49 protein-coding genes and 1 pseudogene (1 of these 50 running past the window's edge) are annotated in these 57,011 nt (G+C 64.7%); 31 read left to right on the top strand and 19 right to left on the bottom strand.

Features of this window, described 5'->3' with window-relative positions:
• The 4 genes from LDN95_RS07175 to LDN95_RS07160 all read left to right on the top strand — a co-directional run.
• On the top strand, window positions 1–477 hold the end of the coding sequence (locus LDN95_RS07175) for an aspartate aminotransferase family protein (RefSeq protein ID WP_226016976.1). The gene continues 918 nt to the left of window position 1, outside the view; only the last 477 of its 1,395 coding nucleotides appear in the window; its start codon lies beyond the left edge, outside the window; the stop codon is at window positions 475–477.
• Between the two features lie 140 nt (window positions 478–617).
• Complete coding sequence (locus tag LDN95_RS07170; protein ID WP_226016975.1) at window positions 618–1,454, top strand: nitroreductase family protein; 837 nt, start codon at window positions 618–620, stop codon at window positions 1,452–1,454.
• Window positions 1,455–1,603: 149 nt separating this feature from the next.
• Window positions 1,604–2,119, top strand: coding sequence for a DUF6644 family protein (locus LDN95_RS07165; RefSeq protein WP_226016974.1), 516 nt, complete (start codon window positions 1,604–1,606; stop codon window positions 2,117–2,119).
• Window positions 2,120–2,149: 30 nt separating this feature from the next.
• A complete protein-coding gene (locus LDN95_RS07160; protein ID WP_226016973.1) occupies window positions 2,150–2,626 on the top strand; it encodes a DUF6644 family protein in 477 nt (158 codons plus the stop codon).
• Window positions 2,627–2,708: 82 nt separating this feature from the next.
• Here the strand turns inward: LDN95_RS07160 and LDN95_RS07155 are convergent, their stop codons facing one another.
• From LDN95_RS07155 to LDN95_RS07135, 5 genes are read right to left on the bottom strand one after another with little or no spacing between them, the layout of a single operon-like run.
• The gene (locus LDN95_RS07155) at window positions 2,709–3,509 is read right to left on the bottom strand and encodes an SDR family NAD(P)-dependent oxidoreductase (protein WP_226016972.1); all 801 of its coding nucleotides are present in this window, start codon (window positions 3,507–3,509) and stop codon (window positions 2,709–2,711) included.
• A 45-nt stretch (window positions 3,510–3,554) separates the two neighbouring features.
• Window positions 3,555–3,977, bottom strand: coding sequence for a DUF6152 family protein (locus LDN95_RS07150; RefSeq protein WP_226016971.1), 423 nt, complete (start codon window positions 3,975–3,977; stop codon window positions 3,555–3,557).
• An 11-nt stretch (window positions 3,978–3,988) separates the two neighbouring features.
• Window positions 3,989–4,825 (bottom strand): hypothetical protein, encoded by an 837-nt coding sequence (locus tag LDN95_RS07145; protein ID WP_226016970.1) that lies wholly within the window; start codon window positions 4,823–4,825, stop codon window positions 3,989–3,991.
• Window positions 4,822–5,253, bottom strand: coding sequence for a DUF6152 family protein (locus LDN95_RS07140; protein WP_226016969.1), 432 nt, complete (start codon window positions 5,251–5,253; stop codon window positions 4,822–4,824). Before LDN95_RS07140 ends, LDN95_RS07145 begins: the two co-directional genes overlap by 4 nt.
• Complete coding sequence (locus LDN95_RS07135; RefSeq protein WP_226016968.1) at window positions 5,250–6,167, bottom strand: hypothetical protein; 918 nt, start codon at window positions 6,165–6,167, stop codon at window positions 5,250–5,252. The genes LDN95_RS07140 and LDN95_RS07135 overlap by 4 nt, the downstream gene beginning before the upstream one ends.
• 141 nt (window positions 6,168–6,308) lie before the next feature.
• Between LDN95_RS07135 and LDN95_RS07130 the strand changes: the two genes are divergently transcribed.
• The 3 genes from LDN95_RS07130 (at window position 6,309) to LDN95_RS07120 (ending at window position 11,159) form a co-directional block, all read left to right on the top strand.
• The gene (locus LDN95_RS07130; RefSeq protein WP_226016967.1) at window positions 6,309–7,040 is read left to right on the top strand and encodes a c-type cytochrome; all 732 of its coding nucleotides are present in this window, start codon (window positions 6,309–6,311) and stop codon (window positions 7,038–7,040) included.
• Between the two features lie 192 nt (window positions 7,041–7,232).
• Entirely contained in the window at window positions 7,233–9,590 is a 2,358-nt protein-coding gene (locus tag LDN95_RS07125) for a TonB-dependent receptor (protein WP_226016966.1), read from the top strand.
• A gap of 210 nt (window positions 9,591–9,800) precedes the next feature.
• On the top strand, window positions 9,801–11,159 hold the full coding sequence (locus tag LDN95_RS07120) for an FAD/NAD(P)-binding protein (RefSeq protein ID WP_226016965.1): 1,359 nt from the start codon (window positions 9,801–9,803) through the stop codon (window positions 11,157–11,159).
• 101 nt (window positions 11,160–11,260) lie between these two features.
• Here the strand turns inward: LDN95_RS07120 and LDN95_RS07115 are convergent, their stop codons facing one another.
• Window positions 11,261–11,845: a nitroreductase family protein gene (locus tag LDN95_RS07115; RefSeq protein WP_226016964.1), complete on the bottom strand. Its 585-nt coding sequence runs from the start codon at window positions 11,843–11,845 to the stop codon at window positions 11,261–11,263.
• A gap of 302 nt (window positions 11,846–12,147) precedes the next feature.
• On the opposite strand from LDN95_RS07115, the gene LDN95_RS07110 reads away from it, so the two are divergent.
• Window positions 12,148–13,323, top strand: a complete 1,176-nt coding sequence (locus LDN95_RS07110) for an acyl-CoA dehydrogenase family protein (RefSeq protein ID WP_226016963.1) — start codon at window positions 12,148–12,150, stop codon at window positions 13,321–13,323.
• Between the two features lie 62 nt (window positions 13,324–13,385).
• On the opposite strand, the gene LDN95_RS07105 is transcribed toward LDN95_RS07110, so the two are convergent.
• On the bottom strand, window positions 13,386–14,051 hold the full coding sequence (locus tag LDN95_RS07105) for a peroxiredoxin-like family protein (RefSeq protein ID WP_226016962.1): 666 nt from the start codon (window positions 14,049–14,051) through the stop codon (window positions 13,386–13,388).
• A 112-nt stretch (window positions 14,052–14,163) separates the two neighbouring features.
• Entirely contained in the window at window positions 14,164–14,997 is an 834-nt protein-coding gene (locus LDN95_RS07100; RefSeq protein ID WP_226016961.1) for a LysR substrate-binding domain-containing protein, read from the bottom strand.
• 315 nt (window positions 14,998–15,312) lie between these two features.
• Between LDN95_RS07100 and LDN95_RS07095 the strand changes: the two genes are divergently transcribed.
• The 8 genes from LDN95_RS07095 (at window position 15,313) to LDN95_RS07060 (ending at window position 23,145) form a co-directional block, all read left to right on the top strand.
• Entirely contained in the window at window positions 15,313–16,095 is a 783-nt protein-coding gene (locus LDN95_RS07095) for an ABC transporter permease (protein ID WP_226016960.1), read from the top strand.
• 33 nt (window positions 16,096–16,128) lie between these two features.
• Entirely contained in the window at window positions 16,129–16,917 is a 789-nt protein-coding gene (locus LDN95_RS07090; protein ID WP_226016959.1) for an ABC transporter ATP-binding protein, read from the top strand.
• Window positions 16,914–17,537 carry a cysteine dioxygenase gene (locus LDN95_RS07085; protein WP_226016958.1) on the top strand — a complete coding sequence of 208 codons (624 nt, stop codon included), beginning with the start codon at window positions 16,914–16,916 and terminating at the stop codon, window positions 17,535–17,537. The genes LDN95_RS07090 and LDN95_RS07085 overlap by 4 nt, the downstream gene beginning before the upstream one ends.
• A complete protein-coding gene (locus LDN95_RS07080) occupies window positions 17,534–18,766 on the top strand; it encodes a rhodanese-like domain-containing protein (protein ID WP_226016957.1) in 1,233 nt (410 codons plus the stop codon). The genes LDN95_RS07085 and LDN95_RS07080 overlap by 4 nt, the downstream gene beginning before the upstream one ends.
• Window positions 18,767–18,802: 36 nt before the next feature.
• Entirely contained in the window at window positions 18,803–19,891 is a 1,089-nt protein-coding gene (locus tag LDN95_RS07075) for an LLM class flavin-dependent oxidoreductase (protein ID WP_226016956.1), read from the top strand.
• Window positions 19,892–19,980: 89 nt separating this feature from the next.
• Complete coding sequence (locus LDN95_RS07070) at window positions 19,981–21,315, top strand: LLM class flavin-dependent oxidoreductase (RefSeq protein ID WP_226016955.1); 1,335 nt, start codon at window positions 19,981–19,983, stop codon at window positions 21,313–21,315.
• A 23-nt stretch (window positions 21,316–21,338) separates the two neighbouring features.
• Window positions 21,339–22,205: a TauD/TfdA family dioxygenase gene (locus LDN95_RS07065; RefSeq protein WP_226016954.1), complete on the top strand. Its 867-nt coding sequence runs from the start codon at window positions 21,339–21,341 to the stop codon at window positions 22,203–22,205.
• A 1-nt stretch (window position 22,206) separates the two neighbouring features.
• Complete coding sequence (locus LDN95_RS07060) at window positions 22,207–23,145, top strand: ABC transporter substrate-binding protein (protein ID WP_226016953.1); 939 nt, start codon at window positions 22,207–22,209, stop codon at window positions 23,143–23,145.
• Between the two features lie 4 nt (window positions 23,146–23,149).
• Here LDN95_RS07060 and LDN95_RS07055 read toward each other — a convergent pair whose 3' ends face one another.
• The 3 genes from LDN95_RS07055 to LDN95_RS07045 are packed head-to-tail and all read right to left on the bottom strand — an operon-like array spanning window position 23,150 to window position 27,230.
• Complete coding sequence (locus LDN95_RS07055; RefSeq protein WP_226016952.1) at window positions 23,150–24,619, bottom strand: aldehyde dehydrogenase family protein; 1,470 nt, start codon at window positions 24,617–24,619, stop codon at window positions 23,150–23,152.
• Between the two features lie 8 nt (window positions 24,620–24,627).
• Complete coding sequence (locus tag LDN95_RS07050; protein ID WP_226016951.1) at window positions 24,628–25,944, bottom strand: glutamine synthetase family protein; 1,317 nt, start codon at window positions 25,942–25,944, stop codon at window positions 24,628–24,630.
• Window positions 25,945–25,964: 20 nt separating this feature from the next.
• Entirely contained in the window at window positions 25,965–27,230 is a 1,266-nt protein-coding gene (locus LDN95_RS07045) for a cytochrome P450 (protein ID WP_226016950.1), read from the bottom strand.
• Between the two features lie 154 nt (window positions 27,231–27,384).
• Between LDN95_RS07045 and LDN95_RS07040 the strand changes: the two genes are divergently transcribed.
• Window positions 27,385–28,257, top strand: a complete 873-nt coding sequence (locus tag LDN95_RS07040; protein ID WP_226016949.1) for a 3,4-dihydroxyphenylacetate 2,3-dioxygenase — start codon at window positions 27,385–27,387, stop codon at window positions 28,255–28,257.
• Window positions 28,258–28,308: 51 nt separating this feature from the next.
• On the opposite strand, the gene LDN95_RS07035 is transcribed toward LDN95_RS07040, so the two are convergent.
• Both LDN95_RS07035 and LDN95_RS07030 read right to left on the bottom strand, forming a co-directional pair.
• Complete coding sequence (locus tag LDN95_RS07035) at window positions 28,309–29,151, bottom strand: type 1 glutamine amidotransferase (RefSeq protein WP_226016948.1); 843 nt, start codon at window positions 29,149–29,151, stop codon at window positions 28,309–28,311.
• A gap of 24 nt (window positions 29,152–29,175) precedes the next feature.
• Entirely contained in the window at window positions 29,176–30,207 is a 1,032-nt protein-coding gene (locus tag LDN95_RS07030) for an AraC family transcriptional regulator (protein ID WP_226016947.1), read from the bottom strand.
• A gap of 194 nt (window positions 30,208–30,401) precedes the next feature.
• Here LDN95_RS07030 and LDN95_RS07025 point away from each other — a divergent pair, with 194 nt between their 5' ends.
• Entirely contained in the window at window positions 30,402–31,613 is a 1,212-nt protein-coding gene (locus tag LDN95_RS07025; RefSeq protein ID WP_226016946.1) for a hypothetical protein, read from the top strand.
• Between the two features lie 152 nt (window positions 31,614–31,765).
• Window positions 31,766–34,162, top strand: a complete 2,397-nt coding sequence (locus LDN95_RS07020) for a TonB-dependent receptor (RefSeq protein ID WP_226016945.1) — start codon at window positions 31,766–31,768, stop codon at window positions 34,160–34,162.
• Between the two features lie 25 nt (window positions 34,163–34,187).
• Here LDN95_RS07020 and LDN95_RS07015 read toward each other — a convergent pair whose 3' ends face one another.
• Both LDN95_RS07015 and LDN95_RS07010 read right to left on the bottom strand, forming a co-directional pair.
• Window positions 34,188–35,186 carry an AraC family transcriptional regulator gene (locus LDN95_RS07015; RefSeq protein WP_226016944.1) on the bottom strand — a complete coding sequence of 333 codons (999 nt, stop codon included), beginning with the start codon at window positions 35,184–35,186 and terminating at the stop codon, window positions 34,188–34,190.
• A gap of 104 nt (window positions 35,187–35,290) precedes the next feature.
• Window positions 35,291–36,178, bottom strand: coding sequence for a fumarylacetoacetate hydrolase family protein (locus tag LDN95_RS07010; RefSeq protein ID WP_226016943.1), 888 nt, complete (start codon window positions 36,176–36,178; stop codon window positions 35,291–35,293).
• 128 nt (window positions 36,179–36,306) lie between these two features.
• Between LDN95_RS07010 and LDN95_RS07005 the strand changes: the two genes are divergently transcribed.
• Window positions 36,307–37,113, top strand: a complete 807-nt coding sequence (locus LDN95_RS07005; RefSeq protein WP_226016942.1) for an acetoacetate decarboxylase family protein — start codon at window positions 36,307–36,309, stop codon at window positions 37,111–37,113.
• Window positions 37,114–37,127: 14 nt separating this feature from the next.
• On the opposite strand, the gene LDN95_RS07000 is transcribed toward LDN95_RS07005, so the two are convergent.
• Entirely contained in the window at window positions 37,128–38,051 is a 924-nt protein-coding gene (locus LDN95_RS07000) for an NAD-dependent epimerase/dehydratase family protein (protein WP_226016941.1), read from the bottom strand.
• Window positions 38,052–38,126: 75 nt separating this feature from the next.
• Between LDN95_RS07000 and LDN95_RS06995 the strand changes: the two genes are divergently transcribed.
• Window positions 38,127–39,032, top strand: coding sequence for a LysR family transcriptional regulator (locus LDN95_RS06995; protein WP_226016940.1), 906 nt, complete (start codon window positions 38,127–38,129; stop codon window positions 39,030–39,032).
• Between the two features lie 16 nt (window positions 39,033–39,048).
• Here the strand turns inward: LDN95_RS06995 and adhP are convergent, their stop codons facing one another.
• Both adhP and LDN95_RS06985 read right to left on the bottom strand, forming a co-directional pair.
• Window positions 39,049–40,179 carry an alcohol dehydrogenase AdhP gene (gene adhP / locus LDN95_RS06990; RefSeq protein WP_226017093.1) on the bottom strand — a complete coding sequence of 377 codons (1,131 nt, stop codon included), beginning with the start codon at window positions 40,177–40,179 and terminating at the stop codon, window positions 39,049–39,051.
• A 95-nt stretch (window positions 40,180–40,274) separates the two neighbouring features.
• Window positions 40,275–41,657, bottom strand: coding sequence for an NAD-dependent succinate-semialdehyde dehydrogenase (locus tag LDN95_RS06985; protein ID WP_226016939.1), 1,383 nt, complete (start codon window positions 41,655–41,657; stop codon window positions 40,275–40,277).
• Between the two features lie 272 nt (window positions 41,658–41,929).
• Between LDN95_RS06985 and LDN95_RS06980 the strand changes: the two genes are divergently transcribed.
• The 3 genes from LDN95_RS06980 (at window position 41,930) to LDN95_RS06970 (ending at window position 44,714) form a co-directional block, all read left to right on the top strand.
• The gene (locus tag LDN95_RS06980; protein WP_226016938.1) at window positions 41,930–42,937 is read left to right on the top strand and encodes a zinc-dependent alcohol dehydrogenase family protein; all 1,008 of its coding nucleotides are present in this window, start codon (window positions 41,930–41,932) and stop codon (window positions 42,935–42,937) included.
• A 133-nt stretch (window positions 42,938–43,070) separates the two neighbouring features.
• Window positions 43,071–43,397 carry a LacI family DNA-binding transcriptional regulator gene (locus LDN95_RS06975; protein WP_226016937.1) on the top strand — a complete coding sequence of 109 codons (327 nt, stop codon included), beginning with the start codon at window positions 43,071–43,073 and terminating at the stop codon, window positions 43,395–43,397.
• 18 nt (window positions 43,398–43,415) lie between these two features.
• Window positions 43,416–44,714 (top strand): sulfotransferase, encoded by a 1,299-nt coding sequence (locus tag LDN95_RS06970; protein ID WP_226016936.1) that lies wholly within the window; start codon window positions 43,416–43,418, stop codon window positions 44,712–44,714.
• 18 nt (window positions 44,715–44,732) lie between these two features.
• Here LDN95_RS06970 and LDN95_RS06965 read toward each other — a convergent pair whose 3' ends face one another.
• Complete coding sequence (locus LDN95_RS06965) at window positions 44,733–47,417, bottom strand: TonB-dependent receptor (protein WP_226016935.1); 2,685 nt, start codon at window positions 47,415–47,417, stop codon at window positions 44,733–44,735.
• A gap of 271 nt (window positions 47,418–47,688) precedes the next feature.
• Between LDN95_RS06965 and LDN95_RS06960 the strand changes: the two genes are divergently transcribed.
• From LDN95_RS06960 to LDN95_RS06930, 7 genes and pseudogenes are all read left to right on the top strand, one after another.
• On the top strand, window positions 47,689–48,432 hold the full coding sequence (locus LDN95_RS06960) for a GntR family transcriptional regulator (protein ID WP_226016934.1): 744 nt from the start codon (window positions 47,689–47,691) through the stop codon (window positions 48,430–48,432).
• Between the two features lie 5 nt (window positions 48,433–48,437).
• Window positions 48,438–49,457 (top strand): SIS domain-containing protein, encoded by a 1,020-nt coding sequence (locus LDN95_RS06955; protein ID WP_226016933.1) that lies wholly within the window; start codon window positions 48,438–48,440, stop codon window positions 49,455–49,457.
• Window positions 49,454–50,623 carry an N-acetylglucosamine-6-phosphate deacetylase gene (gene nagA, locus LDN95_RS06950; RefSeq protein WP_226016932.1) on the top strand — a complete coding sequence of 390 codons (1,170 nt, stop codon included), beginning with the start codon at window positions 49,454–49,456 and terminating at the stop codon, window positions 50,621–50,623. The genes LDN95_RS06955 and nagA overlap by 4 nt, the downstream gene beginning before the upstream one ends.
• On the top strand, window positions 50,613–52,637 hold the full coding sequence (locus tag LDN95_RS06945; RefSeq protein ID WP_226016931.1) for a beta-N-acetylhexosaminidase: 2,025 nt from the start codon (window positions 50,613–50,615) through the stop codon (window positions 52,635–52,637). The genes nagA and LDN95_RS06945 overlap by 11 nt, the downstream gene beginning before the upstream one ends.
• Window positions 52,634–55,084, top strand: a complete 2,451-nt coding sequence (ptsP, locus tag LDN95_RS06940) for a phosphoenolpyruvate--protein phosphotransferase (protein ID WP_226016930.1) — start codon at window positions 52,634–52,636, stop codon at window positions 55,082–55,084. The genes LDN95_RS06945 and ptsP overlap by 4 nt, the downstream gene beginning before the upstream one ends.
• 4 nt (window positions 55,085–55,088) lie before the next feature.
• Window positions 55,089–56,843 carry an N-acetylglucosamine-specific PTS transporter subunit IIBC gene (gene nagE, locus LDN95_RS06935; protein ID WP_226016929.1) on the top strand — a complete coding sequence of 585 codons (1,755 nt, stop codon included), beginning with the start codon at window positions 55,089–55,091 and terminating at the stop codon, window positions 56,841–56,843.
• Window positions 56,844–56,866: 23 nt separating this feature from the next.
• A pseudogene (locus LDN95_RS06930) lies at window positions 56,867–57,011 on the top strand (PEP/pyruvate-binding domain-containing protein); the annotation flags it as partial.

The following is a 57,011-nucleotide window of genomic DNA, read 5'->3' as shown; positions in this document are numbered from 1 at the left end:
GCGCTGCTTGCCAACGATCGCGTGCTCGATCCGATCATCGAGGAAACGGGGCGTATCGGCACGCTGGGCCACGGCTTCACCGCCGGTGGCCACCCGGTGGCGGCCGCAGTCGGTCTGGAAAACATCGCGATCATCGAAGAACGCGATCTGGTCGGCAATGCGCGGAAGGCTGGCGCGCATCTGCAAGCGGGCTTGCGCGCCCTTGCCGATCACCCACTGGTCGGTGAAGTGCGCGGCGTGGGCCTGATCGCGGCGATCGAACTGGTGACCGACAAGGCGGCCAGAGTCGCCCTTGAAAAGCCCGGACAACTTGGGGCGCTGGCCAATGTGCAACTGCATGGCAACGGCGTGATCTGTCGGGTCATCGGCGATGCCGTGGCCTTCTGCCCACCGCTGATCATCACCGAGGAGCAGATCGACGACCTGCTGGCGCGTGTGAAAGCCGCGCTGGATGCGGTCGCCGCCGAAGTACTCTGATCCCGGCCCACTGAACCCCGCAGGGCCGGGCGAGGACAATTCAAGCACGCATTTGCCAGATTGATAGGACGTGCCCCGTGCATGCGCCTATCAATCTGGCAATCGCCTGTTTGGGCGCACTTTTTTGCGGAGACTTGTCCATGGCCCTTGATGATCCTGCCGTCGGCGCGAGCGAAGCGGCGCTGACGCTGCGCTATGGTGCCGACGCTCCTGTCGGCCTGCGCTGGAACCCGACGATTGCCGAATTGCTGGCGCACCGCTCGGTCCGCGCGTACCTGCCCGACGCCCTGCCGACCGGTACGATCGAGACGCTGGTGGCGGCCGGGCAATCGGCGGCAAGTTCTTCCAACCTGCAATTGTGGAGCGTGGTGGCCGTCACCGACGCCGACAAGCGCCGTGAACTGGCGGCGCTGGCGGGGGGCCAGAAGCATATCGAGCAGGCGCCCCTGATCCTGCTGTGGGTTGCCGATCTGGCCCGCGCCAAACTGCTGGCCGACGAAGCCGGGCAACCTTCGGAGGGCTTCGACTTTCTCGAAAGCTTTACCGTTGCCGCCATCGATGCGGCACTCGCTGCGCAAAATGCGGTGGTCGCCGCTGAATCGCTGGGACTTGGCACGGTCTACATCGGTGCCTTGCGCAACCAGCCCGAACAAGTCGCTGCCGTCGCGGGTCTGCCGCCCCACGCGGCAGTGGTGTTCGGTCTGGTGGTCGGCAAGCCCGATCCGCTGCGCCCCGCCGCGGTCAAGCCGCGCCTGCCGCAAGGTGTGGTGCTCCACCGCGAAGCCTATGCGCTCGAAGCCCAGCGCGAGCCGGTTGCCCGCTACGACGATACGGCGCGCGCGTTTCAAGCATCGCAGGGGCAGGATGTGCTCGGCTGGCGCGCACTGTTGATCGCGCGCGGACGGTCGGCTGCATCTCTCAACGGTCGCGACCGGTTGAAGGCCGCGCTGCGCGCACTGGGCTTTGCGCTGCGTTAAGCCTTCGCGTGCCCGAACAAGGGCGGCTTATGACCGCTGCAAATGGGTTCATGATCTCTTACAATTGGCTTGCGGCGCCATCTTGGTCTTGGACAATCGGGACCAATTGGCGCAATTTCCGGCCATTCGGCAACATTTGAAGGTGAACGATGGAATTCTTGACCGGCTTTGCCGCCTGGCTGGGAGCCTCGCCGATCACGGCGCTGGTGACATCGCACGGGTGGATCGTCCCGGCGATCCAGGTGGTGCACATTCTGGCGATTGCCGCCGTGGTGATCGGGGCGGCCTTGATCAACTTGCGCGCTTTGGGACTTGCCGAACAAGGGCGCAGCCTGCGCGTGGTGCTCGATGCATGGCTGCCGGTGCTCTACTCGGCGGTCGGAATCCTGGCGTTCACGGGCTTCCTGCTGATCGCCAGCGAACCTGACCGCGCGTTGTTCCGCACGATCTTCTGGGTCAAGCTGGGGCTGATCGTGGCGGCGCTGCTGGTCACCCGTGCGCATGGCCTTGCCGCGCGTGACACGGGCGATCAGTCCTCGGTGGCGGTAACCAGAACGCCGCTGCACACGCTGCTGGCGGTGGCATCGCTGCTGCTGTGGGTCGGCGTGATCTATGCCGGTCGCTGGATCGCCTATGCCGATGGCTGGCCCGGCGCGCCGTCCTGATCTCCTCCTGCATTTCGAAAGCTATCCGTCATGAGTCTTCAGGACTTTGCCAACACGCTGGCTGATACCTGGCTGGCCACCGAACTGACCGACAGCACCTGGCTGTTCGGGACGGTCGAATCGTTCCATGTCGTTGCACTGACGCTGGTGTTCGGCTCGATCGCGCTGGTCGATCTGCGCCTGCTGGGGCTGGTGCAGGGCAGCCGCCCGGTCAACGACCTGCTGCGCAGCGTGCTGCCGTTGACATGGGCAGGCTTTGCGCTTGCCGCGATAACCGGCACGACGCTGATCTTCGCCAACCCGATCGGCTATTCCGAGAACTTCTTCTTCAAGGGCAAGCTGCTATTGCTGCTGCTTGCCGGCCTCAACGTCGCGGTGTTCCACTTCTGGGTCCAGCCGCGCGCTACGTCACCCGAGGCGCTTGCACCGCGCATTTCGGGCGGTATTTCGCTGGTGTTGTGGGTGACTATCGTCAGTTTCGGTCGCTGGATCGGCTTCACGATCTGAGCGTTTCACGCAGCGCCTGAACTTACAAAAAGGGCGGCGGGAGAGGGTATCTCCCGCCGCCCTTTATTGCTTGGTACGAGCGTCAGTAGTGGATCACGCGCGGGGTGCCGCCGCCTGCGGCAATGGCATCGCCGGTGATCGCATCGCTGCGGGGTGAGGCCAGAAAGGCAACAATGCCGCCAATCTCCGCCGCATCGACCACCCGACCGATCAGGTTGTGGCCGAACAGCGCCTTTTCGGCCTGCTCGGTTGTCGTTCCATCGGCCGATGCCCGCGCGTCGATCAACGCCTGTGTCTTTTCGGTGCGGGTGGCGCCGGGGTGGACAACGGTGGCGTTGACGCCCTTCGGCCCCAGTTCGTCGGCCAGCGCCTTGGTCAGCGCGGCCACCGCGACATTGCGCGCAGAGCCGGGGATCGTGGTGGTCTGGCGCGCGGCCAGGCCGCTGATGTTGATGATTCGACCCCAGCCATTGGCCACCAGATGCGGTGTGGCAGCGCGCGCGACACGCAGGTAGCCGACCAGCTTGGTGTCGAGTTCGTCAAGCAGCACGGCTGATTCGACCCCGGCCACGCCGGGGATCGCGGCGGGCAAGCCCGGCCGCGCGGCGTTGTTGACGACGATGTCGAGCCCGCCCAAGCGTTCGGCCGCGCCATTGACCAGCGCATCGACTTCGGCATCGCTGCGGGTGTCGGCCACCAGCGCGTGGACTTCGCCGCCGGTTTCGTCGGCCAGTGCCTGCGCTGCCGCTTGGGCTGCTGCGCCATCGCGGCCGGGAATGACCACGCGGACGCCTTCGTCAAGCAGGGCGCGGGCGATGGCCCTGCCGATACCCTTGCTGCCGCCCGTGACGAGTGCGCGCTTGCCCGAAAGAAGCAAGTCCATGGCGTCGTTACTCCCGATGTGTCCTTGGCCGCGAACCGGTGGCCATCAATGGCCGCCAGCAGCCGCCTTTTCGATGTCGATCAGGCGCGCTTGCAACACTTGTCCGGTGTCGAGCAGGGTGATCTTGCGGAACCCGCCGCCATGCTGGCCATCGCGCAGCGGATTGACCTCGACCGCCACGCGCTGGCCGACGTTCAGCGACTTGCGGCTCCAGCCAAGGCGCGTCAGGTTGCCCGGGCTGGTCAGTTCGACCGCCCAGACGCCGCCCACATTGGCGGGAGCGGCGACATCGACCTGCAGCGATACGTGCGGGTTGACCCAGCGGAATTCCTTGACCTTGCCCTGCAGTGTCACGACCTTGGCCGGATCGAACATGGCAAAGCTGTGGTGCGCGCTGGCGCTTCCGGTCATCGCGGCAAGCGCGGTCAGCGACAGGGCGGCAGTGGCAACGATCGTCTTGCGGGACATGGCAGCGCTCATCATTTCACGGGTGGGGGCAGGATGTTGCCATCCTGCTGGTGGGTGATTTTGTAGACCGGGTTGCCCCACTTGTCAGTCGCTTCCTCGAAATCGCCCTGGCGGCAGACGCCTTCGACGATTTCATAGCTGCGCTTGCGGTTGCGATAGGACAGGCGGCGCGTCTCATAAGGGCGCGTCAGGATGTGCGGCGCCTCGATCACCAGATCATCGGCCAGCGTATCGGGCGCAATCAGATGGATGCGTTCGTGGATCACCGTATCGCCTCCGGTCGGGATGCCCACCGCCTCGCTGATCGCGAAGTAGACTTGCGGCAGGATACCCTTGGTCTCGACCACCAGCGTATCGCCTTCCCAATGGCCGACCGAATAGCCGTGGAAGCTGGGGTCCGGATCGTCGGGCAGTTTGCGCCCATCGGTCCAGATCCGGCGCAACCGGTTGCCGTCCGATTCGCCCAGCAGTGTCACCCGGCCCGGGCTGAACAGGAACTCCGAAGCGTTGTGCGTGATCAGCGCCAGACTGGGCATGCCATGCGGCAGGCAATCGAGCAGCAATCCGCGCGGACGCCCTTCCTTTTCCTCATTGGTCCAGAAATCGACCTGCTTTTGCACCTCGGGCTTCCACGGCACCGGGTTGGTCGTGATCTGACGGACCTGATCGGAGATGTCGGGCACCCATGTGCCGGTCCAGTCGGGCAGCTTGCCGATGGCCGCCCAGTCGGCAGCTGTCGGCGCGGGCGAGACCGGATCGGCCGGGGGCGTTTGCGCGACGGCGATGGCCGACACGAGCGTCAGGGCAGCGGCCGATGCGGCGGCGAACAGGCGGTTGCGCAAGGTCATTTGGGGGGCTGGGCTCCGGGAATTGCGCCAATCGAAAGAACCTGACCAGTGGCAACGATCACGCCGCGCTTGAACTGGCCCGAGCGCCGACCGTCGCGGATCGGATTGATTTCGACAACCACTTTGTCGCCCGCCTTCACCGACGCGCGCGACCAGCCCATTTTGGCAAGGTTGGCGGGGCTGGTCGGCAGTTCAAGCGACCACAGGCCGGGGGCGTAGCTGCCCACTTGCGGCGCATCGACCCACAGGATCGCGTGTGGCGCGGTCCATTGCAGGTTGCGCACGGTCGCCTCGAACTTGAGCGGCTTGGACGGGTCGAACATCGAAAAGCTGTGATGCGCCAGCGCCGGGGTTGCCAGCGGCGCACCGATCAATGGCAAGAGGGCCAATGCGCCAAGCGCTGCGCGTAACATGGAACGGGAATTCATCGATGGGCTCCGGGTGAAGACACGGCGGGTGAGGCGGCAGGTGGGGCTGCATTCGGCTGGTCGGGCGGGACGGGCGCGCCGCCTGCGTCCTTGGGAATCGGGCTGAACACCGCATTGCCGTTGGCATCGGTGTCTTCGAAGAAATCGCCCTGACGGCATGAGGATTCGACGATGTCGTAACTGCGGTCACGATGGCGCGTGAACGTGCGCGAGACATGCCAGGGCGCAGCCAGAACCTTGGGCGCATGGACCACAAGATCGACCTTGAGGGTGTCCGGGCCGGTCAGCGCGATGCGCTCTTCCACGTGCATGCCGCCATTGTTGGGAAAGCCCACGCCCTGGCTTAACGGGATAAACACTTCGGGCAGGATGCCCACCGTATCGACGACCAGCGCCTGACCCTCCCAGTGGCCGATCGAATGACCGCTGAACGATGGGTCGGGATCGGCGGGGTGCGGACGACCATCGGTCCAGATGCGGCGGGTGCGGTTGCCGTCGAATTCACCCAGCACCGTGACCCGCCCCGGCGTGACCAGAAACTCGACCGCGTTGAGCGTCTGGGTGACGCTGCTGGGCAGTCCTTCGGGCAGGCAGTTGGTATAGATGTTCTGCGGCTTGCCTTCGGCATCAAGCTGCTTGAGCTTGTCGATCTGGCTGGCGATGGCAGGAAGCCATTGCGGTGCCTCGGGACTGCCGGGGACGTAGCGATCCAGCGGGCCGGGGCTCCACACGCCCGAAAGGTCGGGAAGATCGGCGATCGCTGCCCAGTCGGCCTTGGTCGGCTTGGGGTTGGACAGGGGAGCCTCGGCGGCAATGGCGCTGCCGGGAATGGCCAGTCCGGAAAGAGCAAGTCCGGAAAAGGTGAACGCCGCGGCGCATCGCAGTCCGGTGCGGACAAGAATGTGATCTGACATCGTTGCTTTACCTGCGCGGGGACTCCCGCCTATCGTCCGGCTTGTGCCGACCGACCATGCCAGCGAAAATCCAGAATTCCTTGATTGGCGTTGAGCATTACTGGTTGGACCCGGTTCGGTCGATAGGGCGGTGTGTCACCCATGAAAAAGCGTCTTTCCATCGGAGTGCTGGCCAGCGCGGTCGGCGTTTTCGCCCTTGCACTTGCCGCACCTGCCAGTGGCAAGCGGGCGGGCCCTTCGCTCAATGCAGTCTGGGCGAACCCCGCCAAGCGCGCGCAGGCGATCAAGGCGGGTGAACCGGTGTACCAGCAGCACTGCGCGTCGTGTCACGGGGCCGATGCCAAGGGGCTGGCTGCGGCGCACACGCCTGATCTGACAGATGGCCGCTGGCTGTTCGGCGGGGACGATATCGACACGTTCCTGATCCGCCCATCGGACATCGCGTTCACCACTCTGCACGGTATCCGCACCAGCGATCCGCGCTCACGCAACCTTGCCTCGATGCCAGCGCTCGGCGTCGGCCACAGCCTTGAGCCCGACGAAGTCGCCGCCGTGACCGAATATGTGCTCAAGCTGGGCGGCCAGCCGCACGACGAAAAGCAACTGGCGCTGGGCAAAGAGACGTTCGAAGGCGAGGGGGGCTGCTATGATTGCCATACCGTGCAGGGCTGGGGCGATACGGCCACCGGCTCGGCCGATCTGACGCGGCCCGAAACCTATCTTTACGGGCACGACCGCGCATCGATCGCAGCCAGTGTGGTCGAAGGGCGGGCCGGTGTTTCTCCGGCCTTTGCGGGCAAGCTCACCCCGCAGCAGGTGCGCGACCTGTCGATCTATGTCCTGTCGCGGGCCAAGTCGCGCAAATACATCTGACGGGTTATGAGGGAATATAAACCCTTTATTTAAATAACTGATATTTTTCGATTTAATATCATTTCGGGCAGGAATTGTAAGAAATATCGGCGGTGCTGCAATAGGGCGTTCCCCAAGAAGCCGATCCGTTTTGGCGGATCTGAGCTTCGGTTCGATGTCTTGTAGATCTCACAAGGTAATCAGGGGAATTCCATGCAATCTGATCGCTCGCCCGCCCTCGGGCGTGGGCGTTTTCTTGCAAGTGCCGCGCTGGTACTTGCCGCGTCACTCCCGCACTTCGCTCTGGCTGCCGCCCCATCAGCTCCGGCTGTGGATGCGCCTGCACCCGCCGCGCCTGCTGCCGACGGTGCCGCGCCCGATGCGTCCGGGCAGAGCGGCGTCGGCGAAATCATCGTCACCGCGCAAAAACGGCCCGAAAGCCTGCAGCGTACGCCGATCGCGCTGACCGCAATCGGCGGGGACAGCATCCGCCAGCAGCAGATTTCGACTTTCCGCGATCTGTCGGGAGGGCGCGTGCCGGGCCTGTTGGCGCCCAAGCGTTCGACCGCCTACACCACGCAGCAGTATTCGATCCGCGGTATCGGCGAGATCGACACATACCCCGAGCCGGCGGTGGCGGTCTATGTCGACGACGTCTACCTCGCCCGCACGGTGGGTTCGCTCTATGACACGCCCGATCTTGAGCGCGTGGAAGTGCTGCGCGGCCCGCAAGGCACGCTTTATGGTCGCAACTCCAGCGCGGGCGCGATCCGCTTCATCACCAAGGATCCCACTGCAGCGCCTTCGCTCGATGCGTCTGCCAGCTATGGCAGTTTCAAGAACATCGACGTCAAGGCGCGGGTCAACGGCGCGATTCTGGCCGATGACAAACTCAACGGCGCGCTGACCGTAATCCGTCACACCCGCGACGGGTGGGAACACAGCGTACCGCTGGACCGCGATGTCAATGACATCGATTTGTGGGTGGTGCGCGGCAAGCTGAAGTCGCAAGTCGCGCCGGGCTTTACGTTGACGTTGGCGGGCGATGCCATGTTCGACCGCGGATCGCAAAGCTACTACACTCCGGTCAACCAGCCCAACGGCATTCCCGGCAGCGGCCAGGCGACAGACCCGAACCTGACATGGTCGGACACGCTGCCCTACAACCGCACCACCACTTATGGCGGATCGCTGACCGCCAAGTACGAGATCGACAACCACTTCACGGTGAAGTCGGTGACGGCCTATCGTGGCCTGCATGGTCCGATCTATTACGACAACGATGGCGTGACCGCGATCAAGGGCGACAGTCTGGCGCTGTTCTGGCAGAAGCAGTTCACCGAGGAGTTGAACCTCAACGGCGAATTTGATCGCTGGAACTTCGTGGCGGGCCTCTACTTCTTCAAGGAAGGCTTCCACAATCACCGGCTCAGCCAGTCAGCCGGCTCGCCGCTCGACGATGTCGGCACCGTCACGCACACCAACAACTGGCTGGATACGACCAGCTGGGCGGTATTCGGTCAGGCCAACATCAAGGCCACCGACCGCCTGACCTTCACGGTTGGCGGACGCTGGACGACCGACCGGCGCAAGTTCCACAACATCGGCCAGACCGGGCGCAGCTGGGGGCTGCACGACCCGCAGGACTGGGGCTACAACCCCGATCAGTTCTTCGTGCAATATCCGACGGGCGCCAGTGCTGCGGCCACCCTCGCCAGCTATGACGTGACCGCCGATCCCAAGAGCTTCTCGCGCTTCACCCCCAAGCTGGGTGTGCAGATCGACTGGAACAAGAACGTGTTCCAATACGCCTCGTTTTCGCAAGGCTTCAAGAGCGGGGGCTACGATTTGCGCTCGGTAAGCGCGATCGGGTCGAGCACGCCCTATCTGCCGCAGTTGACCACCACGTATGAAACCGGCCTCAAGACCCGCCTGTTCGGCGGCAAGGCTACCTTCAATCTTGCAGCCTATTACAACGACATCAAGGACTTCCAGGTCCGCGCGACGTCGACCGCTGCGCTTGGAGTGGTCACCAACCAGTTGATCAACGCGGGCAAGGCGGCGTCGTGGGGGGCAGAGGCAGAGCTCACTCTCGCGCCGGTCGATGGGCTGAACATCACCGGCAGCGCAGCGTGGTTGCGCACCAAGTATCGTACCTTCACGGCCACGTTGCCGGCCAATGTTGCAGGCCGTACGACGCTGCTCGGGCTTGATTTCCCGTACGCGCCCGAATGGCAGTTCGGCGGATCGATCAACTACCGCCTGCCGCTGCACATTCCCGGTGCGCTGCGCGTCGGCGCTGATGCGCAGTACGAATCGCGCCGCTTCCCCGACATCTACAATACCCCGCAGATCGCGGTCGGCGCGCAGACCTATGTCAACGGCACGATCAACTATACCGCCGCCGACGACAGCTGGAGCGTGGGCGCCAGCGTGCGCAACCTGTTCAATCTGCGCCGGGGTCAGTTCGGTGGCTACTCGCCCTCGAACGCGGGCAAGTATCCGCTCTACTACCTCGCGTACAACGAGCCGCGGACGCTCAACGTCACGGTGACCAAGTCGTTCCATTGATCGGCATGCGGTAGCCGCTGCGGGTGCTGCCGCTTTCCGATCGCCACGGCTCTAACTCAACTTTATTGGTTGAGTTAGAGCCGTTTGCGCGTTAGGGCTGCAACAGCTTGGCGATCGTGTTCAGGCTTTTGTTACTTCAAGCTTCAGGGAGGTGGCGCTGATCCAATCCCGCGCGGCGTGGCCGGGCCGGTATTGCAGCGCATCGTGGTCATGACAGATGCTCCCGTCCTGATTATCGGCGGTGGTTTCAGCGGTACTTTGCTGGCCATCAATCTTGTCCGGCTGGGTGGACGCGTCATCCTCATCGAGCGCGACGAGGCCGCGTTGGCCAAGGGGCTGGCGTTCGGCACGCGCCATAGCGAGCACTTGCTCAACGTGCGCGCCTCGAACATGAGCGCGTTCCCCGACGACACCAAGCATTTCCTGCGCTGGATGGGTTTCTCCACGCTCGATCAGGCCAACCGCTTCGTGCCCCGGCTCGCCTATGGCCAATACCTGCACGCGCTGCTGGTCAAGTCGCTGGCAGCGGCGGGCAATCGCCTCACCATCCGCCCCGGCACCGCAGTCGATCTGCACGAGCAAGCCGACGGCGTGGTCCTGACCTTGCAGGATGGTGCGCAGATCGTCGGCAGCGCGGCCGTGCTGGCGCTTGGCAATTTCCCGCCGCGTCTGCCCGGTGTGCTGAGCGGACTGCCCGCGCGCCTTGCGGTCAATGATCCGTGGGCCACCGATGCGCTTGCCGGGCTGGCAAACGATGCTCCGGTGCTGCTGGTCGGTACCGGGCTGACGGCGGTCGACGTGATCCTGTCGCTGACCAGGCAGGGCCACTACGGCCCGGTCCTGTCACTGTCGCGCCGGGGGCTGCACCCGCGCAGCCATCTGCCGGTTGGACCTGACCTTGGCGTCGTGCCGATCCCGCCAGAGCGCGGGACGGCGCTGATCCGGGCGACCCGCAACCGGGCCAAGGCGGTTGGCTGGTGGCAGGCCGTCGACGAGTTGCGACCGCATACGCGGACCTTGTGGCAAGCACATTCCGCGCGCTCACAGGCGGCCTTCCTGCGTCACTTGCGCCCTTATTGGGATGTTCATCGCCATCGGCTGGCACCGGCGATCGCCCAGCAGCTTGCGGCACAGGAAGCGACCGGGCGGCTTAACTTTGCCGGTGGGCGGATCGTGTCGGCACAGGCGAACGATGGCGAAGTCGCCGTCGCCTGGCGTCCGCGCGGGACCGACGGCCGACAGGTGTTTCATGCCGCGCGCGTGATCAACTGCACCGGCCCGGAAGGTGACATTGCCGAAGTCCGCCAGCCTCTGCTCGGCACTCTGCTGGAGCGCGGCACCTTGCGCGCCGATGCGCACCGGCTGGGGCTGGATGTCGATCCGCAGTGGCGTGTGCTGGATCGCGCAGGGGCGGCGGCAAGGCGGGTGTTTGCCGCCGGACCGCTGACCAAGGGGGCAGCGTGGGAGATCATCGCCGTTCCCGATATCCGCCATCAGGTCTGGGAGCTGGCGCGCACTTTGGCGGGCAAGGATACCGTCGTAAGGCGAACCGGCAGCGGCGAGGATTGAACGCCAAGGCCGCCGACCCGAAAGGATCAGCGGCCTTGCGTCCCAATTCTGGCTCAGGCCAGTCCCGGTTCAGGCCAGTCCCGGTTCAGGCCATTCCCGGTTCAAGCAGGCAGGCGTCCGGCAAAGGCCAGTTCTTCCACCGGCTTGCGCGGGCTCGGGGCTTCGCGGGCCTGCAACGCTTCGGGCAGGCTTGCCTTGTCACCACGACGGCCGATGGCGATGGCGACTTCGACGGTGTAGCGATCACCGGCACCCAGCACTTCGGGCGCGCGCGCATGGTCGTATCCGGCCATGCCATGCGTCGCCAGACCCAGATGGTGCGCCTGCAATGCCAGTTGCGCCCAAGCGGCACCGGCATCGAAGCTGGCGGTAGTGGCGGGCTGGGCCTGATCCGAGCCGGGCGGCACGATCAGCTTGTCAGCCAGCACGAACACCAGCGCGCTGGCTTTGCCCGCCCACGCAGCATTGAACGGCAGGAGGAGGCCCAGCAGCGCGTCCCACGATGCATCGCCTTGCAGCGCCCAGACGAAGCGCCAGGGCTGGTAGTTGAATGCCGACGGGGCCCAACTGGCGGCATCGAACAGCGTGAACAAGGTGGCCTGATCGATCGGCGAGCCATCGAAGGCGCGGGGCGACCAGCGGTCGAGGAACAAGGGCAGCACATCACGGTGGGTCGAACGGGGCATTGGTGGTTTTTCCCTTTGTGGGTTGGGGGAACGGGGAATCCGAAAGGTCGTTGGTCAGGCGCTTGGCGTGCGCGCGGCCTCGGTCCAAGCGACAATCGCTTATACCCGCTTGAGGCTCCACGATAGGTGCACATATCTGCCAGACGCCATGCCAAAGCCTCAAATTTCAGGTGGCCTGTCAAGCATTTCTCGCTTGCAACGGCTTAACTCTATTAATAGCGTTGAGAATATTGCAGGCCCGCGCGTCGGGACCGCCGGAATCCTCTTTTGCGAACCATAACCCTTTTGACAAAGGCTTTGTCATGGCCACTCAGGCAGCGATCGCCCACCGCCCCGATCTTTCGCCGCAAGGACTTGCCGCGCTGACCCGCGCGCTCGCCGAACGGGCCGAGGAGTATGATCGCAACCCCCGCTTTCCCGAGGAAAACTTCGCGATTCTGGCAGACGGAGGCCTGCTCGGACTGACCGTCGATGCCCGGCTGGGCGGCGGCGGGGCGGGCTTCGTCGATGCGCTGCGGGTGTTGAGCGCGGTGGCACAGGGTGAGCCTTCGACCGCGCTGATCCTGTTCATGACCTTTGCGTTCCATGCCTCGCCTGAAAAGAACGGGCGGTGGGACCGTGGACTGTACGAGCGGCTGGCGCGCGAGGCCGTTGCCGGGCGCGGTCTGATCGGGACATTCCGGGTCGAACCCGAACTCGGCACGCCGGTGCGTGGTGGCCTGCCCAAAACGACCGCTCGGCGCACCGCCGACGGCTGGGTGCTGAACGGCGAGAAGATCTATTCGACCGGCTCGACCGGGCTCGACTGGTTTGCGGTTTGGGCCCGCACAGACGACCCGACCGCGCGCTTGGGCACGTTTCTGGTCGACCCACACAGTCCGGGGATCGAGATCGTGCCCGAATGGGATCATCTGGGCATGCGCGCCACGGTCAGCCACAAAGTGGTGTTCACCGACACCCTTATTCCTGCTGACCATGCCGTCGACGTGCGCGAACCGCTCGACTGGCTGCCCAAGCCCGGCGAGGATCAGGGCGCCTTCCTGTGGAATGCGCTGGCGATCGCCACGATCTATGACGGTGTGGCCCGTGCGGCGCGCGACTGGCTGGCGGGTTATCTCAACGAGCGGGTGCCGACCAACCTTGGCGCGTCGCTGGCCACGCTGCCGCGCGTGCAGGAAAAGTTCGGCGAGATCGAGGCGCTGTTGCACACCAACCGCGTTCTGATCGAAACCGCCGCCGCGTCGGCCGATGCGGGACAGGCGCCCAACGGAGTTCAGGTCAATCTGATCAAGCACATCGCCAACGCCAATGCGATCCGTGCGGTCGAAATCGGGCTGGAACTGACCGGAAACCCCGGCATCAGCCGGCGCAATCCGCTTGAACGCCATTATCGCGATGTGTTGTGCAGCCGGATTCACTCGCCGCAGGCCGACACCGTGCTGATCAGCGCGGGCAAAGCCGGACTCGGACTTGCCTGAAGCTTTATATCGTCCTCCGCCGGGCCGTTCTGGCTGACCCGGCGGAAGTCGATCCGGCCTGATCAGGCAGCTTGGGCCTGCGCCGTTTCGGGCAGATGCGCCAGAACCGCAGCGGCTTCTGTGCGCACCAGCCAGTCGGGGCTGATGTCGATGAAGCGGATGGTGTGGTCGGCATTCAGCACGATCACCGCCGGTTGGGCGATTTCATAGCTGTTGGTGCCAAGCGTCGCACCGAACCACGGCTTGCCCGGTTCTGGCATCGGCTGATCTTCGGGCAGGAACGACAGCGATAACTGGCGGCTGAGCGCATAGCCCGGATCGGCGTATGTCGGAAAATTCAGCCCGTGCCGTTCGGTCGGCCCCTTGTCGACCGGGATTTGCACGCTGATGGCCAGCAGCGGAATCCCCGCTGCCGACAGCGCCGGATAGAGCGTTTCGTTGTAGTAGGGCAGTGCAAGGTTGCACGCCGGACACCCGCCAAACCGGAAGAACACCAGCACCGCCGGGCCATTGGCAAGGATGTCGGTGCTGGGCACGTGGATGCCATCGACATCGACCAGCGTGAACGGCTCGACCCGGTCGCCCGCCTTGGGCAGCGCCGCAGGATCGTGGCGCTCGACCAGCACGCGCCGCTGATTGGCGTTCTTGGCAAGCTGTTCGGGGGGCCAGGTTCGGTCGCGTTCGGCCTGCAATTCGGCAAACCGTTCGGCCAGGCTCTTGATCGACATGCGCACACCTCTCCGCTGCGTTGATACAGCTCAGAGGTAGGCAGCCGTCCGCCCGCGCAACATCAAGAAGCGCAGGGCGCCGGTTGAGTGTTTGTCATAAAGGTGGTGTCGATCAGAGCGCGGCGACCGTCTGCCGCGCCAGTTCAGCCAGCCGCGCGGTGGCCGCATCAAGTCCGGTGGCCGTCTGCAAAATACACGAAACGCGCGGCAATGGTGGCAACGAAGGATCGACCAGCGGTTCATCCTTGCTGAACAGATGCGTCCGGCAGGTGACGCCAAGGCCAGCCTGTACCGCGGCGCGCAGCGTGGTGAGGTTGGGGGTCTCAACTGTGATGCGGAATGGCCTGCCGGCATCCTCAAGCGCGCGAATCGCGGCTTCGCGGAAGCGGCAGGGAGTTTCGAGCACGGCCAGCGGGATCGTTTCGCGCGCGATGAGCGCGGCATCGCCGTACCAGGCCATCGGCGCATGGGCGACGGCCGACGGGTCGCTGGGCGCGGCAAACCCAAGCACGATGTCGAGCTGGCGGCGCTCCAGCAAGCCCAGCAGTTCGGCGGTCCCGGCGATGCGCGAATAGATCTGCGCTTCAGGGTGCAGTTCGGCGAACTGGCCGAGCAGGCCCGATAACAGCATTTCGGCAAAATCCTGAACCATGCCGATCCGCGCGGGGCCTGCGAAATACCCGGACGCCACCGCGGCCACTGCCTCGTCGTGCAAAGTCAGCACCTTGCGCGCATAGTCGAGCATCAGTTCGCCCGCTTGGGTCAGCGTCAGCCGCCTACCGTCGCGGTGGAACAGCGATTGCTGCAGCAGTTCTTCCAACCGCTTGATCTGCAGGCTGAGCGCGGATTGGGTGACAAAAACCTTCTCCGAGGCGTTGAGCATCGAACCGGTATCAACGATCGCGACGAAGCTGCGCAGGAGGTTTGTCGGCAGATTGACCGGCATTGTGGGGGCACCATGGTTTGCGTGAGCGACGGGGGGCGCTGCGGTGGTCCGCCGGCATCGGTTGAGCCGGTCTCATAAGCGCCGAATGATTATCAATCAAAAAAGTAGACATTTAGTGAGGCAAAGCAAGTCTTTTCGTTTATCAAGGCTCTGCAAGCTGCCGACCCCATCGCCCAAGGGGCCGGGATTGCCCATTTTTTGCCGCTGTTACGCTTGCTTATGAGTGCGCCAAATACCCCGCTTGAAAAACTCAATTGAGAAAGTAGACTTTAAGGTATTGGCTTGATCCGACTTTTCTCGAGAAAGTGATTCCGCATGGCATCGCCAACGCAAATCGCCTCCCGGATCAGCGCCTCGCGCTGGTTCTCTCCTTTGCTGTTCCTTGGCCTGTGGGAACTGGGTTCGCGCACGGGCCTGATTCCCGAGCGCACGCTGGCTGCGCCGTCGGCTGTCGCGACAACGCTGTTCGGCATGGTCGTATCGGGCGAACTGCCGGTCAATCTTGCGGTCTCGTTCGGGCGGGCGGCGCTGGGTCTGGTGATCGGTGTCACCGTCGGCATCGTGCTGGCCTTGATCGCGGGCCTGTCGCAGCGTGGCGAAGCGGCGGTCGATCCGATCATGCAGATCAAGCGCACGATCCCGACACTGGCGCTGACGCCGCTGTTCATCGTGTGGTTCGGCATCGGCGAGACGCCCAAGGTCGCGCTGATCGCGTTCGCCTCGATGTTTCCGGTCTATCTGAACCTTTACAGCGGCATTCGCGGCGTCGATCTGCGCCTGCTTGAAGGCGCGCGCAGCTTTGGCCTCAGTCAGGCCGAACTGATCTGGCACGTGATCCTGCCCGGCTCTTTGCCTTCGCTGCTGGTCGGCCTGCGCTATTCGCTGTCGATCTCGATCCTCGTGCTGGTGGTGGCCGAACAGATCAATGCTTCTGCGGGCCTCGGCTATCTGATCAACAACGCCCGTGATTTCCTGCGCACCGACATCATCGTGGTGTGCCTGATGGTTTATGCCGTGCTTGGCCTTGGTGCCGACTGGCTGGTCCGCCTGATCGAGCGTCGCGCGCTGGTCTGGCGCCCCAGCCTTGTGGAACAATGATTGCGGGGCCTGATCCCGATGGAGTCTGAACTCATGGACGCTCGTCTCAGTTTCCTGTCCGATGCCGCTCCGGCGCCGATCATCACGGCAGAGCCGCCGGTCGTTCGCCTGCGTGGCTTTACCCGCGCGTTCGGCGACAATGTGATCATCAAGGGGCTCGACCTCGACGTCGCGCCTGGCGAGTTCGTAGCGCTTTTGGGCCGTTCGGGTTCGGGCAAAACCACGTTGCTGCGTACATTGGCCGGGCTCGACAGCGCGCCCGGACAGGATGTGCGGGTGCCGACGTCGCGCGCAGTGGTGTTTCAGGATGCCCGCCTGCTGCCGTGGAAGAAAGTATGGCGCAACGTCGCGCTCGGGCTCAAAGGCGCCGATATCCGCGAACGTGCCGAAGCGGCGCTGCGCGAAGTGGGCCTTGGCCACCGGCTCGATGCTTGGCCACTGACGCTTTCGGGGGGCGAAGCGCAGCGCGTGGCGCTGGCCCGCGCGCTGGTGCGCGAACCCAAACTGCTGCTGCTCGACGAGCCGTTTGCCGCGCTCGATGCGCTGACCCGCATCAAGATGCACGGGCTGGTGCTCGACCTGTGGCGTGCGCACCGTCCGGCGGTGCTGATGGTCACGCACGACGTGGACGAAGCGGTGGCGCTGGCCGACCGCATCCTCGTGCTCGATGCAGGGCGTATCGCGGCGCAAGAGCGGATCGAGATCGCGCGCGGTGAACGCGGCGACCTGACCCGGCCCTTGCGCGAAAAGCTGCTGGGCATTCTGGGCGGCAACAGCGCATCCGATGGCGTCATCCCGTTCCCGCAGAGCGTTCACGCATGAGCGTTGCGCTTGCTCCTGAAAGCGACACCGGCGTCGGCATCGCCCGCTTGCGCGGGTTCGTGACCAGTCTTGCGGAACTGCTCGCCAGCACGCGCGACGAAGCCGAGATCCTGCAATCGGGCGCCAAGCTGCTGGCGCGACTGGTTGCACATGACGATTGGCTGCCCGATCAGTTCGCGGTCCCGCACCCTGATCGGTATCAGCAATATCTGCTCCACTGCGACAGCCGCGAGCGGTTCAGCGTGGTCTCGTTCGTGTGGGGACCGGGACAGGGCACGCCGATCCACGATCACCGCGTCTGGGGGCTTGTCGGGATGTTGCGTGGCAAAGAAAGTGCCGAGCGTTTCGTCCGCAAACCCGATGGTGCGCTCGCCAGCCTTGGTGAACCCGAACTTCTGCTGCCAGGGCAGGTGGAAGCGGTCAGCCCGCGGATTGGCGATATCCACCGGGTGACCAATGCCGAGCCGGATCGCCCGTCGATCTCGATCCACGTTTATGGCGGCAACATCGGTGCGGTCGAACGCGCGACTTATGCGCCTGACGGCACCCCCAAGCGCTTCATTTCGGGCTATGCCAACACGGTGGTGCCCAATCTTTGGGACAGGTCCGCAAAAGCATGAGCGTTACCCCGCAGGATATCCGCAATGCGCTGCTGGCGCGCAGCGAGATCGCCCTGATCGACTTGCGCGAGGAAGCCGATTTCGCCCGCGCTCATCCCCTGTTCGCCGCACAGATCCCACTGCGGCGGCTTGAGGCTGAGGCGCGCTGGCGGCTGCCGCGCGCTGATGCGCCTGTGGTGGTCTATGACAATGGTGAAGGCCTGGTAGAACCCGCGCTGGCGCAACTGGCCGCGCTGGGCTTCACCAATGCCCATGCGCTGCAAGGTGGCCTTGGCGGCTGGCGCGATGCCGGGTTCGAGCTGTTCGAGGACGTGAATTCGTACTCCAAGGCGTTTGGCGAACTGGTCGAGCACAACCGCCATACGCCCTCGCTGCCCGCGCCCGACGTACAGGCCTTGATCGACGAGAAGGCCGATATTGCCGTGCTCGATGCGCGGCGGTTCGATGAATATGCCACGATGTCGATCCCCGGCGGGGTGAGTACGCCCGGCGCCGAACTGGTGCTGCGCGCGCGCGCCGTGGCGCCTGATCCGGACACCACGATCATCGTCAACTGCGCCGGGCGCACCCGTTCGATCATCGGCGCACAGTCGCTGATCAACGCAGGGCTGCCGAACAAGGTCTTTGCCTTGCGCAACGGCACCATCGGCTGGACGCTGGCGGGGCAAGGGCTCGATACCGGCCAGCAGCGCCGCGCCCCCGAACCCGAAGGTGACTTTGCCGACGAGGCGCGGGGCAAGGCGCGCGCGGTATCTTATCGCGCCGGGGTGCGGCACATCGGCTGGGCCGAATTGCAGCACTTGCGCGGCCAGACCGACCGCACACTTTATCAATACGACGTGCGCCTGCCCGAAGTTTTTGGCGCGGGGCATCTGCCCGGGTTCCGCAACGCGCAAGGCGGGCAACTTGTGCAGGAAACCGACCATTTCGCCCCGGTACGCGGCGCCCGCATCGTGCTGGCCGACGACCTTGGCCCCCGCGCCGACATGACCGCTTCATGGCTGGCGCAGCTTGGCTGGGAGGTGCTGGTGCTCGACTGGCCGGGCAGCGTGGCGCTCGAAACCGGGCCTGACGGCGCGCCGCCACCGCGCGGGCCCGAGGGCCGTTACAAGCGTCCTTACGAGGGCACCGACACTGCTGCTGCCGCGATGCAGGCCTATCTCGACTGGGAATACGGCTTGGTCGAACAGCTTCGCCGTGATGGCACGCACGGCTTTTACGTCATCTGATTTGTCATTTGATTTCGGCAGGAAAGGGACCATCCCATGCCCGTGAAGTTCATCGGTTACATCGGCTTCAACAACACCTCGGAAATCCACGGCGGCACGCGCAGCCGCATCCTTGATCGCGATTATGTCGATCAGGCGGCGCGCGCGCAGGAAGCGGGCGGGTTCGACCGCGTACTGATCCCGTTCGGCTCCAACTCGCCTGAAAGCCAGATCGTGGCGGCGCATGCTGCGGCGATCACCACCAAGCTGGGCTTTCTGGTGGCGCATCGCCCCGGCTTCACCCAGCCGACGCTGGCCGCACGGCAACTGGCAACGCTCGACCAGCTTTCCGGCGGGCGCATTGCGGTGCACATCATCACCGGCGGCGCGGACGAGGAAATGGCCCGCGATGGCGATGTCGGTAGCACCAAGGCGCAGCGCTATGCGCGCACCGATGAATACCTCGACATCCTGAAGCAGGAATGGGTCGCCGCGCAACCGTTCGATCACAAGGGGCGCTTCTATGAAGTGCGTCAGGGCTTCAGCGCGATCAAGCCCGACAACCTGCCGGTGTTCTTCGGCGGTTCCTCGCCCGAGGCGATCGACGTGGCCGGCCGCCATGCCGATGTCTATGCGCTGTGGGGCGAAACGCTTGAGCAAGTGGCGGATTCGCTGCGGCAGGTGCGCCAGTCGGCAGCGCGTTATGGCCGCAAGCCGGGCTTCTCGCTGTCGCTGCGCCCGGTGATCGCCGATACCGAGGAAGCCGCCTGGAAGAAGGCGAACGAGATCGAGGATCAGGTGCGCGCAGCGCGTGAAGCGGCAGGCCTGCCCACCAGCGGCCACCGTCCGCCCAACGCGGGCTCGCTGCGGTTGCTCGAAACTGCTACCGGGAATCGCCGCGACAACCGCCTGTGGACCGGCGTTGCCGCACTGACCGGCGCGGCAGGCAACAGCACCGGTCTTGTCGGCACGCCCGAGCAGGTCGCCGACGCCATGCTGGAATACTACGACATCGGCATCGACCACTTCCTGATCCGCGGGTTCGAGCCGCTGGCCGATGCGATCGACTATGGCGACCACCTGCTGCCGGTGGTGCGCGAGCGGGTCGCTCGTGCCGACCAGCAGCGCAAGACCGAGGCGGCTTGAGCGAAACTCGACTAGCTATCAGCCATCCGCGTTGGCCTCTCCACCCGGCCGGGGAGTAGCCCTTTTCTGACAGTATTCAGGAGGGTTCGATGTCCAAACGACAGCTTCGGCTTGGTTTCATTCTGCACGGCGTCGGCCCCGGCTGGGACGATTGGCGCCACCCCGATGCGCAAGTCGATGCCAGCACCAGCCTGCCGTTCTACAAGCGGCAGGCGCAGGTGGCCGAACGCGGCAAGTTCGACTACCTGTTCGTGGCCGACAGCGTGTCGATCAACGCCCGCTCCAGCCCGCACTACCTCAACCGCTTCGAACCGCTGACCATCCTGTCGGCGCTGGCGGCAGTGACCGAGCACATTGGTCTGGTCGCCACCTCGACCGTTTCGTACAACGAACCGTTCAATCTGGCCCGCCAGTTCGCCTCGCTCGACCACATCAGCGGCGGCCGCGCCGGGTGGAACGTGGTGACAAGCTGGCTGGAAGGCAGCGCCGCCAACTATGGCAAGGAAGAACATCTGGCGCATGACGTGCGCTATCGCCTGGCCGAGGAATACCTCGATGTCGTGAAGGGGCTGTGGGACAGCTGGGAAGACGATGCGCTGGTGCGTGACAAGGAAACAGGCCAGTTCCTCGATCCCGACAAGCTGCACGAGTTGAACCACAAGGGCGAGTTCCTCAAGGTCAAGGGTCCGCTCAACATCTCGCGCAGTGCGCAAGGCCAGCCGGTGATCTTTCAGGCCGGATCGTCCGAGGACGGGCGCAACTTTGCCGCCAAGCATGCCGAGGCGATCTTTACCCATCAGGAAAGCCTGCAGGAAGGCCAGGCCTTCTATGCCGATATCAAGGCGCGGGCGCGCGGCTTCGGGCGCGATCCGGATTCGGTATTTATCGTCCCCGGCGCGCGGGTGGTGGTCGGATCGACCGAGGCCGAGGCCGAGGCGAAGTACAACGAACTGGCCGGGCTGGTGAACCTTGAAAATGCCCTGCGCGCATTGGGACGCGGTTTCAACGATCACAACTTCAGCGTTTATGATCCCGACGGACCGTTCCCGCGCGAAGTCGCCGCCGAAGGGCACAAGAGCAATCAAAGCGCCTCGTCACGGGTGCTGGCACTGGCCGATGAGGGGCTGACGCTGCGCGAAATCGCGCTGCGTGCCGCCACTCCGCGCGGCAGCTTTGTCGGCACGCCCGAACAGATCGCCGACCGCTTCGAACTGTGGCTGAACGAGCGCGGCTCGGACGGGTTCAACTTGTTCGAAAGCCTGCCCGGACAGCTCGACATCTTCGTCGATCAGGTCGTGCCGATCCTGCAGGCGCGCGGCATCTACAAGACCGACTACGCGGGCACGACGTTCCGCGAAACGCTCGGGCTGGAAAAGCCCGTCAACCGCTACACCGCCGCCCGCCTCCACCGCACCGCGGCCTGAGCCTGAGAGAGGATTGTTCCGCCATGGCTACCCAAGCACTCGAAAACCCGGCTGAAATCGACACCGCCGGTCTTATCATCACCCCGTTGCAGCCCACCATCGGCGCCGAAGTGTCGGGCGTCGATCTGTCGCAACCGATCACCGACGCCCAGCGCGTGGCGATCCGTGCGGCGGTGGTGAAGTACAAGGTGATCTTCTTCCGCGATCAGCCGCTGACCACCGAACAGCACGCGGCCTTTGCCGGGCAGTTCGGCCCGCTCTATACCCATCCGACAACGCACCATCAGTCCAGCAATACCGCGATCCATTCGATCGCCGCACGTGATGAGCGCGAATACGGCGACCGCTTCAAGCGTGTGCTGGATTCGGGCGATGCCTATCACACCGACACGAGCTGGCGGCTGGTGCCGACCTGGGGTGCGGTGCTGCGCGACATCAACCTGCCCGAACAGGGCGGCGACACCATCTGGGTGGATGCAAACCTTGCCTACGAAGCGCTTTCGGACGAGCTCAAGCAGCGGCTTGAAGGCCTTCACGTGACGCACAACTTCCTCGGCGCGCTCAAGGCGGTGGGGCAGGAATATCCGATCGTTGCGCATCCGGTCGTGCGCACCCATCGCGAATCCGGGCAGAAGATCCTGTGGGTCAACTTCTCGCAGCAGCCGCAGATTCTCGGTGTCGAACTGTCGGAAAGCAAGGCTTTGCTCGACGAGATCCTGCGCCAGTACAAGCGTCCCGAACTGCAAGTGCGCTTCAGCTGGCGCAAGAACTCGGTGGCGTTCTGGGACAACCGTGCCACGGTGCATTACGCCGTTCGCAACTATGCCGATTTCCCGCGCGAACTGCACCGTATCCTGATTGCTGATGAGCCGTTGTGGGCAGACCTGTAAGATGATCCTCGATCGACGTCAGCTTCTTGGCGCGTCCGGCGCGTTCCTCGCCCTTGCCGCTTGTGGCAAGGGCGCAGGCGCTTCTGGCGTGTTGCGTGTCGGCAGCCAGAAGGGAGGTACCAAGGCGTTGCTGCTCGCCTCTGGCGCGCTGGAAGGGGCTAGGTACACGGTCGAGTGGTCGGAGTTTCCGGCCGCGCAGAACCTGCTGGAGGCGCTGGGCAGCGGCGCGGTCGATCTCGGCCTCATCGGCGATGCGCCGTTCCAGTTCGCCTATCAGAGCGGCAGCCCGATCAAGGCGGTCGCGGTGCAAAGCGTGCCCGATCCGCAGGAAGGCACGCTGTCGATCCTCGTCGCGAAGGGTTCGCCGCTCCAGTCATTGCAGGATTTGATCGGCAAGAAAGTTGCCACCACGCATGGCAGCATCGGGCACTATCTGGTGCTGCGCGCGCTGGCGGCCAACGGGCTCAAGGCCGATGCGGTCAAGGTCGTGTTCCTGTCGCCCAGCGATTCCCGCGCCGCACTGCAGACCGGTGCGGTCGATGCGTGGTCGGTGTGGGCGCCCTATACCGTCGCGGCGCTGGCCGAAGGCGCGCGGATCGTGGTCGATGGCCGCAGCTATTCGCAGGGCAACAGCTTTGACGTCGCCAACGAACAGGCCATCGCCGACAAGCGTCCGCTGCTGCAGGATTTCCTGGCGCGTGAGGCGCGGGCGATGGAGTGGTCGCAAGGGCATACCGCGGAATTTGCCAAAGTGCTGGCCCGTGAAACCGGCCTGCCTGAAGCGATTGCGCTGGGTACTGTCCAGCGTGCGCGGCGTGCCCGCACACCGATCGATGACGCGCTGATCAAAGACCAGCAGGTCATCTTCGATACCTTCCGCAATGCCGGTGAATTCAAGGGCAATCGGCCGATCGCACAGGCGTTCCAACCCATCGGCTGACCGTTCACTGCGAGCTACGGACGCTCCCCTCAAGGATTTGCAGGGTCTTGAGGTCGGAGTGGAAATCGAGCGCATAGTCGCCGCCTTCGCGTCCGATGCCCGAGATACCGATCCCGCCGAATGGCGCGGTCAGATCGCGGATCAGGAAGGTGTTGACCCATACCGTGCCGCCGCGCACCGCGCGTCCGACCCGCTCGGCCCGCTCGGCACTGCCGGTATAGACGATGCCCGACAGGCCATAGGCGGTCGAGTTGGCCAGCGCGATGCCTTCCGCCTCGTCCTTGAACGTCTGGAAGGTCAGGACGGGGCCAAAGACCTCGTTCTGAACGACCTCGCTGGCGTTGTCGCGCGGCGCGATCAGCGTCGGTTCGATCCAGTTGCCATCGTCTTTCCAGCGCTTGCCACCGCGCACGATCGTGTCGCCTGCGGTCCGCGCGCGATCGATGAAGCCGAGCACGCGGGCGGCATGAACCGGATGGATCAGCGCCGACATCGTGGTGGCCGGGTCACGGCTGTCGCCCATCACGTGCGCATCGGTATAAGCGTGGAAGCGCTCGAGGAACGCTTCGCTGACGCTCTCTTCCACGATGATGCGGGTGCCGGCCATGCACACCTGGCCGCTGTCGTCGTACTGTCCGGCCGCCTTCCTGGCAGCGGCGTCAAGGTCGGCGTCGGCAAAGACCAGCAGCGGCGACTTGCCGCCCAGTTCGGCAGTGAAGGGCACGATGTTTTCAGCCGCTGCCTTGCCGATCACGCGCGCGGTTGGCACCGATCCGGTGAAGCTGATGCGCTTGATCCGGGGATCGCCGGTCAGTGCATTGCCCAGTTCTGTGCCAAGGCCCTGAACGATGTTGAACACGCCGGGCGGAAAGCCTGCCTGTTCGATCAGGTCGGCCAGCAGCGATGCCGAAAGCGGGGACCAATCGGCGGGCTTGAGGATTACCGTGTTGCCAGCGGCCAGTGCCGGTGCGCACTTCCATGTGGACAGCATGAACGGCGCGTTCCACGGCGTGATGATCAGCGCAGGGCCTGCTGGCGAGCGGATGACGCGGTTGGCCGTCCCGCGTGATGACCACACCCGCTCTTCATGCGCGCTGGCCAGATCGGCGTAGTTGCGGAAATTTGCCGCGCCGCGCAGGATCACCCGCAGCCGCAGGCTTTCCAGCAGCATCCCCATGTCGAGGCATTCGATCAGCGCGAGCTGCTCGACATTGGCCTCGATCAGATCGGCCAGCCGGTGGAGGTAGACGCCGCGTTGCGCCGCAGTCAGCGCCGCCCAACCGGGGAAGGCAGCGCTTGCCGCCTGTGCCGCCAGATCGGCGGTTGCCGCATCGCCACGTGCCACATCGGCCAGCTTGCGCGGCCAGTCGAACGGACAGCGCGTTTCGAATGTCGTGGGCGAACCCACGCGCTTGCCGTCGATGAAGTGGTCGGGGGAAACGGAAATGCCCTCGATATCGATGCGTTCGTGCATGGCCAGCCTCAGATGTAATGCAGGTAATAGGCACGGTGCGCATCGGCCGGCAGCTCGCTGACGATGCGCACTTCCTCGCGCTTGATGCTGATGTAGTTGGCGATCAGATCGGCCCCGATGGCGGCGCTCAACACGGTGTCGGCCTCAAGCGCGTCGAGCGCGCTGCCCAGATCATGCGGAGTGTGCCGGTCGGTGTTGATCGTTTCCAGCCCGTCGTTCGTTTCGGGGCCGGGCAGGGGATAGCCCTGCTCCAGACCCAGCAGCGCAGCCTGCAGCAAGGCTGCGATCGCGAAGTACGGGCTGGCGGCGCAATCGGCCAGACGGTGCTCGATCCGCGCGGCAGAGCCGGTCTCGGCCGAGACACGCACGGTCACGCTGCGATGGTCGATGCCCCAGTTGGCCCAATAGCCCGACAGGCTGGCCGGTTGCAGCCGCGCATAACTGTTGGTGGTAGGCGCCATGATCGCAGCCAGCGCTTCGTGGTGGTGGATCAGCCCGGCGATGGAGCCCTTCATCACCTCGGACAACCGGCCGCTGGCGATATCGTCGGCAAAGACATTGCTGCCGTCGGCCTGCGTGAAGCTGAGGTTGAAATGCAGGCCGCTGCCGCTTTTGTCGGCGAAAGGTTTGGGCAGGAACGACAGCAGATAGCCGCGCTTGTACAGGATCTCGCGCGCCATTTGACGGAACAGGAAGGCGTCGTCGGCCGCCTTCATGGCATCGGCATAGCGCAAGGTCAGCTCGAATTGCGGCGCATCGTATTCGGCATTGATCGATTCAATCGGAATGCCGCAAGCCTGGGCGGTGGCCCAGATATCGTCGATCAGCCCGGCCGGATCGGTGAACGGACCCGTGCCATAAACGAACGCACCGGGCGTTTGGTAGGGCACCCAGTCGCCCTGCGCATCGCGTTGAAAGACATAGGCTTCAAGCTCTACGCCGATCATCGGGTCAAGCCCGCGCGCGCGCCAGGCGGCAATGGCGCGAGCCAGCGCGGTCCGGCCGCACAACGCGAACGGTTCGCCCTTGAAGTGCAGTTCGCCCAGCGCGATCTGGGTGCCGCTCTCCCACGAGGGGCGCAGGGCAGCGGGATCGAAGCGGACTTCCATGTCGGGCAGCCCGTCCAGCATGCCGCCGCCGGGCGCCGCCACCAGCGCCTTGTCATACGTGACCGCGAATGTGCCTACGCACATGCGGGCGTGGCCCTTCTGCGCCTCGGACATCGGTACATACTTGCCGCGCGCCAGATTGAGCTGATCGGCAAACAGGATGCGACAGCGCGTGATGCCGCGCTCGGGTGCCTGCGGAGCTTCGGAATGGGACATGATGTTCAGCGTGCTCCCGATCAGCGCGCGGTGACGCGCACCGGCAGATATTTGATGCCGTGGATGAAGTTGGACCGCAGGAAGGCGTGTTCACCGACTTGCTCGATTGCGGTCAGCCGCTTGGCCAGTTCCTGCATCACGATCGCCACTTCCAGCTTGGCCAGCCACATGCCCAGACAGATATGCGGACCGCCCTGACCGAACGACAGGAAGGGGTTGCGCGGGCGCGTCAGGTCGATTGTGTAGGGATCGGCAATGGCGTCGGCATCGCGGTTGCCCGCCATGAACCACAGCAGCACTTTGTCGCCCGCCTTCACCTGCTTGTCATGGAAGGTGAAATCGCGGGTGGCGGTGCGGCGGAAGTGCGTGGTTGGCGAGGCATAGCGGATCATTTCATCGGCCGCCGCCTCCCAGCCGGTGAAGTCGTCAGCCTGAATCTGGCGCAGCAAGGCCGGATCGTTGGCCAGCGCGTGGATCGTGGCCGAGATCGAATAGCGCGTGGTGTCGTTGCCCGCTGCGACCAGCAGGCAGAAGAAGTTGCGGAATTCATCGCGCGACATGCGAGCGCCGGTGCTCGTCGGCTCGCGCACCAGATTGAGCACACCGATCTGTTCGCCCGCATCCATCCGGTCGAGCAGCCCGTTGGCATAGTCGAACAGTTCGATGGCCGCAGGCGAGCGGAACGGCAACATCCGATAGGCATCGCCATCCAGTTGATCGACAACGAAGTCGGTATAGTCGGGGTCGGCGTTCGAAATCAGGGCGTCACCCTTTTCGACCAGAAACGGCCCGTCCTCCTGCGGCACGCCCATGATCTGGGCCAGCATCTGCATCGGCAGGCGCCGCGCGATCCGGTCGACCGCGTCGAACTCGCCCTCGGCCAGCGCCACGTCGAGCAGGTCGGTCACGATCGCGCGGATCTGGTCCTCGAACTGCGCCACCGTGCCCTTGGCAAAGGCTTTGGACACCAGCGCGCGAAAGCCGCGATGGTGCGGCGCATCGCTTTCCTGAAAGGTCTTGCGCGCTTCCACTTCCTCGTCGGTCTGGTCCTCCATCCGGATACCCTTGGCCGACGACAGCAGATCGGCCTGCCGGTTGAGTTCAAGCAGATCGGCATGGCGCGTGACCGACCAGAAGCCCCTGTCGCCATTGGCCATCTCTGACCAGGCCATCGGCTCTTCACGGCGCATCCGGTCGAATGTCGCAAACGGCGCGCCTTCGTTGAAGGCGTCGAGCGACGACAGGTCGACATGCGGGTCGGTCGAGCGGGAGAATGGAAACGGCATCGGATACTCCTGTCCTGATCCGGTGCTAGTCGCTGGGTCGGTGCGGGGACTTGGCAGAACCGGACAGAGTGCGGCGGGGGCCTTCTGGTCGGGGGCCGCTGGCTTTAATGCGGCGGTCGATCCCGCGAACTGTCCGGGTTGAAGGAGCTGCCACATGGGCGAAATCATCGGTGCCGGTCTGGTCGCACATGCGCCGACCATCATGATGTCCAAGGAAGATCGCTACGCGCTTAACGAGGGCAAGGAAATCAGTCTGGTGCCGGGGCTGCACCGCCTGAAAACCGAAGTGCTCGACATACTGAAGCCCGACACGATCGTGCTGTTCGATTCGCACTGGTTCACCATCGTGGAGTTCTGCATTGCCGCGCACGAGCGGCGTACGGGGCTTTATACCTCGGATGAATTGCCGCGCGGGATGCGCCAGATCCCCTATGATCTGAAAGGCAGCCCAGCCCTTGCCACCGCGATGGCCGAGCGCGCGACCGCACACGGTGTCCGCACCAATCCGATCGATGATCCGTGCCTGCCGATCCACTATCCCACGGTGAACCTGTCCACATTCCTGCAAGGCGAGGAGGAGTGGGTCACGGTCAGCCACGCTTATTCCGCCGAACCTGCGGATTTCCTCAAGGTCGGGGCGGGCATAGGTCAGGCCATCGCCGAATCCGACAAGCGCGTGGTGCTGATCGCCAGCGGGTCGATGAGCCACCGGTTCTGGCCGTTCCGCGAAATACCGCTGCATGAGGCTTCGGACCCGGTGCACATCTCGTCACCGGCTGCGCGTGAGGCCGACTACGAGCGGCTGCGCTGGTTTGCCGAAGGCAATCACGCTGCGGTGATCGACACGATGCCCGATTACTTGCGCCATGCGCCCGAGGCGCGCTTCGGCCATTACCTGATGATGGCGGCGGCCTGCGGCGGACGCGACTGGAAGGCCAGGGGGCGCCAGTTCTCGGATTACGAGAACGCGACCGGCACCAGTCAGGTGCATGTCTGGTTCGACAAGCCCGAGCAGGGCTGGAACTGATCGGCTGCCGGGGGCGGGGCAGGTCGCCCTACCCCCGGTTACCGCACGCGTTCAGTCCTGAGCCAGCACGCGGTGCTCGATCCATGCGATGATCTCTGCCCGGCGGGTTCGATCGTCGGTCACGTCGCTGTCCACGCCCAGTTGCCTAGCCAGCCCCACGCTGTCCGGGGCGGCACCCAGCGCTGCCAGCTTGTCGCGATAGGAGGCAAGGTCGGTCAGATCGGCAAAGAAGCCCTGCGCGATCATGTCGTCGGCATAGAGCGTATAGAGTTGGGCGAGCTGGTCCAAATCGAACTCGGGATGGTACTGCACCGCCCACACTTCGCTGCGCCCCAGCGCGATGATGGCGGCCTGCACGGTGCTGTGCGCGTTCGAGGCCAGCAGGATCGCGCCTTGCGGCAGAACGCTGACCTCGTCGTAGTGGATGCAGGGTGCGTCGAACACTGTTGGCTTGGCGCTGAACATCGGATGGGCGCAACCGGCTGCATTGAGCGCGACCTTGCGCGCAAATCCCACTTCGCGCCCTTTCGGACTGGGGGCAACCGCGCCGCCTGCGGCGATGGCGGCGATCTGCAGGCCCCAGCACGATCCGAAGATCGGCAGCCCGGCCTCGGCAGCCTCGGCCACCAGTGCGATCTGGTTGGTCACCGCAAAGTCGGTGTCATAGGCGTGCAGCGCCGAGCCGGTAATCACCAGTCCGGCATAGTCGCTCCAGCCGCGTCCGCCGGGGATCGCCTCGCCGGGGTCGGCGCCGTTGAGTACATCCAGCGCCATGGCCGGATAGTGCGCCGCGATCGCTTCGGCATAGATTTCGCTCGAACTGCGCACATGCAGCGCGCGCGCACTGGCGCGCTTGTCCGCGGTGTTGCCTTCGAGCAGCAGCAGTCGGGTCATGGAGATTCCTCTGGTTGGGACGGATCAGTGCGCGGGCTTGGTCAGGTTGGCGCGGTAGGTTTGTGGGCAAACCCCGCTCCAGCGATGAAACGCGCGGGTGAAATTGCTGTGTTCGGCATAGCCCAGCCGCAGCGCGATCTGGGCGATCGACAAGTCGGGGCGGGCGCGGAATTCGAACAGTGCCTGACGCATCCGGCATTCGTCGAGCACTTGCTGAAAGGAACTGCCCTCGTCGGCCAGCTTGCGCCGCATCGTCCGGCTGGACATGCCGATCTCGCGGGCAAAGCGCTCCTGTTCGATGGCGCTGTTGTTCAGGTCGCGGAACACCATCTGGCTCAACCGCTCGACCAGCGGTGTGTCGCGCCGCTTGTCGACGATGGCGCGGCCGAGAGGGCGCACGTCATGGTGTCCACTGGATTGGGGCAGCGCGAGATCGAGCATGGCGGCGGGGAAGCGGATCTGGTTGGTGTCGGCGCCAAAACAGCACGGTGCGCACACGACTTTGCCGATATCGCCGCGCATCTCGTGGCTTTCCGCCTCGAACGCGAACTCCACTTTGTCCCACGCACCGCGTGCGCCGCGCCGGATGATCTGCCCGACGATGCCAAGGCTGAACATCGCGTCGTGATGACGCGGCCAGATTTCGGGGTCGAGAATGCGGTAGCTGACCGCGGCCATGTCATCCTCGCGGTCTAGCCGAATGTCGGTGCAATCCTGCAGCAACGAGAAGTAATCGACCAGCCGCCGCAGCGCGGTGCCAACTTTGCCCGCCGCATTGATCGCTTCGCCGACCGGGCCAAGTGCCGATAGATCGTAGTTGCCGCCCGCCAGCCAGGGGATGGCGATGTCGCGGGTCTGGCACACCACTTGTTCCGAAAAGCGCACGAATTCGGCCAGAGGCATCACGTCCTGCCGAACCTCGCACGGTTGAAGCGTAACCGCGCTGGGGTTTGCGCTGCCGCTTCTGCCGCCGCATTCGTCCGCTGCAGGGCTGCTCTGACCAAGGAAGCTGTCCCAGCCGTTCATGGCCGCAGCGCGCACGGTCGCTTGTGTCATGGATTCTCCCTTTTGTTTGTTATGGCCCGAGGCTAAGCGATTCGGGATACAGCAATATTGATCGTTTCGATCAAAAAGTGACATTATGTTGCAGTATCGGTAAAGGGTGGCGGTCGCGGAATGTCCGATCCTGCCAAGCGCGGGCGGGCGAACCCTGCAATCGACGATGCGATCCTGCCAGAAAGCTTCCGTTGATGCCCAAGCCGCTGCCAACACCATCGTTGCCGACCGGGTCGGGCTCGCGCGCGCAAGTCGATGTGAATGGCTGGCCAGCGATCCTTGGCGCGGTCCTGCTTGGCACGATCGGGGTGCTGTTGTTCATCATTCAGCCGGGCATCGTGCAGGCCTATGTCACGCATCTTGGCTTGACCGAAGCGGTGGCGGTCAACCTTGCCGGGATCGAGATGCTGGGCGTCGCGCTGGCGACGATCTTCATGGCGATCCGGGGCGTCGGCTTTGACTGGCGGCACGTGGTCGCCGCCGGGCTGATTACCGCGGCCGCTGGTGATTTCGGCTCGCTTGGCGGCGGACACGGCGTGTCGTTCTATGGCGCGCGTTTCATCGCCGGACTGGGTGAGGGCACGATCATTTCGATCAGTTTCACCTTTGTCGGCGTGACCGTCCGCGCCGAACGCAATGTGGCGCTCTATCTCTCGCTGTTGCTGACGTACGGGGCCTTCGGGCTTTGGTATCTCCCGCTGTTCCTGTCGGCCTTCGGGTTGGGAGCGATGTTTGCGGGGTTCGGCGGCCTGTCGCTGCTGGCCTTGCTGACGCTGCCGCTGCTGCCGCGCGCCTATTCCGCCGAAGCGATGGCCAATCCCGAAGCGCGGCAACTGCCGCGATCGCTGCTCGTGGTCGCACTAGGCGGGGTGCTTGCCTACAACATCGCGCAAGGCATCGCCTGGGCGGTGCTGTTCCTGGTCGGAACGGGCGCGGGTCTGGCCGAACAGTCGGTGGCGGACGCGCTGTTCCTGTCGCAGATCCTTGCAGTCGGCGGGGCGCTGGCCTCGGTCTTTCTGGCCGGACGGATCCACCGCAACGCCGCCATCGCGTTCGGCATTCTGGCCGGAGCGGGCAGTATCGCCTTGCTGGTAGGCAGGCCGGGGATGGCGCTGTTCGTGGTCGGGGTGTGCGGCTTCAACGCGTTGTGGAACTTCGTGCTGCCGTTCATCCTCGGGCGGGTGTGCGATTTCGACGAGAGCGGCCAGATGATGTCCTATGCCATCGCGATGCAGATGATCGGGCTGGGCAGCGGGCCGCTGATCGCCGCGCAACTGCTTGACGGAACCGGCTACCGCGCTGCCGAACTGGTGTGCATCGCGCTGTTCATCGTCAGCTATGGCCTGCTGCTGTTGCCGATCCGTCGCCACGCCGCGCTGCGGTCGCGCGCACCGCGCCTTGGCTGAACGGCGGGAGCGGTCAAAGGGTTGACCCACCCGGCGATTTGGCCGGAACGGGCAAGCGTATGACGGGCGCGCATTGCAGGTTGAGCCTAGCTCAAGAACGCATCGGCGCCTGTCCTGATATCCGACAGGCGGCACGATCGACGGGGGGAACAATGGCACCTATCGTGAAGTCGCTCGCATCGGTCTCCATCCTTGCTCTGGCGGTACAGGGCGTGTCCGCTTTTGCGCAGGCTGCACCAGCCGAAGCGACTGCTGCCGCAGCGACAGCGGCCGCGCAAGGCTCGGCGGATGCCACATCGACCTTCGGCGACATCGTCGTCACCGCCAACAAGCGCAGCGAGAATGCGCAGCGGGTGCCGATCGCCATCACCGCCTATTCGGGCGCGCAGTTGAAGGCATTGGGCGTTACCGACGCCACGCAGATCACCCAGCAGGTGCCCGGCCTGCAACTGAACGCGTGGTCGCCCAACGTCACGATCTTCAACTTGCGCGGCATTTCGCAGAACAACTTTACCGACTACCTGGAAGCGCCGATCGCGGTTTATGTCGATGACGCCTACATGGGCTCGATGAACGGCCTGTCGGGGCAACTGTTCGACGTGCAGCGCGTCGAAGTGCTGCGCGGTCCGCAAGGCACGCTGTTTGGTCGCAATGCCACCGGCGGATTGATCCACTACCTCAGCACCGATGCCAGCAAGGCCGAATTCAACGGCTATGCCACGGCAAGTTACGAGCGGTTCAATCGCCGCGCGCTTGAAGGAGCGGTGGGTGGCAGCCTGACCGAGGGCTTGCGCTTTCGCGTGGCGGGACGCGTGACCAAGGCCGATGGCTACATCAAGTCCGCAGCGGCGCTACCCGGCGTGTTCGATGGCAATGGTCAGGATCTGGGCGCGGAAAACGGCTGGGCGTTGCGCGGCACGATCCAGGCAGACCTTGGTGCCAACGGCAAACTCGATCTGTGGGTCAAGCACAGTGAGGACAACAACGTCGCCACCGGCGGCTATGTCTTTGACAACTGCAACCTGCAGGACAACGGCTATTGCACGACCGATGCCGCCGGACTTGCCAACGGATCGGGCGGGGTCATCAACGGGATCACCGGAGCGCCCGCCAGCCCGTTCCAGAATTTCAGCGACAAGCGCGGCTTCTTCAACCGCAAGACCGATATCTTTCAGGCCAAACTCGGCTACGATCTGGGCGGGGTGAAGCTGACCTCGATCACCAACTACACCGATCTCACCAAGTCGTATCAGGAAGATGGCGACGCGCTGCCGGTCGAATTGATCGTGTTCCAGACTCAGGCGAAATATACCCAGTTCAGCGAGGAATTGCGGCTGACTGGCGATGCCGACCGGCTGCGCTGGCAGACCGGGGCCTATTTCCTCGACATCAAGGTCAAGGGCCACATGGCCACGATCGGCGCGCCTGCCATCGGTGCGGCGCTGGCCGCAGGATTGCCGGGCACCAACCCCACCATTTCGGAAAACTACGACCTGCATTCGCGCAACTGGTCGCTGTTCGGGCAAATGGAATACGACCTTGCCGACAAGCTGACGCTGATCGGCGGGTTGCGCTATTCCAAGGACACCAAGTCGGTCCTCTATGATTCGACCGTGGTCGAAGGCGCGCAATCCGCCGCGATCGCGTCGAATGCGACGTTTGCGGCCGCCTTGCCGGGCGCGGACCGGATATCGCACGGCGATGTCGCGGCGCGGGTGACGCTCAACTACAAGCCTGCTCCGGACACGCTGTTGTTCGCATCATGGAACCGCGGGATCAAGGGCGGCAATTTCACGCTTAACGGCTACGTCGATGCGCGCACCTTCCAGCATCGCCCCGAAACGCTCAATTCGTTCGAGCTGGGCGCGAAGTGGTCGAACCCGTCGCACAGCGTGCGCGTCAATGCGACCGCCTATCATTACATCTACAACGACTACCAGACGTTCGCGCTGATCGGCGGGGTGCCGCAAGTGGGCAACAGCGATGCGCGTGCGACCGGGGCTGAGCTCGAAACGTACTTCCAGCCGACCAGCCACATCAACGTCAATCTTGGCGCCACCTGGGAAACCTCGAAGGTCGATACGGTGCAGGCGGCGGGCTCGCAGTTCCTGTCGGTGCTCGTGCCCGGATCGTCGGTGCCGCAATATTGCACAGACCAGCATGACGGCACCTATTTCTGCAACTATCCAGCCAAGACCATCAGCGGCGCAAAATTCCCCAACGCGCCCAAATTCAGCTTCAATTACGTGGCGCGATACAACTTTGACGCGGTTGGCGGCAACGTCGTCGCGCAAGTCGACGGGGTGTGGTACGACAAGCAATATCTGGAAGTGACCAACGGCCAGTCGTCGATCCAGCCCGCCTATAACATCACCAATGCCTCGCTGGGTTGGACTGCGGCGAACGAGCGCTTCTCGATCCAGGTGTTCGGGCGCAACGTCTTCAACAAGGCCTATCGCGCCTATACCCTCAACCTCGGCCCGCTTGGCACGACCTCGGTCTATGCCAAACCTGCGACGTATGGAGTGACCGCCACCGTCAAGTGGTGACGCGCCCGGGAGAAGCCGCCGGGCCTCACTGCTTGCGATAGCGGCCCGGTGGAAGCCCGAAATGGCGGGCAAAGCTGCGGATGAAGCTGGCGCTTTCGGAAAAGCCGACCGCCAGCGCGATCTCGCTTATGCTGCGGCGGCTGTTGCGCAGCAAACGTGCGGCCGCCATCAGCCGATGCTCGGTCAACAGTTCGCGCCAGCCGGTCCCTTCGGCCTGCAACCGGCGGTGCAGTGTGGCGGGTGACAGGCCCAACACCCGCGCCGCGCCCGCGATCGTTGGCGGCCGGTCAAGCGGTGTGGCTTCGATGATCGTCTTGACCTGATGCGCCATACCGCCGAGCGGGCTGTTCAGGTCAGACCGACGCCGCAAGTGCTCTTCCAGAATCGGATGCAGCACGGGACTGAGCACGCGGCCGCGCAGATCGAGCAGTCGCGCATCGAACGACAGGGTATTGCAGTCCTGCGCAAAAAACACGTCGCAGCCGAAGTAGTCGCGATAAATCGCATAGTCGCCCACGCGTTCGTGCTCGAAGCGGACCTCGCGCAGCTCGACGTCGCTGCCGGCAAACTGGCGGGCGAGGCTGTACATCGCGCCGATCGAATATTCTGCATCCTGGCGGCGTTCGGTCAGTGAGCTGTCCTGCACCGCATATTCGAACGTAGCCCACGGGCCGACCAGAAAGCGATGCCGCGAGGCTTGCTGCAGGGGCGCCAGATTGCGGGTGAAGCTGGCAAAGGCCTCGTGCAGGGTCGGCGCGCTCAGGAACAGGAAGCTCAACGGGCCAAGGCTATCCGATCCTGCCAGCCTGCCTGCGTGCAGCCCGAAGTGCGGATTGCGCACGAATTCGGCAGCACGTTCGAAAAAGCCCAGAAAGCGGGTCAGCGGAATGACTTGCTCGGGATCGTCGAGCAAGTCGCGGGCTATGGCGAATTCGGCCAGAAGCGGCGCGGGCGATCGTCCGGTCAGTTCGACGCAATTGGCGACATGGCGCAGGAACTGGGCGGAGATCGTGGGAGTTGCCATGGCGCCAGCCTATCCCGCCGGATCACCGGTTCAATGCGGTTTTCGCGCGCGCAACGGCAAAAGCACGAATTGCCGTTGCGCGCGCCTTGTCCGCGTGTTGCCGCCTATTTCTTGTCGAGCGCAGATTCATAGAAGGCGGCACCCTGACCGCCTGCCGCGCGGATGCCGCGGAATTCCCAATCGCCGCCCATTGCCGTGGAAATCACTTCCTCGCTTTCGGTCGGTTGCGCGCCGACATCGTCGCGGATCGGGGTGGGTCCGTGAACGATGGTGTTCGACAAGCGCCCGAGCCCGTCCACTTCGACATCCACCACATCGCCGGGCTGGACCGGGCGGCTGTTGGCAGGCGTGCCCGACAGCAGCACGTCGCCGGGTTCCAGCGTGATGGTCCGCGCGATGTCGGCCACCAGATAGTGCATGTCCCATTCCATGTTGTTGGTGTTGTCTTCTTGCCGCAGTTCCCCGTTCACGTACGTGCGGATCATCTTGTCGCGGAAATCCCATCCAGTGACGAGGCCGGGGCCGATCGGGCAGAGCGTGTCCGAACCCTTCACCCGCAGCATCGATCCGGCATCGGTGTCGCGAAAATCGTGGAGACCATAGTCGTTCGATACCGCGTAGCCCAGGATGTAGTCGGCAACATCGGCCGGCGCGACATTGCGGCAGGTCTTGCCGATGACGATGGCGATCTCGCCTTCGTAGTTCAGCCATTTGCACCGCTCGGGGCGCACGACCGCGCCCTTGTGGGTGTTGAGCGCGGTCACCGGCTTCTGGAAATAGGTGGGCGCGGACGGCAGCCGGGTGATGAACTCGTTGACCCGGCTGTGGTAGTTCAGGTGCACGCAGATGATCTTGCTGGGGTTGCACGGGGCAAGGTGGATGGCATCGTCCACACCGATGCTGCGCCCATCGCGGGTGACCAGTTCGTCGCCCATGCGGGTTGTCAGGATCGGGTAGCCGTCGAGCAGGATGCGGCGGTATTCGGTGGTCATGGCGCGAGTCCTCTGGAATTCCTGTCCGTTCCTTACCCGATCGGCGGACCACCTGCTTTGGCCGTTGCGGCCAAGCTTGCGGCGTGGGTGGCGCTAGAACGGCGGCAACGCGATTTGCCGAGGACATCATGAGCGCACTCAAGGGCCTGTTCTATCCCCGCACTCCCACCGGCAAGGCCAGCATCGTGCCGCCGGTGCCGTGGCATTATTCGGGCGAACTGATCACGCTGGAATATCGCACCGATCCAGCCAGAATCGCCACGCTGCTGCCCGAGGGCTTCACGCTGGCTGACGAAGATCCTGGCGCCGTGGCGGCGATCTGGGCCGACTGGCAGTCGACTGGCGACGATCCGGCGCAACTGCTTGATCCGGTGCGTGTGCAGTACAAGGAAATGTTCGTGGTCGTGCGCTGCAAGTTTCAGGGCAAGACCTGGTCGCGCTGCATCTACATCTGGGTCGACAAGGAATTCGCGATGCTGCGCGGCCAGCATCAGGGCTATCCCAAGAAGCTCGGCTCGATCCAGATGAGCCGCCCGGTCTATGTCGGCAAGGCCGGTCCCCGCCTTGCCCCCGGCGGCACGTTCGGCGTGACGCTTGCCGCATTCGACCGCCGTCTGGCCGAAGGGCGCTTCACCATCGCCGAAGCCGCCGAGCGACCCGGTTTCGTCAATGGCTTGCCGATGGCGCACAACCGCTGGTTGCCCGCAATCGAGACCGACGGCACGCAAAGCCTTGATGAAGTGGTGACCATGTCCAGCTTCGATGTCGAACTGGGCCGGTGCTTCAAGGGCGACTTCGACCTCACTTATTTCGATTCGCCGGTCGAGGAACTGCTCGATATCGCGCCGCGCGAAAAGATAGCCGGATACTGGCACGAAGTCGGCGTGTCATGGCGCGCGGGCACCACCTTGCAGCGCAACCTTCCGGTGGGCTGAGGCGGGCACGGCGCTTAGGGCGCGAACGAGCGCATCGTCTGCGCAACCCCTTGGCTGAACGGAGTAACGTCGGACCAGAAGCGCGCCTTCCACGCCTCGGCTTCGACGTGATAGGGCCGGTCCCACTGGAAACGCATCTCGCGCAGTTCGCGCAGGAACGGCACCACCAGCGCCAGCGCGTCGAGCAGCAGCGGTGGCAGCGAAAAGACGCGCAGGCGGGTGCCCATGCTCACCGCGCCCATGGCGAGGATCTCGCGCGAGGTCAGCGTTGGCGCGCATGGCATGTGCCAGACCTTTCCGAACGCATCGTCGGGCGCGTCGAGCAATGTCACCATCGCGCGGCCGATGTCGGGCACAAAAGCATAGTCGTGCGGCTGGTCGGGCGAAAACAGGAATGTCGCCGTCTTGCCCCGGGCGATCGCGGCAAGGCCGGTGTCGCCAAGGTGCGAGAGCGTGACGCCGGGGCCATAGAAGTCGGGCGCACGCAGCGCCGCAACCTGTACGCGCTTGTCCTGCTGCCACATCTGCGTGATCCGCGCACGGACCGCCGGTTTGCGGCCAAAACTGGTCAGCGCCATCGTTTCAACCAGCGGCGTGCGCTGCGGACCATACATGTACAGATTGTCGAGGAACACCATGCGTGCACCCTGCGCGGCGCAGGCATCGAGCAGGTTCTGCATGGCGATAGGCCAAAGCTGCTCCCACACTTTGCCGACATAGGGAAAGCCGATGGCGACCGCGACCTGGGCAGCGCCCGCGATGGCGGTGCGCAGCGATGCGGGGTCGAGCACGTCGCAGGGCGAGAACGCCAACCCATCGGGCAGGTCCACAGGTCGCGAACGTTGCGCTACCCGAACCGGCCTGCCCTGTGCTCGCAATCGCTCGACCGTTGCGCGTCCGACCGGCCCATAGCCCAGTACCACGATGTCATCTTGCATGTCGCATCTCCTGTGTCGGGGGCCGATATAAACCGGGCTTTATCATGTGTGAAATGCAAGTATGTTATCCATATCATGCGTCAGAAACATCTTCGTTCGATTGATCTCAACCTGCTTCCGGTGCTCGATGCGCTGCTGCGTCATCGCAATGCCACCCGTGCGGGCGACGAGGTCGGCCTAAGCCAACCGGCGATGAGCCGGGCACTCGGACGTCTGCGCGCGCTGCTCGATGATCCGCTGCTGGTGCGAGGGCCGGGCGGTAATGTCCTGTCGCCGCGCGCCGAAGCCTTGCGGCAACCGCTGGCGACGCTGCTGGCACAAGTGCAAGCCATTCTGATCGAACCGCCGTTCGATCCTGCCAGCGAAAAGCGCGTCGTCCGGCTGGCGATGAGCGATGTGCAGGCCGAATTGCTGCTGGCCCCGCTCGTCCGCCATCTGGCGGCGGAGGCGCCGGGTGTGGTCTTGGAATGGTCCCCGATCAACCGCGAAATGCCCGATCGGATGCGCGCGGGCGAGATCGATCTGGCCTTCGCGCTGGACAGCACACCGTTGCCGCCGGGCGTGATGTCCGAACCGCTGATGGAGGATCGTCTGGCCGTGGTCATGCGCCGCGGCCATCCCTCGGGAGAGGCGTGGTCGATTGCCGACTATGCGCGGTATCCCAGCGTTATCATCTCGCTGCTGGGCGGCAATTCCTCGCAGATGGACGGCGAACTGGGTGCATCGGGCATCACCCGTTCGATCGCGGCCATCGTCCCGACCTTTCGCGCTGCGGTCGAGATCGTCGCTGTGACCGACAGCGTCACGACGATTTCCCGCGCCTTTGCGCTCAGGCTGGCGGAGCCTCTGGGGCTGGTGCTGCGCGAGCCGCCGTTGCGCGAGACGAGGCTGGGCCTTGTCAGCATATGGGGCGAGCATCGCAACAGCGACCCGTTCCTGATCTGGTTTCGCGGGGTACTGCGCGCGATAGCGAACGCGTGAGGCGCACAGGCGCGAGTCAAGCCAGAACGGCCGCAGGTTTTGTCGCCGAGTCAGCGTCGGCGCCGAGGCCGGAGTCGGCGTTGGCGTTGGCGCGCGAGGTGATGCTTTCTGGCACAGGACCGGCAAAGTCCAGGACCACGCGCGATGGCACATCGCCCGTTTCAAGCCGCTCGAAGATCGTATTGATGGCCGACAGCGGCTGAAGTTCGATATCCGCCCGCACTTTGCCACGCGCCGCAAAGTCGAGGCATTCGGCCATGTCCTTGCGGGTGCCCACGAACGATCCGCGCACCGTGATGCACCCGGCCACCAAATTGAAGATTTCGAGCGGGAACGATCCCGGCGGCAATCCGACCAGTACGCAAGTGCCGCGCTTGCGGGTCATCGCCACCCCCTGCTTGAAAGCGGGCAGCGAGGGCGCGGTGATCAGCACGCCATGCGCCCCGCCACCGGTTTCCTGACCCAAAACCTCTGCCGGGTCGTGCGTGCTGGCATTGATGACCAGATCGGCGCCGAGGCTTGTGGCATGGGCCAGTTTACCGTCATCGATGTCCACACCGCAGACCATCAGGCCCATTGCCTTGGCATACTGGATGGCCAGATGGCCAAGCCCGCCACAGCCCGATATCGCTATCCATTCGCCGGGGCGGGCGTCGGTTTCCTTGATGCCCTTGTAGGTGGTGATCCCGGCGCAGATCAGCGGAGCGGCTTCCTGCGGACCCAACCCCTCGGGAATGTGGGCTACGTAATTCGGATCGGCCAGCACGTATTCGGCAAATCCGCCATTGCGGGTATAGCCGCCGAATTCTGCATGGTCGCAGACGGTTTCCCACGCGGACAGGCAATATTCGCAATGCCCGCAAGCTGAATAGAGCCAGGGCACGCCAACCCGGTCCCCTTCCTTGACGACCGTCACTCCGGCGCCCAATGCCACGACAATGCCGATCGCCTCATGCCCCGGGATGAACGGTGGATCGGGCTTGAGCGGCCAGTCGCCATTGGCGGCGTGCAAGTCGGTATGGCACACGCCGCACGCCTCGGTCTTGACGAGGATCTGGCCGGGCCCGGGCCTTGGCACTTCCCATTCGCGCAACACCAGCGGCTGTTTGAAGGCGGTGACGACGGCGGCGTGCATGGTTCTGGGCAGCATGGGTTTGCTTTCATTCGGGGATGGCTTGGTGATTTTGGCGAAACTCGGGGCGCCGATCGGCAGCGCCCGTTGTGCGATCGGCGCGCAATCGGTCAGGCGGGCGCCTTGATCGGGTTGGTCCGCACCAGCTTCTTGTTGACGAATTGCTGGATGCCCATGTCGCCCAGTTCGCGACCGTAGCCGGAGGCCTTGATGCCGCCAAAGGGCAGTTCGGCATCGGTCCAGTCGAGGTTGTTGATGAACATCATCCCGGTGTCGACCTGGCTGGCAACCCGCTGCCCTCGCGCGCTGTCGCGGGTCCAGACCGATCCGCCAAGGCCGAAATCGCAATCGTTGGCGAGCGCTATCGCCGTGGCTTCGTCCTTTACCCGGAAGAACAGCGCGACCGGACCGAAGAATTCATCGCGAAACGCAGGGTTGTCCGGCGCGATATCGGTCAGGATCGAGGGTTCCATAAACGCGCCGGGGCGGGCGATGCGCTTGCCGCCCAGCAGCAGAGTGGCGCCCTTGGCCACGGCTTCATCGACCTGCCCAAGCAACTGCACCAGCGCCGCTTCGCTCGACAGCGGGCCAAGCGTGGTCCGTTCATCCATCGGGTCACCGGCTTCCAGCGCGCCCAAGGCCGCCTTGAACCGTTCGATGAAGGCATCGGCCATGCTTTCGACCACGATGAAGCGCTTGGCCGCGCAGCACGTCTGCCCGCAATTGTACATCCGACCCCACACCGCCCACGGGATCACCAGATCGAGGTCGGCGTCCTCCAGCACGATGAAGGCATCGCTGCCACCCAGTTCCATCGACGAAACCTTCAGGTTTTTGCCCGCGCGCGCGGCAATGCTGCTGCCCGCCGCGACGCTGCCAGTCAGGCACACACCCTTGATCCGGGGATCGTCGAGCAGCTTTTCCGATTGCTCGTGCGATACGAACAGGTTGGTATAGAGCCCGTCGGGCGCGCCTGCTTCGCGCAGCACGCGCTCGAACGCCAGCGCGCATTGCGGCACGATCCCGGCGTGCTTCACAACCAGTGTGTTCCCTGCCATCAGGTGCGGCCCGGCCACTCGGGCGAGCTGATAATAGGGGAAATTCCAAGGTTCGACCGCGAAAATCACCCCGATCGGGCTGCTTTCCATATGTGCCTCGCCATGGACAGGGTGCAGTTTCACCGGAGCAAGGAAGCGCTCGGCGTTCGTTGCGTAGTAATCGAGAATCCGCGCGCTGAACGCGACTTCGGCACGCGCCTCGCCGATGCGCTTGCCCATCTCCAGCGTCATCGTGGCGGCGAGCGCATCGGTCTGGTCGCGCAACAAGGTGGCCGCCCGGGCGATGACGGTGGCGCGCTCGGCATAGCTTTTGTGGCGCCAGCTTTCGAAGCAGGCCTGCGCGCGAGCGACTTTGGTTTCGTATTCGTGCGGCGAAATGTCGGCGAAGTCCTGAATGAGCGTGCCATCGAACGGGCTGAAGGTTTGATAGGTCATGACATTTCCCGATGAGCGACCAGCCCGGAAGGCAGGCGCCGATAGCGATTTGAGCGCGAAAGGGTCGGTGTTCCGCCGTGCGCCAGGTTCGGATATGATCTGGACGCAATCACGCCCCGCCAGAACCGTCGGATACTACCCAGCCAACGCCAAGGAACGGATGCGTCGGACATGGGCTGGCGGATGCCACCATGGGTGGTTTCCGGCCCTGCGGTTGGGCTGTGCAGATAGTTAGCTTGCAGAGCCGCACTTGGCTTTCGGGAGAATGATCGATGCATGCAATGGTGCTTAATCATGCCGGATCGCCACTGGTCTGGACCGAACTGCCCGACCGCCAGCCCGGACCCGGCGAAGTGCGGGTGCAGGTCTTGGCCTGCGGAGTCTGCCGCACCGATCTGCATGTGCTGGACGGTGAATTGCCCCATCCCAAATCGCCGATCATTCCGGGGCATGAAATCGTCGGGCGGATCGACGCTGTCGGTGCAGACGTAACGGGCCTGTCGATCGGAGAGCGGGTCGGCATCCCATGGCTTGGCCACACTTGCGGCACTTGCCCTTATTGCAAGGCACAGCGCGAGAACTTGTGCGATGCCCCGTTGTTCACCGGCTATACCCGCGATGGCGGGTTCGCCACTGCCGTGATCGCTGACGCACGCTTTGCCTTTCCGCTCGGGCAGGACGGCAGCGATGTGTCGCTGGCTCCGCTGCTGTGCGCCGGGCTGATCGGCTGGCGTTCGCTCAAGCTGGCGCTCAATCTGGCCGGGGAGGGTGCCTCCGGGGCCAAGCGGTTGGGGATCTATGGCTTTGGCGCGGCAGGTCATATCGTGGCGCAAGTTGCGCGCTGGCAGGGCAGGGAGGTGTTCGCCTTCACCCGGCCGGGCGATACCGCCACACAGGACTTTGCGCGCCGTCTGGGCGCGGTCTGGGCCGGGGGATCGGACGAGATGCCGCCCGAACCGCTCGACGCGGCGATCATTTATGCGACGGTGGGCGATCTGGTGCCGATGGCGCTGAAAGCGGTGCGCAAGGGCGGGCGCGTGGTTTGCGCCGGTATCCACATGAGCGACATCCCGGCGTTTCCCTATGAGATCCTGTGGGAGGAGCGGCAGGTGCTGTCGGTCGCCAACCTGACCCGGCAGGACGGGATCGAGTTCCTAGCGCTGGCGCCGAAGATCGGTATCCAAGTGCAAACCACCAGGTATCCGCTGGTTCAGGCCAACCAGGCGCTGGCCGATTTGCGTGCTGGCCGGTTCGAAGGCGCGGCCGTGCTGGTTCCGTGAAAGGCAGGGCACACCGGGTTTTCCCGTTGCCAAGGCCCCGTTGCCAAGGCCCCATTGCCAAGCAGCGCCCTTTTCTGCACACGAAAGCCTTTGCCGGGGCAACAAGCGAATTATCGGGAGCAACTGATCCGCCATGGGTAAGCGCAGCCGTGACCAGCAAACGCCGCGGCTGGCGGATATCGCAGAGGCGACCGGGTTCTCGATCGCGACCGTATCGCGCGCGCTGGATGATCATCCGGGTCTCAGTCCCGAGACAAAGCAGATCGTCATCGCCACCGCAAAGGCGCAAGGCTATCCGTTGCGCGATCCTGCGACCAAGAACTCGCGCCAACGCAAAGCGCGCCGCTCAGGCGCGATCTGTGTGGTCATGCCGGTTGCGCTGCCGAACGGTAGCAGGCTGGCCACTGTGCAAGATCGGTCGGGCGTGACGCGAAAAACCGGTTCCAACCCGGTCGGTTGACGCTCTAAAAGCCAGCGGATGGTTGAACCCTCCGCTCCTGCCGAAGCCACGTCTGCTCATGCCGAAGCAATCGCCCGCCAGACCCGGCTGGTCGCAGCCCGACCGGCAGATGTCGATGCGCGCCTTTCGCTGGGGCTGATGCACTATCGTGCCGGGCAACTCGACCTTTCCGCGCACATCTGCGGTCAGGTGCGAGCGCTTGCGCCCGATCATCCGGGCGGCCTGTGGCTGGAAGCGCGGCTGGCTTGCGACGCTCGCCAGTGGGAACGGGCGCGGCCGTTACTCGAACGAACGCTGGCGGCAAACCTTTCGCCCGATCAGCGCGCCGAAACGCTGCTGCTGCTGGGCGATGCGCTTGACGGCACGGGTGAGTACGAGGCGGCGCTGGCTGCAGCGGTTGCGGGCAAGGCGATCCTGCGCCAGCAGTTCGCTCCGATTGCTGCGCAGCATGAGGGTGAGGCCGCGCGCTATCGGCGGCTTGGCGCTTGGTTTTCAGCGCATGATCTGCCGCCTGCTGATCCCGCCTGCGTCCCTCCGGCTCCGGCGCGGCACGTGTTCTTGCTGGGGTTTCCGCGCTCGGGCACGACATTGCTCGAACAAGTGTTGGCCGGTCACCCGCATGTGCGCACGCTGGAGGAAGCACCCACGCTGCTCGGCGCGCAGCGGGCGTTCCTGAACGATGCCGAAGGTTGCGCACGGCTTTGCGCGCTCGATGCAGCAGGGATCGCCGAATGGCGCGCGCGTTATTGGCACGATGTGCGCGCGATGGGCGGGCTTGGCGCGCACGATGATCCGCGCACCAGCCTGTTCATCGACAAGGCTCCGGCGGGCACGCAATGGCTGCCGCTGATCTCCCGGCTGTTCCCCGATGCGCGCGTGCTGTTTGCCCTGCGCGATCCGCGCAGCGTGGTGTTGAGCTGCGTGCGCAGCGCCTTTGCGATGAACGCGATGACTTATGCGTTCTGCACCATGGCCGATGCGGCGCAGTGCTATTCCGCGTCGATGGAGATGGCGACGGTGTTTCGCGCCGGGCTGGCACTGCCGGTGATGGACGTGCGGCATGAGGCGTTCGTCGCCGATCCGGTTGCGGGATTGGCCGAAGTCAGCGCATTTCTGGGGCTGGAGCCCGATCCGGCGATGCTCGATGTGGCGGCGACCATGGCGCGGCGCGTGGTCCAGACCCCCAGCGCGCCGCAACTGCGCGGTGGAATCTCGACGCGCGGGCTAGGGCACTGGCGCCGCTACGAAAAAGGGCTGCAGCCGGTGTTACCCGTGCTGCAGCCCTGGATCGACCGGCTGGGCTATGAACCGTCATAGCCCAGCCAGAAAGCGTGATCAGAAGCGGAAACGAGCGCCAAAGAACACGTTGGTGCCGTTGATATAGACCGCGCGCGGCTGCGCCTTGGTCTCGGCATAGTACTTCAGCTTGTTGTTGGTGATGTTCACCGCATCCAGGTTGAACGTCAGGTTGGGCGTGACCTTGAAGTTGATCGACGCATCCAGCGTGCCGTAGTTGTCCTGGCTCTGCGCCGAGCTGCGGTCCAGCCCGACGAAGTAGTGCGAACGATAGGTGTAGGCGACACGCGCGCTCAGCGGGCCCTTGTCGTAGTAACCGACCAGATTGTAGGTCAGCTTCGAGGTGCCCACCAGCGGGTTGCCTTCGGCATCGTGCCCGGTCACCCAAGTGCCATTGGCCTGGAAGCCAAAGCCATGACCGATCTGCTGCTGTACCTGCAGTTCCACACCCGACAGCTCGCCCGTGGTGTTGTAAGGCGAGGTGACGAGGTACGTCTTGTCGCCCTTGTAGAACTCGCTGTAATACACAGCCGATGCCGTGCCGTACGTCACGTAGGACTGCAGTTGGTCGTGGAATACGCTGATTCCGGCCAATGCACCCTTCGCATAGTACCATTCCAGCGCCCCGTCGAACACCGTTGCCTTGACCGGCTTCAGGTTGGGGTTGCCGCCGTTGCCGGTCAGCGTGGAGTCGGTCAGCGAAACCGTTCCGCCCAACGCGCTGAAGTCGGGGCGCGACATCGTCTCGGCAGCCGAGACGCGCAGTTGCACCGACTTGGCCACGTCGAAGGTCAGGTTGATGCTGGGCAGGATGCTCAGGTAGTTATGCTTGATGTGGTTGATGTAGTAGTTGCCGAAAGCCGAGGTCGTGACCTTGACCGCATCGGCGCCAACCGGGTTGGTGCCGTTGGCAAACACGTTTTCGCTGGTGTTGGCCAGACGAACGCCCACGTTGCCGCGCCAGCCTTCGCCACCGACGTGCGCCATGACAAAGCCTTCGGCGTCGGTTTCACGCACCTTCATCGAACCCGGCCAGTAGTAGTTCTGCGGCTGGACGATCGAGGAGATCGGGCCATGGACCCCGTCGGTGATGCCGTTGAGGATGGCGACGATCTTGTCGGGGTTGCCCGCGATTGGCAGCAGCAGACCGGGGATGCCCAGCGCGTTGGCGTTGAACGCGGCCGGATAGGCGACCGGGTTGGTTGCCGAGAACGGCATGGCCGGGCTGCCCCAGCATTGGCCGTTGGCGCCAAGGCTGCAACCGCGATCCCAGCCATCGACCTTGCGCTCGTGCTGTGCAAGGCGCACGCCGAAATCGACCGAGCGGAACGGACCCTGATCGATCTGCAGCTTGGCGTCGACCTTGCCCCAGATTTCGTGATCGACCGACTTGAAGGTTTCGTTCCAGGCCCAGTCATTGGCCAGACCGTCAGCGCTGGCGGGGTTGAGCGTGGTCGGCTTGACCGCCCAGCCGTTGCCCGACGGCGCGTACGAAATGCCGGGGCCGCCCATCACTTCGAACGCCGGTTCGGTCGGCGTGTCGCCGATGCCGTGGGTATAGCCGAGCTGCGTGGTGATGGTCAGCTTGTCGGTGGGCTCGAACGTGCCGTCCAGATTGACGTACCAGCTTTGCGCCGAGGCGTTGGGACGGACGATGTTGTCGACGACCAGGCCGTTGACCGGCTTGCCCGCCGCGTTGAGCGCGGGCCAGGTGGCCGAGGTCAGCGTGTTGTTGGCCACCGTGTAAGCGGTCGGCAGGTTGTTGTTGAGCTCGTTCGAGCCCCAGTACATGTAGTTGTTGTTGGCGTTGGTCGCATCGAGGTGCGAGTAGAACCCGCTCAGCTTGAAGCGGGCCTTGTCCGATGCCTTCCACTCAACGGCGCCAAAGCCGCCAGCGCGCTTCTTGGTCTGATCGAACAGGGCCGAACCGATCAGGGTCGGGGCCTGCACACCGATCAACGAAGGGTGGGCAGCACCGATCGGCATCGCTGCGGTGATCGCGGTATAGCCCAGCGTTTCCTGACCATAGCGACGCACCGAGCGCTGCTCATAGAAGCCCTGCGCGATGAAGCCGAAGGTGTCGGCATCGTTGTGCCAGCCGATCAGGCCGTTGATCTGCGGCTTGGCCTTCTTGGTGTTCGAATTGTACGCACCCTGCAGCGAACCTTCGATGGTCAGGCCCTTGAGCGCCAGCGGGCTGCGGGTCTGGATATCGATCGAGCCGGTCACGCCGCCTTCGAGCAGTCCGGCGTTCTGGGTCTTGGAGACAACCGCCGTTTCGATGATTTCCGAAGGCAGCAGGTCGAAGCTGATGCTGCGCCCGACAGTCGAGAACTGGCTGAGGATGAACCAGTCGCCGGTCGAGATCGTGTGGCCGTCGACAGTAACCGAAGCCAGGCTGGGCGAGGTGCCACGGATCGACACGCGGTCGTTTTCGTCGAAGCCACCTTCACCGCTGGCCGCCGACGAGGTGTTGATCCCCGGCAGGCGCTGCAGCGCGTCGGCGACGTTCTTGTCGGGCAGCTTGCCGATGTCGGTCGCGGAAATCGCGTCGATGTTCTGGTCGCTGACCTTCTTGATTTCGATCGCACGCTCGATCGAGGCGCGAATGCCGGTGACGACGATCGGGTCGCTCGGCTGTGCCGTTTCTTCGGCAAAGGCAGGCACGGACAGCAGCGCGATCGCGCTTGCCGAGGCAATAAGTGCAGTTTTGCGGACGCTCATCAAGATACCCCCATGTTGCAGATCTGCCGGACGGGTCGAACCGCATAAGGGTTCGCGCGTCCATTTCAGATCAATCTAATACCACATTGCGTTTTGAATCGCCGGAAATGCGACCTTTCAGGCTCGTTGGTAGCCGTTGTGTCACATATAGTGCATACCTCTGCAAGCAAAAAAACATACCAATCAGATACCATTCAGCTTGCTGTTGCTGCAATGTCGCGTTAGGGCATGGCAAGGCACGGTTTTTTGGCGGCTGGCTGGAGTGTGCGCGTTGAAGATTTCGGACATCATCGGCGATCTTGATGAGCAGGCGAACGGGCCGCTCTATCAACGGTTGCACCGTGCGCTGCGGCAGGCGATCATCGACAAGCGGCTTGCCGCTGACGATGCGCTGCCGCCCGAGCGGGACATTGCGCTTGATGTGAATGTGTCGCGAATCACCGTGCGCAAGGCCATTCAGGCGTTGGTCGATGAAGGGCTGGTGTCGCGCCGGCATGGTGCCGGAACGTTCGTCGCCGCGCGTGTCGAAAAAAGTTTCTCTAAATTGTCATCGTTTTCCGAGGATATGGCGGCACGCGGCTGGGTCGCGCGCAGTGCCTGGTTGCGTCGGTCCGAAGGCACCGTTTCGCCCGAAGAATCGCTGATGCTTGGGCTTAGTCCGGGCAGTCTGGTCTATCGGTTCCATCGCATCCGTTTTGCCGATGATCAACCCATGGCGCTCGAGACGTCCACGATTCCGGCATACTGCCTGCCTTCGAAGGAGGCGGTTGGGACGTCGCTTTATGAGGCGCTCGAGCAGACCGGACACCGTCCGGTGCGGGCCTTGCAGCGCTTGCGCGCGGTGCTGTTCAACGAAAACCAGTGCGAGCTGCTGGGGGTTGGCGCGGGAGCGGCGGGCCTGCTGATCGAACGACGCGGCTTTCTGCCGGACGGGCGCTCGGTCGAGCTGACTCAGTCTTGGTACCGCGGCGATATGTATGATTTTGTGGCTGAATTGAACGCAGGTGGGGCATGATTACCATGGTTGCAGAAACAGCGATGGCGCGCGAGGCGGCCGAAGCGCCAGCCCGCGTGGCCGCGCAATGGCGCAATGGCGCCGACGCGATCCACGCACTGGCCGCACAGTTGCGCGCCAATCCGCCGCGCGCGGTGGTGACGATCGCGCGCGGCAGTTCGGATAACGCCGCGACATACGCGCGTTATCTGATCGAGACGCGGCTGGAAGTGCTGACCGCTTCACTCGCGCCATCGACGGCTTCGGTGTTTACCGCGCGTCCCGAAATGGCGGGCGTGCTGGCGCTGGCAATTTCCCAGTCGGGCCGCAGCCCCGATCTGATCGCCGCTGCGCAAGCCGCGCGCGATGGTGGGGCCTTGCTGGTGGTCATGGTCAACGATCCGACCTCGCCCCTTGCCGACATTGCCAACGTGGTGATCCCGCTTGATGCCGGACCCGAACTGTCGGTGGCGGCAACCAAATCGTTCATCACGTCGATGACCGCCATTGCCACGCTGGTTGCGGCATGGGCTGAGGATGATGCGATGCTCGACGCGATCGCGGCGCTGCCCGATCAGTTGACGCGCGCATGGGGCAGCCGGTGGGACCGCTTCGTCAATGCGCTGGCCGATGAGGTCGGTTTGTACGTGCTCGGGCGCGGACCCGGCTTTGCCACTGCGCAGGAAGCCGCACTCAAACTGAAGGAAACCTGCGGCCTGCACGCCGAGGCGTTCAGCGCTGCCGAAGTGCGTCACGGGCCGATGGCGTTGATTCACTCAGGATTTCCGGTGATCGCGTTCGTGCCCGATGATGCCGGGCGCGAAGGCGTCGATGCGGCGATCGCAGCGGCGCGGGCGCAAGGCGCAACGATGCTGGAAGTGGGCAGCGACGACCCGCGCGGCCCGGTCATTCCCAGGACTCATCCGGCACTGACACCGATCGTCCAGATTCAGGGGTTCTATCGCATGGTCGATGCACTGGCCGCGCGACGTGGCCATGATCCCGACAACCCACCCCACCTCGCCAAGGTCACCTCGACGCGATGACCCGTACCACGACGGCGCGCGCCCTGGTCAATGCCCGGGTGATGATGCGCGATGGCCTGCAGGACGGCTTGGCTGTGGTGATCGAACAGGGGCGGATAACGGCGCTTGTCCCTGCGGCAGATGTTCCCACCACGCTTCCGCAGATCGATTGCGGCGCGCAAGTGTTGCTGCCCGGCTTCATCGATGTGCAGGTCAACGGCGGTGGCGGCGTACTGTTCAATGACGCACCCGATGTGGCGACCATTGCCGCGATCGGCGCCGCTCACCGTCGGTTCGGTACGACAGGTTTCCTGCCGACGCTGATCAGCGACGATCTGCCCACGATCGCGCGGGCGCTTGAAGCCACGCGCGCGGCGATTGCCGCAGGCGTGCCGGGGGTACTCGGAATCCACGTCGAAGGGCCGTTCATCAGCATGGAGCGGCGCGGCGTCCATGATCCCGCGCGCATACGCAAGATCGATGAAGCCGCGCTGGCGCTGCTGACGTCGCCGGGTGCTGGCAAAGTGCTGCTGACGCTGGCGCCCGAAATGGTCGATGACGCGGTCATCCGCAGGTTGCGCGCAGCGGGCGTGATCATCGCGGCGGGTCACAGCAATGCCACCTGCGCAAGGATGCAGACGGCATTTGCTGCGGGCGTCAGTGGCATAACGCACTTGTTCAACGCCATGTCACCGCTGGAAAGCCGAGAGCCCGGCGTGGTCGGCGCGGCATTGGCGGGCGATCCGTGGTGCGGTATTATCGTCGATGGGCGGCATGTCGATCCGGTGACCTTGCGAATCGCGCTGGCCGCGCGGCGCAATGCGCGATTCATGCTGGTGACCGATGCCATGCCTTGCGTCGGGCGGTCCGAGCCGACGTTCGAGCTGCAGGGCAAGACCATCGAGGTGCGCGATGGTGCGTGCTATGACCATTGCGGCCGGCTGGCGGGATCGAACCTCGACATGGCAGCAGCGGTGCGCAACACGGTGGAGATGCTCGGGCTCGATCTGGCCACGGCTTCGGCCATGGCGAGCGCGGAACCGGCAGATTTCCTTGGGCTTGGCCACGATCTGGGGCATATTGCACAAGGCGCGCGGGCCGATCTGGTGCTGCTCGATCCGTCGTTCGCGGTGGTCGAAAGCTGGATCGATGGCGTGCCTGCCGGGACGTTCGAAGATGCCCGCTAAGCGCTGGCCGGCGCTGGCCGCGGTGGCGCTGATTGCGGCGCCGGTGCGGGCCGAAGTGCCGGTGATCCCGCTGCCGCAAACTGCCGAAGCCGATGCCGGTGTGCCGGGCGGCATTGCGCTGGGTTCGGGCACGCCGATCATGGTTCAGGCCGACGATACCGATGCGGCAGGCGTCGCGGATTGGCTGGGCGATATTGCGCACCAGCGTCTTGGCCTGCATTTCCCGCGCAAGGTGCAGCAGGTTCAGGGACTTGCGATCCGGTTCGTGCATAAGCCGGTCGACAGCACGGACGCCAAGCCGCTCGGTGGGGAGGGCTATCGGCTCGACATCGATGCACGCGGCGCAACGATTACGGCACCTGCCCGCGCGGGGCTGTTCTATGGCGCGGTCACGCTGGCGCAATTGCTTGCGGCAACGCCCGGACAGCCGCTTGCGGCGGTGCACATCACCGATGCCCCGCACTATGCCTGGCGCGGGCTGATGCTCGACAGCGCGCGGCACATGCAGTCGGTGCCCGCGATCGAGCGGCTGATCGACCTGATGGCGCTGCACAAGTTCAACCGGCTGCAATGGCATCTGACCGACGATCAGGGCTGGCGCCTGCAGATCCCCGCCTTTCCGCGCCTGACTTCGGTCGGGGCATGGCGGGTCGGGCCCGATGGCAAGCGCTACGGCGGGTTCTATACGCAGGCGCAAGTGCGCCATGTCGTCGCCTATGCTGCCGCGCGCGGCATCACCATCGTTCCCGAGATCGAGATGCCGGGGCATGCGCTGGCAGCTCTGCGCGCCTATCCGGAATGGGGCTTCGCCGGGGTGCCTGCTTCGGCGCAGGCCGACTGGGGGGTGTTCCCGTCTATCTTCGGCGTCGAGCCGGTCACACTCAAGGCACTGCAAACCGTGCTCGATGAGGTGATGGCACTGTTTCCCGGCCGCGAGATCGCGACTGGCGGAGACGAGGCGCTGCATGACCAATGGCGCGCCTCGCCCGCCGTGCAGGCGCGTATCAAGGCGCTGGGCCTGCGTGATGAAACTGCGCTGCAAGGCTGGTTCGCGGGTCAGATGGCGCGCTATCTGGCTGCCCACGGCCGGCAGGCGATCGGCTGGGACGACCTGCTCGCCGCTGGCGGCATACCCGAGGGTGCGGTAGTGCTGTCCTGGCATAGTCCGCAGGGCGCCACCACCGCGCTCAAGGCGGGCCATGATGTCGTGCTGGCGACCGATCCCGTGTTCTATTTCGATCACCGGCAGGCACCCGGCCGCGATGAGCCACCCGGCCGGGGCACCGTCATCACGCCTGCCGACATCTACGCCGTCGATCCGGGCAGCGTCGATGCTGCGACCAGCGGTCATCTGCTGGGCGTGCAGGGCCAGATCTGGACCGAATATGTGCGCAGCGACGCGCAGATGCTGGCGATGGCATGGCCACGCGCAGCCGCTTTGGCGGAACTCGGCTGGACCACGCCTGCGCGGCGCGACTGGACCGGGTTTTCCGCCCGTCTGCCCGCCGAGGCGCAACTGCTGGCGCGCTGGCAAGTGCAGCCGACCCCCGGCGCGTTCGGGGTCACGACTGCCGCCGTGGCGGGCGAGGTGCCAAGTCAGGCGATGCAGACCTGCTCCAACCGGATCGCGCTCAATCTGCCGACGGCGGGTGAGCACCCCGCGCTTGTCGATATCATGGACCGCTGCTGGGTGACCCCGCCGGTCGCTCTCGACGCGCCGACAATAACGGTGCGGATCGCGACGCTTCCCTTCAATTATCAACTGGCTGCCGATGCAAAGACAATCACGCTGCGCCCGCCTGTGGGCAACGGGGATGAACTGGTAGTGCGACAGGACACTTGCGATGGGCCTGAACTGGCGCGCGTTCCGCTGGACGCCGTGCCGCACGATGCCGTTCCAACCGCTGTGTCGGTGCCGCTCGGCGCTGCGACAGGCACGCACAAGCTTTGCCTGTTTGCGGCATCGCGTTCGCCCGCGCCGCTTTGGGCGATCGAAACGGTGACCCTGCCATGACTGCTCCGATTACGTTGGTTGCGCCCTTTGCCGGTTGGCTGGGGCTGCTGGACGAAGTGCCCGATCCGGTGTTCGCCGAGGCAATGATGGGACCGGGACTGGCGCTCGATCCGCTCGATGGAGTGCTGCGCGCGCCCGCCGACGGCCATGTCGTCAGTCTGGCATCGACCGGCCATTCGATTACGATCGAACTGGCGAACGGTGCGCAGATCCTGATGCATATCGGCATCGAAACGGTGGCGCTGCGTGGCGCGGGCTTTGCCCCTGCCGTGGCGGTGGGTGACACCGTGGTGGCCGGCCAGCCGCTGATCGCGTTCGATCTGGATCGAGTCGCAGCCGGTGCGCGCAGCCTGATCACGCCGATCGTGGTGGCAAGTCCGGGCTTTGCGCTGGTCGATCCTGCGCCAGCGGGCCCGGTCGTAGCCGGTGATCGGCTGTTTGCCGTGGTCGGCGAGAGCGTGGCGCAAGTCGTCGATAGGGGCGGCACGGCGCAGGAACGCGTGGTCATCGTCGGCCCCGGACATGGCATCCACGCCCGCCCGGCCGCCCGGATCGCGGCGGCTCTGGCCGGACTTGCGGTCGAACTGACGATCCGTGGCGACATCCGGCAAGCCAATGCGCGCAGTCCGGTAGCTTTGCTGACGCTTGACGCGCGGGCGGGCGATACGCTGGTGCTGCGCGCCCAAGGGCCCGATGCTTCGCGCGCGCTGGATGCCGTTTCGGCGCTGATCGCTGCGGCCGATCCTGACGCGCACGAACTTGAGCAAGCGCCTGCGTCCGCTTCGTCTTCCGGCCCGGTCTGTGCCAGTCCGGGGCTGGCGGTTGGCCCGATTGCACGACTGCGCATTGCCCACGGCGACGTGCCGCACGACGGCGAAGGCTTCGCTGTCGAGGCGGGCAAGCTGGCCGCCGCGCGCAAGGCGGCTGCCGAGCGGCTGGGTGATGGCGGCATCGCTGTGGCCCATCGCGCGCTGATCGGCGATCCCGAGATGGGCGCGCTGGCCGAGCGTCACCTGGCCGAAGGTCGTAGCGCGGGCTGGGCCTGGCGCGCCGCGACGCAGGAACAGGCCGATGGTTTGCGCGCGACGGGCAATCCGCGCCTGATCGAACGCATCGCCGACCTGACCGACGTGGCTGGACAAGTGCTCGGCGAACTGGGCCATGGCGGCACTTTGGGCGCTGTGCCCGATGGCGCGATCGTGGTGGCAGAGGACTTGCTGCCAAGCCAGTTCGTCACCCTGCAACGGGCCGGACGGATCGGCGGGATCTGCCTTTCCGCTGGCGGGCCAACCTCGCACGTCGCGATTCTGGCGGCGGCGGCGGGCATTCCGATGCTGGTGGTGGCAGGGTCCGGCGTACTGGGCGCTGCCGACGGCGCGGTCGCAGTACTCGATGCCGGGGCAGCGCAGATCGACTTTTCACCCACTGCCGACCTGATCGCAACGGTCCAGGCCCGACTGGCAGAGCAGGGCGCCCGACGCGCCGTGCAACATCGTGCTGCCATGGCCGACGCCCATACTGCTTGCGGCGCACAGATCGAGGTCTTTGCCAACTGCGGTTCGGCCGTCGATGCCCGGAATGCGGTGGCGGCGGGCGCCGAAGGCTGCGGATTGCTGCGCAGCGAGTTCCTGTTCCTTGACCGTACCGACGCGCCCGGCCTCGACGAACAGCGCGCCACTTATCAGGCGATTGCCGATGCGATGCAGGGCCGTCCGCTGATCGTGCGCACGCTTGATGTCGGTGCGGACAAGCCGCTGGCCTATGTGCCGATGCCGACCGAGGAGAACCCCGCGCTGGGCCAGCGTGGCATTCGTCTGTCGCTGGCAAGGCCCGAATTGATGGCAACCCAACTGGCGGCGCTGGTGGCGGTGCAGCCAGTCGGGCAAGTGCGGATCATGGCGCCAATGGTGGTCGATCGCGCCGAACTGCGCCAATTGCGCGCACAGGTTAGCGCAGCGGCGCGCGACGCCGGGATCGAGACCGCGATTGCGGTAGGCGTGATGGTCGAAACCCCGGCGGCGGCGTTGCTGGCGGACCAGTTGGCGGCCGAGGCCGACTTCCTTTCGATCGGCACGAATGACCTTACGCAATATGCGCTGGCCGCCGATCGCGGCAATCCGGCGACGGCGGCGATGATCGACGCGCTGCATCCCGCGGTGCTGCGCCTGATCGCGCAATGCGGCATTGGCGCGGCAGCGCATGGTTGCCCGGTCGGGATCTGCGGTTCGGCAGCGGGCGATCCGCTGGCGGTGCCGTTGCTGATCGGGCTGGGCGTCAGCGAACTGTCAGTCACCGCAAACCGGGTTGCAGCCACCAAGGCGCTGTTGCGCACGATCACGCTGGCCGAGGCGCGCGACATCGCGCAGGCCGCGCTTGCTGCCGACAGTGCTGCCGACGTGCGCGCGCTCGTCCGTGCGCGGCTCGGCGACCGCCTGCAAGAAGGGTAAGGACATGCAGGGTAAAGAACTTGGCCGTCAGGTCATGGCTGCGCTGCAGCCGCTGGGGCGCGCGCTGATGCTGCCGATCGCGGTCCTGCCGGTGGCCGGTCTGCTGTTGCGGCTGGGCCAGCCCGACATGCTGGGTCTGGCGTTCATTGCGGGCGCCGGAAATGCGATCTTCACGAACCTCGGACTGTTGTTCGCCATCGGCGTCGCGGTCGGTCTGGCGCGCGAGAACCATGGCGCGGCGGGCCTGTCGGGCGCTGTGGCGTTCCTTGTCACCATCGAGGGGGCGAAGGCGCTGTTGACGCCGCCGGGTGATCTGGTCGGGCTGGCTGTGGCGCACGATGCGGTGATCGCCGCCTGGCGGACGCACGAAGTGGCCAAGCTGACCGTGCCTGCGGGGATTCTGTCGGGGCTGGCGGGCGGTCTGCTTTACAACCGCTTCCATGCGATCCGCCTGCCCGAATACCTTGCGTTCTTTGGCGGGCGTCGGTTCGTGCCAATCGCCGCAGGTGGTTTCGGTGTGGCGCTGGCTGCCGTGCTGGGCTGGGGTTATCCGGCGCTGGCCGGTGCCATCGATGGCTTGAGCCACTGGGTCGTGGGTGCGGGATGGTTCGGGCTGTTCCTTTACGGCACGCTCAACCGTCTGCTGCTGGTGACCGGGCTGCACCATATCCTGAACAACGTGGTGTGGTTCATCATCGGCGATTTTCATGGCGCGAACGGCGATCTGAACCGGTTCTTTGCCGGAGATCCTACGGCTGGCGTATTCATGAGCGGGTTTTTCCCGGTAATGATGTTCGGCCTGCCCGCTGCCTGTCTTGCGATGTACCGCACGGCGTTGCCCGAACGGCGCGAAGAAGTGGCGGGGCTGTTTGCCTCGCTCGCCGCCACCTCATTTCTGACCGGGGTGACCGAGCCGATCGAATTCACCTTCATGTTCGTGGCGCCCCTGTTGTTCGTGGTCCACGCCGTGTTGACCGGCCTTTCGATGGTGGTGATGGATGTGCTGGGCGCGCGGCTTGGCTTCGGGTTTTCGGCGGGCCTGTTCGATTACCTGATCAATTTCGGCATCGCTACACGGGCCTGGCTGCTGATTCCGGTGGGGCTCGTCTATTTCGCGCTCTATTACACGGTGTTCCGGTTCTGCATCCTGCGCTTTGATCTGGCGACCCCGGGACGGCGGATCGAGGCAGCAGCGAACCCGGCCGAAACCGGACCATCGCAGGGCCGGACCGGGGACTTCGTTGCAGCGCTTGGTGGCGTCGGCAATCTGGTCAAGGTCGATGCCTGCACCACGCGGTTGCGGCTGGTGATGGTCGACCCTGCAGCAATCGACGAAGCTGCCTTGCGCCGGTTGGGTGCGCGCGGCGTGGTCCGGCCCGGTGGCACCGCGCTGCAGGTGGTGATCGGCCCTACCGCCGATGCGCTGGCCTCGGACATCCGGCAGTACCGCAGTGACAGCACGCCGGTGGTCGCGGTTCCGGTGGTGGCCGCTGCGGCGCCTGTCGCGGTCGCCGATGCGGCGGCAGTTCCCCTGGCCGACGCTATCCTCGATGCCTGCGGAGGGTCCGCCAATCTTGACCGTGCGGTGGCGTGTGGTTCGCGGCTGGTGCTTCACCTTCGCGACCACGCGTTGCAGCAGCCCGGCAGGCTCGCCGAGCTGGCCCCGCGCGGCATCGTTTCAGGCGAACAAGGCATTCACCTTTTGCTGGGTGGCTTGGCCGGTGTGGTGGCCGAGACGATCGGCAGCCGCGTTTCTTAAGCGAAGTTGGAGTCCGCTCGATCATGAGTGCACATGTTATTCATTTTGGCGGCGGCGCCGTTTCGAGTGATCCTCGTTCGCGGGACAAGACGATTACGGGTGGCAAGGGGGCCAATCTGGCCGAGATGGCGGGGATTGGTCTGCCGGTTCCGCCGGGGTTCACGATCA

The sequence above is a fragment of the Novosphingobium sp. FKTRR1 genome (assembly GCF_020404405.1).
In the GTDB taxonomy this organism is placed as follows: domain Bacteria; phylum Pseudomonadota; class Alphaproteobacteria; order Sphingomonadales; family Sphingomonadaceae; genus Novosphingobium.
The sequence above is the reverse complement of the archived record's forward strand: the minus strand, read 5'-3'. Positions and strand labels throughout refer to the sequence as shown.

Bases quoted from the DNA above. Each gene is read 5' to 3' on its own strand.
- LDN95_RS07170 (WP_226016975.1), top strand. From the start codon at position 618: ATGGCCCTTGATGATCCTGCCGTCGGCGCGAGCGAAGCGGCGCTGACG.
- LDN95_RS07165 (WP_226016974.1), top strand. From the start codon at position 1,604: ATGGAATTCTTGACCGGCTTTGCCGCCTGGCTGGGAGCCTCGCCGATC.
- LDN95_RS07160 (WP_226016973.1), top strand. From the start codon at position 2,150: ATGAGTCTTCAGGACTTTGCCAACACGCTGGCTGATACCTGGCTGGCC.
- LDN95_RS07155 (WP_226016972.1), bottom strand. From the start codon at position 3,509: ATGGACTTGCTTCTTTCGGGCAAGCGCGCACTCGTCACGGGCGGCAGC.
- LDN95_RS07150 (WP_226016971.1), bottom strand. From the start codon at position 3,977: ATGTCCCGCAAGACGATCGTTGCCACTGCCGCCCTGTCGCTGACCGCG.
- LDN95_RS07145 (WP_226016970.1), bottom strand. From the start codon at position 4,825: ATGACCTTGCGCAACCGCCTGTTCGCCGCCGCATCGGCCGCTGCCCTG.
- LDN95_RS07140 (WP_226016969.1), bottom strand. From the start codon at position 5,253: ATGAATTCCCGTTCCATGTTACGCGCAGCGCTTGGCGCATTGGCCCTC.
- LDN95_RS07135 (WP_226016968.1), bottom strand. From the start codon at position 6,167: ATGTCAGATCACATTCTTGTCCGCACCGGACTGCGATGCGCCGCGGCG.
- LDN95_RS07130 (WP_226016967.1), top strand. From the start codon at position 6,309: ATGAAAAAGCGTCTTTCCATCGGAGTGCTGGCCAGCGCGGTCGGCGTT.
- LDN95_RS07125 (WP_226016966.1), top strand. From the start codon at position 7,233: ATGCAATCTGATCGCTCGCCCGCCCTCGGGCGTGGGCGTTTTCTTGCA.
- LDN95_RS07120 (WP_226016965.1), top strand. From the start codon at position 9,801: ATGACAGATGCTCCCGTCCTGATTATCGGCGGTGGTTTCAGCGGTACT.
- LDN95_RS07115 (WP_226016964.1), bottom strand. From the start codon at position 11,845: ATGCCCCGTTCGACCCACCGTGATGTGCTGCCCTTGTTCCTCGACCGC.
- LDN95_RS07110 (WP_226016963.1), top strand. From the start codon at position 12,148: ATGGCCACTCAGGCAGCGATCGCCCACCGCCCCGATCTTTCGCCGCAA.
- LDN95_RS07105 (WP_226016962.1), bottom strand. From the start codon at position 14,051: ATGTCGATCAAGAGCCTGGCCGAACGGTTTGCCGAATTGCAGGCCGAA.
- LDN95_RS07100 (WP_226016961.1), bottom strand. From the start codon at position 14,997: ATGCCGGTCAATCTGCCGACAAACCTCCTGCGCAGCTTCGTCGCGATC.
- LDN95_RS07095 (WP_226016960.1), top strand. From the start codon at position 15,313: ATGGCATCGCCAACGCAAATCGCCTCCCGGATCAGCGCCTCGCGCTGG.
- LDN95_RS07090 (WP_226016959.1), top strand. From the start codon at position 16,129: ATGGACGCTCGTCTCAGTTTCCTGTCCGATGCCGCTCCGGCGCCGATC.
- LDN95_RS07085 (WP_226016958.1), top strand. From the start codon at position 16,914: ATGAGCGTTGCGCTTGCTCCTGAAAGCGACACCGGCGTCGGCATCGCC.
- LDN95_RS07080 (WP_226016957.1), top strand. From the start codon at position 17,534: ATGAGCGTTACCCCGCAGGATATCCGCAATGCGCTGCTGGCGCGCAGC.
- LDN95_RS07075 (WP_226016956.1), top strand. From the start codon at position 18,803: ATGCCCGTGAAGTTCATCGGTTACATCGGCTTCAACAACACCTCGGAA.
- LDN95_RS07070 (WP_226016955.1), top strand. From the start codon at position 19,981: ATGTCCAAACGACAGCTTCGGCTTGGTTTCATTCTGCACGGCGTCGGC.
- LDN95_RS07065 (WP_226016954.1), top strand. From the start codon at position 21,339: ATGGCTACCCAAGCACTCGAAAACCCGGCTGAAATCGACACCGCCGGT.
- LDN95_RS07060 (WP_226016953.1), top strand. From the start codon at position 22,207: ATGATCCTCGATCGACGTCAGCTTCTTGGCGCGTCCGGCGCGTTCCTC.
- LDN95_RS07055 (WP_226016952.1), bottom strand. From the start codon at position 24,619: ATGCACGAACGCATCGATATCGAGGGCATTTCCGTTTCCCCCGACCAC.
- LDN95_RS07050 (WP_226016951.1), bottom strand. From the start codon at position 25,944: ATGTCCCATTCCGAAGCTCCGCAGGCACCCGAGCGCGGCATCACGCGC.
- LDN95_RS07045 (WP_226016950.1), bottom strand. From the start codon at position 27,230: ATGCCGTTTCCATTCTCCCGCTCGACCGACCCGCATGTCGACCTGTCG.
- LDN95_RS07040 (WP_226016949.1), top strand. From the start codon at position 27,385: ATGGGCGAAATCATCGGTGCCGGTCTGGTCGCACATGCGCCGACCATC.
- LDN95_RS07035 (WP_226016948.1), bottom strand. From the start codon at position 29,151: ATGACCCGACTGCTGCTGCTCGAAGGCAACACCGCGGACAAGCGCGCC.
- LDN95_RS07030 (WP_226016947.1), bottom strand. From the start codon at position 30,207: ATGACACAAGCGACCGTGCGCGCTGCGGCCATGAACGGCTGGGACAGC.
- LDN95_RS07025 (WP_226016946.1), top strand. From the start codon at position 30,402: ATGCCCAAGCCGCTGCCAACACCATCGTTGCCGACCGGGTCGGGCTCG.
- LDN95_RS07020 (WP_226016945.1), top strand. From the start codon at position 31,766: ATGGCACCTATCGTGAAGTCGCTCGCATCGGTCTCCATCCTTGCTCTG.
- LDN95_RS07015 (WP_226016944.1), bottom strand. From the start codon at position 35,186: ATGGCAACTCCCACGATCTCCGCCCAGTTCCTGCGCCATGTCGCCAAT.
- LDN95_RS07010 (WP_226016943.1), bottom strand. From the start codon at position 36,178: ATGACCACCGAATACCGCCGCATCCTGCTCGACGGCTACCCGATCCTG.
- LDN95_RS07005 (WP_226016942.1), top strand. From the start codon at position 36,307: ATGAGCGCACTCAAGGGCCTGTTCTATCCCCGCACTCCCACCGGCAAG.
- LDN95_RS07000 (WP_226016941.1), bottom strand. From the start codon at position 38,051: ATGCAAGATGACATCGTGGTACTGGGCTATGGGCCGGTCGGACGCGCA.
- LDN95_RS06995 (WP_226016940.1), top strand. From the start codon at position 38,127: ATGCGTCAGAAACATCTTCGTTCGATTGATCTCAACCTGCTTCCGGTG.
- LDN95_RS06985 (WP_226016939.1), bottom strand. From the start codon at position 41,657: ATGACCTATCAAACCTTCAGCCCGTTCGATGGCACGCTCATTCAGGAC.
- LDN95_RS06980 (WP_226016938.1), top strand. From the start codon at position 41,930: ATGCATGCAATGGTGCTTAATCATGCCGGATCGCCACTGGTCTGGACC.
- LDN95_RS06975 (WP_226016937.1), top strand. From the start codon at position 43,071: ATGGGTAAGCGCAGCCGTGACCAGCAAACGCCGCGGCTGGCGGATATC.
- LDN95_RS06970 (WP_226016936.1), top strand. From the start codon at position 43,416: ATGGTTGAACCCTCCGCTCCTGCCGAAGCCACGTCTGCTCATGCCGAA.
- LDN95_RS06965 (WP_226016935.1), bottom strand. From the start codon at position 47,417: ATGAGCGTCCGCAAAACTGCACTTATTGCCTCGGCAAGCGCGATCGCG.
- LDN95_RS06955 (WP_226016933.1), top strand. From the start codon at position 48,438: ATGGTTGCAGAAACAGCGATGGCGCGCGAGGCGGCCGAAGCGCCAGCC.
- nagA (WP_226016932.1), top strand. From the start codon at position 49,454: ATGACCCGTACCACGACGGCGCGCGCCCTGGTCAATGCCCGGGTGATG.
- LDN95_RS06945 (WP_226016931.1), top strand. From the start codon at position 50,613: ATGCCCGCTAAGCGCTGGCCGGCGCTGGCCGCGGTGGCGCTGATTGCG.
- ptsP (WP_226016930.1), top strand. From the start codon at position 52,634: ATGACTGCTCCGATTACGTTGGTTGCGCCCTTTGCCGGTTGGCTGGGG.
- nagE (WP_226016929.1), top strand. From the start codon at position 55,089: ATGCAGGGTAAAGAACTTGGCCGTCAGGTCATGGCTGCGCTGCAGCCG.